Here is a 57,671-nt window from a genome sequence, read left to right on the forward strand (position 1 = left end):
TACCAGCTGATCAGGAGTTTGCGACATATTGTCACGCAAATAATCGAAACCAAATTCATTGTTGGTACCATAAGTGATATCAGCAAGGTATGCGTCTCTGCGTTCCTGAGAGTTTGGTTCATGTTTATCGATACAATCAACCTTTAAACCATGGAACTCAAATAAAGGACCATTCCACTCCGAGTCACGTCGTGCAAGGTAATCATTCACCGTTACGATGTGTACACCTTGTCCGGCAAGTGCGTTCAGGTAAGCAGGCAGCGTACTTACTAAGGTTTTACCTTCACCAGTGGCCATCTCTGCAATTTTACCATTATGCAATACCATACCACCAATCAACTGAACATCGTAATGTACCATGTTCCAAACTACCTCGGTACCTGCAGCATCCCATTTATTGGCCCAAAGTGCTTTATCACCTTGTATGGTTACATTCTTTTTACGGGCAGCATAGTCGCGGTCAAACTGAGTAGCCGTAACTTCCAGTTGCTCATTTTCAGAGAAACGTCTCGAAGTTTCTTTTACCACTGCAAATGCAGCAGGCAAAATCTCAGACAATGCTACTTCTAATTCCTTATCACGATCTTTGATTAAAGCATCAATCTGATCGTATATAGCTGTTTTTTCAGGCAATGACAATTCCTGGCTTTCAGCATCGGTTTTTAACCCGCTTATTTTTCCATCTATTTCTGCTAACGCTTTAGCGATAACATCTTTAAAATAAACTGTTTTATTACGCAGTTCATCATTGCTTAGTGCTGATAATTTTGCGTACTCTTCGTTTATTTTGACTACTATAGGCTGTAATGCCTTAATATCTCTTTCTGATTTGCTTCCAAAAACTTTGGCTAAAAATCCTAACATGTATACTTGTGTTTGTTTATTACTATTATTAAAACTGATAAAATTACAACAACCAAGCCATTACCGGGCTGTAAGCCAGAATGTCAGTTGTCAGTGCGCTCAATGTTTTCGCTTCGCGTCATCCTAAGTTTATTTTCAGAATTCCGGTTTAGCAGGAATTGAGGCATGTGCGAGATCCTGAAATAAATTTGCTTCACAGCTTCTGTGAGGTCAGGATAACGATGAATGCTAAAACTAGGGACTGTTATTCTTGGGCTGTTCCCTTATGGTAAGGTTTAAGATGTTTTGATTATGAGCCCTATATTTAATGATATGTGCTTCAGGAAGTACTCCTATAGTAGTTAAAGCACTATAAGATAAGAAAAAAGGATACCTCGAATCGTCAGGCTGACTTGAGCGAACAGTTGCCTGTTCTGTGTTCACCTGCTGCTTATTGCAGTACTTTTCGGTTATAAGTCTTAGCCCCTCAACCCGCTCGGCTTTGGCCAAGTGGGTAAGACTAAAAAATACAAGTGATAAAGTAACAATGTGTCTCATGTTGGCGGCAAATCTAATTTTAATCTTTTACAAACCGAAATCTATTGACAAACAACCTTTTCTAAGCATATTTTATGCCTAATTTAAACTTAGCCTGTGATAATTTAGCTAAAGCGGTATATTTGCCCACACAGACCCAACAATTAAATCATATATAGATGAATATCTTACTATTAGGATCAGGAGGAAGAGAAAGTGCCTTTGCCTGGAAAATGAGCCAGTCTCCTCTTTGCTCTCAATTATTTATTGCACCTGGTAATGGTGGTACAGGAGTTTATGGAAAAAACATAAATCTTAACATCAATAATTTTGAAGCCGTAAAAGCATTAGTTCTTAAAGAAAACATAGAACTGGTAGTAGTTGGCCCCGAAGAACCTCTTGTAAATGGTATTCATGATTTTTTTGCTGAGGATGAAAGTTTATCAAAAATCCCGGTTATCGGGCCAAAAAAAGAAGGCGCAATTTTAGAAGGCAGTAAAGATTTTTCTAAACAATTTATGGCACGCCATGGTATTCCTACAGCAAGTTCGCGTTCTTTTACCGGCAAAACTTTAGAAGAAGGTTTAACTTACCTGCAATCTCATCCCCTTCCGGTGGTATTAAAAGCCGATGGATTGGCAGCAGGAAAAGGCGTTTTAATTATAGATAATACCGAAGAAGCACAGGAAGAATTAAAATTAATGCTTAGCGGCAAGTTTGGCGAAGCCGGAACTACAGTAGTAATTGAAGAGTTTTTAAGTGGCATAGAGCTTTCGGTATTTGTACTTACAGATGGCGAAAACTATGTGATACTTCCTGAAGCAAAAGATTACAAACGTATCGGGCAAGCAGATACTGGCCTAAATACTGGTGGTATGGGCTCGGTATCTCCGGTTCCTTTTGCCAGCAAAGCATTTTTAGACGAAGTTGAACGTGATATTATCATTCCAACCATTAGCGGTTTAAAGAAAGATAAAATCAACTATACAGGCTTCATCTTCTTCGGTTTAATTAAAGTAAATGAAAAACCTTTTGTAATTGAATACAACTGCCGCATGGGCGATCCGGAAACGGAAAGTGTAGTTCCAAGAATCGAGAATGATCTGGTAGAACTTTTTCTTGCAACAGCCAAACAGAAATTAAAAGGATATAAATTAAATATCAGCCCTAAAAATGCTGCAACCGTAATGATTGTTGCGGGCGGATATCCTGGCGAATATGAAAAGGGTAAAGCCATTACCGGTATTGACAATGTACGCCAATCTTTGGTATTTCATGCCGGAACAGCACTTGAAGGTGGTGTTGTAAAAACAAACGGCGGTCGTGTTATTGCAGTTAGCAGTTTACAAGATAGCCAGTTTGATGCATTACAATCGGCAACAGCCGATGCTGCCCGCATCTATTTTGACGGCAAGTATTTTAGAGAAGATATTGGTTTTGACTTAGTATAAGGGAGCAGGAATCTTCCTTATACGGTAAAAAAACAGGGTGTGTCATAAATCATGACACACCCTGTTTTTTTATCTTATCGTCGAGATGACATGCATTCGTTAATCAACAACTACACGTTCTTTAACCAATTCACTATTGTATTTGCAATGCGTAATGATTGTATAACCCCCCAATTTCCACAGGAATTCCCCCCAAAATTGGCAACCAATTAAGCAGGTCTTATTTAGTTTTTGGAGCGCCTAATACTTCCGCAAGTTTGCTTTGTAATTCTTCTCCTCTTACATTCTTTGCAATGATTTTTCCGGTTGGGTCAATCAGATAATTTGCAGGAATACCACGGATACCATACATCTTGGCAACGGCATTATCCCAAAACTTCAAGTCTGATACGTGAGTCCATGTTAAGCCATCATCTTTAATAGCTTGTAACCAGGCTTCTTTTTGACCAGGTTTATCCAAAGAAACACCTAGAACCGTAAAGTTTTTGTCTTTATAAGTATTGTATGCCTTAACTACATTCGGATTCTCGCCTCTGCAAGGTCCGCACCATGAAGCCCAAAAATCAAGCAACACATACTTCCCTTTAAAATCAGATAATTTAACAGGCTTATCGTTTACATCATTTTGAGTAAAATCCATTGCCAACGAACCAACATTATTTTTCTTTAATGATGATAACATCTCGGCTATGCTTTTACCAAGATCAGTAGCTTTAACCTCAGCAGAGAATTTATTAAAATCAGGCTCCACAACGGTTGGGTTAGCATCAGGCCCTATTGTACCTGCAAATGCTACCAGAGCAACATAAGAATCGCGATTAGCTAAATAAAACTGTTTATTAATATCTATAAACTCTTTTTGAAGTGCTTCGCTACGTGCCTGCACAGTTTTTATATAGTTTTCATCCTTACGCTCGTCATCAGTTTTACGCTTATACTCCGCTTCTAACGCAGCGTTTTTATCCATAACAGATTTTGTTATGGCTTTATACTTAGCATCATCATCATTTACAGCAGAACCTTTTACTACGGCATGTTTAACAGAATCGGTAGCCGAATTAACTGCAACCGTTTTTGGCTCCAGGTAAAATCTAAATAAATCAACAGCTGCCGGATCTGCTGGGGCAGGAGCTTTATCATCATGAACAACTCTAATTGCCGCCTGTGATATTCCGGTTAAGGGGCCGGTAAACGAAAATTTACCTCCCGCAATAACGGCTGAATCCACAACCTGGGTACTTCCTGTTTTATAATATAAAAATGCTTTGGCCGGGGCGTTTAAGTTCCCAACTTTGGCCTGCAATGTGAATTTTCCTTGTGCCATAGCTGCAACAGGCAATAAACAAACTGCAGTAATTAATAATTTCCTCATATTGTGTTCTTTAATTTTAACAAGCATTGGTACAATTTATTATATATATAATAGTATGCCTGCACTCAAATATAAATTCAAGCCCCTACATAACGCAATAAAAAATGTAAAATTATAATAGTTTCTGGAATGTGCGCCACCAGAGATCAGGCATTTCGCCATTTACAGCAGTCGTATAATCATCGTAACGACATGGTACTAAGTGAAATCGTTCATTCTTTGAGATTCCTGTAGGGTAAGGGACCTGCATCCACCACCTATCTGATTTTTTACTTTTAACAAACAACATCTCTCCTGTTCCGTCATTTAAACTGGCTCTGTAGATCAGGTATTGAGATTTTGGTGTAAGCGGAAAATCCTTTTTACGGTTGTAATAGCCATCAACAAAATACCAAACCATTTGAGCCAGCAGCATGGCTGTTTGCCCGTTGGTATCGAAGGCAGGATTAAATTCATAGAAACCGATAGAGCTAAGCTTATCACTCATCCCTGCGTATCTGGCAATGCGGCAAGCCTGCTCGCCATAAAAGCCATTTGGCCCTGCATTTGCATTTGCCGCAGCATCAGATGAGCGAATTGCGCCAATATCGAAACTGAGCATATTGGCATTACGAACAATCGGTTCGGTTAAACTGATATCATCTGCAAATTCACCTAAGCGGTGCACATCAAAATACAGCTTGCTCATTACCTTTAAGCTTTCCTGATTCACATAATAGGTTTGGTAACCAATATTACTAAAGTTGAAAAGGTAGTTTGGCTGGTGAAGTAGTATTTTATTTAAGTAGGTATCTGATTTGGCAGCAAGTCCTTCCTGATCTTCTTCATCAAGGTCAAATTTACTATCTACAACCACCAGATCTACCTTTTGCTCCAGGCTTTCGTAAGCCAGGTATTGCGCGTAAGTAAGGTCTTGCCCGCCGCCAATAATTATAGGTACAATGTTCAGCTTAATCAATTCAGACACTACCATTTTTAATGCTACGTAGGTGTCAGAAATTGAGGCACCAGCTTTTATATTTCCCAGATCTATAATTTTACTGGTATAAGCGCCTTCATTTAAACTATAAAACTGGGCACGAAAATAGTCGGGGGCAAGGCCGCAGCCTTCATTATTTACAGAAGCACGGTCATCTTGTACTCCAAAAATGGCAATATCGTATTCATTTTCTTCAAGGTCAGGAAATTTATCTGTATAAAAAGTAGCCTTCAAACCTAGCTGACTGGTATAAAATCCCGCTTTTGGTGAGAATTTGTCTGTACTTAAGGGTGAAAAAAAATCGGATAAAGACATATAGTACTATAAATGTATGCCATCAAATATCTATTTTTGAGAGCATATTTTAATGAACATCCTAAAAAAAATGAAATGATATTAGTTACCGGCGCCACTGGATTTTTAGGAGCAGAATTAATAAATCAATTAACTGAGTCGGGTGTAAAGGTAAAAGCATTAAAACGCGAGCACTCTGTTATACCGCAATCAATAAGCAACAACGCTGATATTGAGTGGTTTGTTGCGGACATAAATGACATTTCTTCACTTGAGGATGCCTTTGATGGTATCGATCAGGTTTACCACTGCGCAGCCATGGTATCTTTTAATCCTAAGGATAAAGCCCAATTGCTAAGGGTTAATATTGAAGGCACCAGCAATATTGTTAACCTTTGTGCAGAAAATAACGTTAGGTTGGTGCATGTTAGTTCCGTTGCCGCGTTAGGAAATGCAAAAAAGGGCGAACTAATTACCGAAAAAGATTTCTGGGAATACGATTCAAAAGCACATTCATATGCCATTTCTAAATACGAAGGTGAAATGGAGGTTTGGCGCGGAATAGCAGAAGGGCTAGATGCGGTAATTGTAAATCCCTCGGTAATTATTGGAGCAGGAGCAGGTTTTGAAGGCAGCGGTGCAATATTTAAGCTGGTTAAAGATGGTCTTTCTTATTATACCAGAGGTGCAACAGGAATTGTGGATGTTTATGATGTTGCAAAAAGCATGATTGCTTTAATGAACAGTAAAGAAAGCGGAGAACGTTACACCATATCTTCTGAAAACTATCATTACCAGCGGTTTTTTGGAGAAATTGCACAGGGTTTTAAGGTAAAAGCCCCTGCCAAAGAAGCAAAGCCATGGATGCTGGGCATTGCATGGAGAGCCGCAAAACTGGCATCCCTATTTACAGGAAAACCCGCAGCATTAACAAGCGACGCAGCAAGAAGCAGCTTAAACGAAAGCTTATACAGTAACGAAAAAATAAAGCATACAATAGGAATACAATTTAAACCACTTAAGCAAAGCATCGAAGAAGTTTGCGAAGGGTTAAAGAACAACTAAAAATGAAGCAGAAAAATATTTACATCATTGATTTTGACAGCACCTTTACACAGGTAGAGGCTTTAGATGAGCTGGCCCGTATCTCTCTTAAAAAACATCCTGAGAAAGACGCTATTTTTCAGAAGATTGAAGATTACACTAACCTTGCAATGGAAGGAAAGCTTTCTTTTGGAGAGAGTTTGGCTCAAAGAGTAAAGCTTCTTGAGGCTAATGAAGATCATTTGAAACAACTGATTACGCATTTAAAGAAAAAAGTTTCTGCTTCTTTTTCGCGTAATGCCGAATTCTTTAAAAAGCATGCAGATGAAGTTTTGATTGTTTCAGGTGGCTTTAAAGAATTTATTACTCCGGTAGTAAGCAAGTTCCACATTAAAAAAGAAAACATCTACGCCAATACTTTTGTAACTACCGGCGATGGAAAGATAATTGATTACGACCACTCGAACCCTTTAAGTGAAGAAGGTGGCAAGGTAAAATTGATGCAACAGCTAAACCTTGAAGGCGACCTTTACGGAATTGGCGATGGCTATTCCGATTTTCAGCTTCGCGAAAGTGGCTTGATAAAGAAATTCTATGCTTTTACTGAGAATATTTCTAGAGAAAGCATTGTTAAAAAAGCAGATCACATTACGCCAAGCTTTGACGAGTTCTTGTATGTAAACAATTTACCAAGGGCTATATCATATCCTAAAAACAGGATTCTGTGTTTGATTATTGGTGATGCAGACCCATTGAGCATTGAGTTACTGAAAAAAGATGGTTTCTCTGTTCGCCACAAAACTACTTTTGAAGAGAAATATGTAGCTGATGTACACATGATGTTGTTGGCAGATGGGGAAAAGATTGAGCTTGAGAAATTAAAAAGAGCGGTTAAGCTTAAAACTATAGGTTATCTTGGCAATACAAAAAACAAAATTGATATAGCTACCTGTACTGAGCAGGGCGTTGTTGTTTTTGAAGATCCAAAACACAACCCACGTAATATCGATTTCATTCCAAAAAGGATGATCGATTTTATGAATACAGGTACCAGTTACCTTAGCAGTAATTTCCCGAACCTGCAATTGCCAAGAATCGAGAAATCGCACAGGTTAATACACATTCATAAGAACGTACCGGGTATTATGGCTAAAATAAATACTGTTTTTGCCAAGCATGATATTAATATTGTGGGTCAGTTTTTGATGACTAACCCTGAAATTGGTTACGTGATTACAGATATAAATGCACAATACGACAAGCAGTTGTTTAAATCGTTAAAAAAGATTGAGCACACCATAAAATTCAGGGTTTTATATTAGAATGGAACTTACACCTCAGATAAAGGAAAAACTGGATAAACTGCAGGAAAAGTATGCAGCAATGGGTCAGGATATGTCTGCATATCTGGATGGCTTGTTATATGCTGATTTCTTAACTTATTGGGATTATATCCATCTGGATACTCTACTGAGCCTGCAAAACCCGAAAACGCCATTCCCGGATGAAGAGATTTTTATCATGTACCATCAGATTACTGAGCTATATTTTAAACTTGCACTTCATGAATGCAAACAGATTGCTGATAATCAGGAACTAACGGTTCAGTTTTTTACCAATCGGGTAAAACGCATTAATGCTTATTTTAATGCATTGGTTACTTCGTTTGAGGTGATGGTGAATGGGATGGATAAAGATCAGTTCCTGAAGTTCAGAATGTCGCTGTTACCAGCAAGTGGTTTTCAATCTGGTCAATACCGAATGATAGAAATTTGCGCAACTGATTTTATCAGGCTGGTTGACAAAAGCAAAAGAGAAGAACTTGCAGATAAGAGCGTTGAAGAGCAATTTGAATTCATTTACTGGAAGTTTGGGGCTACAGAATTGGCCAGCGGTAAACAGACGCTTACTTTAAAGCAATTTATAAACAAGTATGCTGCGCAGTTCCTGCAATTGGTAAAGGACAGGAAAGAGACTAATTTTTCGGCCTTATACCATAAGCTGTTAAAAGAGGGGCATGATGTTTCTGCTTTGGCAGATGAGCTTAGAAAGCTTGATTTATATGTGAATGTGGAGTGGCCATTGTCTCATTATAAATCTGCGGTCAGGTATTTGGAGAGAGATCCTGTAGATATTGCAGCTACCGGTGGCACCAACTGGCAGAAGTATTTACCTCCACGTTTTCAGAAAAGAATTTTCTATCCTTTCCTTTGGACAGAAGATCAAATGGAGGAATGGGGCAAGGGTTGGGTGCTTAGTGTATTGAAAACACTTAGAAATGAGGCGTAAACATTGTCAAAATCCAAAATAATAAAGAATAAACAAGGCTTTTTTTATTAAATTTGCAGTAATAAAATACAAGTCAAAATGAACGAGACATTGGATATAACAGTAACCAAGACTGAGCAGACCAGATTAACAGTAACAGATTTTTCTCAATTACCTTTCGGAAAGGTGTTTTCCGATCACATGTTTATTGCAGAATACGAAAATGGTGAGTGGACGAACCTACAGGTATTACCTTACGGTCCGATTCTTATGAGCCCTGCAATTTCTGCCCTTCACTACGGACAGGCAATTTTTGAAGGTATGAAAGCTTATCGTTTAGCTGACGGAAAAGTCAGCGTTTTCAGAGCAGAAAAAAACTTTGAGCGTTTCAACAAATCAGCAACACGTATGGCTATGCCAAGCATTCCTGAGGATATTTTTATGCAGGGAATTGCAGCGCTGATTGAGATTGATAATAAATGGGTCCCTAATCAGGATGGTTATTCTTTATACATTCGTCCGGTGATGTTTGCTACAGATCCTTATTTAGGTGTTAAAGCATCTGACAAGTATACTTTTGCTTTATTAACTACACCAACAGGTCCGTATTACAGCAAAGCCTTAAAAGTTAAAATTGAAACTGAATATACGCGTGCAGATGAAGGTGGTGTTGGTTACGCCAAAACCGCTGGAAATTATGCTCGTTCTTTATATCCATTTGCAGAAGCTCAAAAAGAAGGCTTTGATCAGTTAATCTGGACAGATGCTGTTTCTCATGAGTTTATTGAAGAAGCAGGGACAGCTAATTTGATCTTCGTAATTGATGGCAAATTGGTAACACCTTCTGTAAGAAGCACTGTTTTAGATGGTGTAACACGTGATACAATTATCAAACTTGCAAAAAAAGCAGGCATTGAAGTTGAAGAAAGACGCGTTAGTGTAAAAGAAGTAATAGAAGGAATTGAAAACGGCAGATTGACTGATGCTTTTGCAGCGGGAACTGCAGCAACGGTAACTCCAATTGGAGAAATCGGATACCAAGGCCAGGTTTATAAGTTAACTGACCCTTCAACACGTACAGTTTCAGCAGGTATTGCTAAAACATTGAATGATATTCGTTACGGATTAGCTCCTGATGAATTCGGTTGGAACTGGATTGTATAATTGAAGATTAGTACTTGTTTAAAATTATATAGCGCCCTTTTTAAGGGCGCTTTTTTTATACCAACGCCGTCATCTCCTTTGGTTAATCAAAGGAGATGACGGCTGCTTTAGCAGAGCCTTAAAACATTCCAAATTGGGATAGGATACAACTTTAAATAGAAGATTTTTCGTAAAGTACTTATACTTTAGTAATTTCCGCGGCGCTAAGGCGCAATTCAATATCAACAGGATCTTATAGCATGAAAAAAATACTACTTATTTGTTTAGCGATGTCATTATTTATTATCAAATCAGAGGCTCAACTCAAAAAACTTTCACAACAACAAATCTTTGGTGGCCAGCCCTCGCTTACTAAATCTATAAATATAGTCAACGGATGGAGTGATGATAACCATTACATTGAGATGGACACCAAGGATCATAACTTATATGCAGTAGATGTTAAATCGGGCCAAAGAACGCCGTATACTCCACCGCCAAAAAGTAATGTAAATCTATCTGTTAAAAACAATGATGTTTACATACAATACGGGCAGGATGAACCAAAACGCTTAACAAATGATAAAGACGAGGAGAAGAACCCTACCCTATCTCCTGATGGAAAGCATGTAGCATTTACCCGAAATAACGATCTGTATTCAGTTGATGTTGAAACAGGAAAAGAGATCAGATATACAAATGATGGAACTGATGTAATTTATAATGGTTGGTCGTCGTGGGTGTATTACGAAGAAATTCTTGGCAGATCTACCAATTACAAAGCCTTCTGGTGGTCGCCGGATAGTAAGAACATTGCATTTATGCGTTTTGACGATACCAAGGTTCCCATGTTTCCAATTAATGGATCAACCGGGCAACATGGGTATACAGAAAAAACACGCTATCCAAAAGCTGGCGACCCTAATCCGGAAGTAAAAGTAGGATTTGTCCCTGTAAACGGAGGTTCTATTGTATGGGCCGACTTTAACGAAAAAGATGATCAATACTTTGGCACTCCTTACTGGAGTTTTGATGGCAGTAATTTAATGGTACAATGGATGAACCGCGGACAGGATAACTTAAAATTTTATTCAGTAAACCCTACCAATGGTTCTAAAAAAGAAATCTACGACGAGAAACAGTCTTCTTGGGTAGATTTAGATTACGATGGGCGCATAGAATATCTTCAAGATAAAAAACACTATATCCTTAAAAGTGATAAAACAGGATGGGCACATTTTTATTTATACACGTTAGATGGGAAACTGGTAAATCCACTAACCAGCGGCAAATGGCAGGTTACTGATCTTGTTCATGTAGATGAGAAAAATAAGGTTGTTTACTTTATGGCTCGTAAAGAAGCATCTACGAGAACAGATTTTTATAGTGTAGGCTACAATGGCAAGAACTTAAAACGATTGTCATTTGGGGATTATTCTCATCAGGTAATGATGTCGCCCAATGGTTCTTATTTCATTAGCACTTATTCCAATGTTTCTACCCCTACTAAAAGAACATTATTAAACAATAAAGGGAAGATCATTAAAGAACTTGGCGACACTAAATCTGATGATTTTGCACAGTTCAACTATGGTAAAACAGAAATGATTACTATCCCTACTGATGATGGCTATAATTTACCAGCTGTAATAACCTACCCTACTGATTTTGATCAGAATAAAAAGTATCCGGTAGTGATGAGTATTTATGGCGGGCCAAATGCAGGCAACGTAAGCAATACCTGGAAAGGAATTGGCGGACAATGGTGGGCAAATGAAGGGATCGTACAGATTTCTGTAGATCACCGCGCATCAGGACAATTTGGTAAGGAAGGCGTTGCTTTAATGCACCGCAACCTGGGTAAGTGGGAAATGCAGGATTATACTACTGCTGCAAGATGGTTAAAAGCCAAATCATGGGTTGACAATAAGAAACTACTGATTACAGGTCATAGCTACGGCGGTTATATGACTTGCCTTGCCCTTACTAAAGGAGCCGACGATTTTGATTTCGGATACGCGGGAGCACCCGTTACCAGCTGGGAGCTTTACGATTCTCATTATACAGAGCGTTTTATGGATACGCCTAAAGAAAACCCTGAGGGTTACAAAGATGGTTCTGTTTTAACCTATGTAAACAATTATAAAGGATTATTGAGGATTATGCATGGTGATATGGATGACAATGTGCATATGCAGAATACGATACAACTTATAGATAAGCTTCAAAATGCGAATAAACATTTTGAGTTGATGATCTATCCGGGTGGAAGACATGGATGGGGAGGTGTAAAATCTGCTCATGATAAAGCTGAGCGTTTCCGCTTTTACTATCAAAACCTATTGAACAAGCCTGTACCAGAAGAGTTACTTAAATAGCGCTAAATATTTATCACCTTTAGTTATGAAAGCATTTAACTGTTTAATTGGAGCATTGCTAATGTCTGCCCTTTCTGGTATGGCTCAAACTAAATCTATGCCTATGGAAAAAGGCAAGACGTTGATATGGAGTGATGAATTCAACTATAAAGGCCTTCCCGATTCTACAAAATGGGACTACGAGGAAGGCTTTGTAAGAAACCGTGAGAAACAGTTCTATACACGTGCCAGATTAAAAAATTGCTATGTTAAGCGTGGCAAGCTTGTGATTAAATCACTAAAGGAAAAATATAAGGATGCCGATTATACTTCGGCAAGTATTAACACACTTGGAAAACAGCACTTTGACGGAAACATCCGTGTTGAAATAAGAGCAAAGATCCCATCGGGAAAGGGCATATGGCCTGCCCTTTGGATGATGGGATCAAATATAAAGCAGGTGGGCTGGCCTAAATGTGTAGAATTTGATATTATGGAGTTTGTAGGTCATACGCCTTCAACTATTCACGGAACCCTCCATTGGGCTGATAGTGGGTTGAAAGATCCTAATGGCCATAAAAGCAGCGGCGCCAATGTAAAGATGGATGATGTGCATAAAAAATACCATGTTTATGGTTTGGAGCGCAAGGGTGATAGTGTAAAGGTTTTTATAGACGACAAGTATTATTTCAGCATGTCGGCCCCGGCTACAGCGTACAAAGATTCGTTTACCTCTCCGCTATATCTTTTGATGAATACCGCGATTGGCGGCGAATGGGGCGGAGATATTGATGATTCTATATTTGCTCAAAAGTTCTATGTTGATTATGTGCGCGTTTACAAATTAGATTAAGATTATGCCTTAAGATGACGCCTCTTTAATTTAACATTAGCTTAATACTGTATGTTTTACTTTTAAAGGGTGAAGAAACTTACCTTAAATAGTATAACAATAGGTTTAATTCTGTTTTGTTTTTCATTACCTGTTTTTGCGGTTTACAATCAGGCTCAGGGAAAAAATGATATAGGTACACTGATTAAGAAAGACCCCAACTCTGCGTTTATAAAAATAAAGGGGTTGTTAAATACAGCGTTAAAACAGAATGACCTGATCTCTGCTGCAAAATATTATCAATATTTTGGCGAGATCTTTTATCATCAGGCAGCCTATTCGCAGGCAGTAAATTATTTTTACAAGGCAGACCGCATATTTAGAAACCATAATGATCAGGCTAACCTGGCTGAAAACCTGAATAAAATTGGGGATGCTTATTACTACAGCAGGCAATATAAAACAGCGCTGACTAAATTTCAGGAGGCCTTAAATATCTATATAAAGATAGGCAACAGGTCAGGCATGGCGGAATGTTATGGACTTATTGGTCAGACCTATGAGAAAAGCAGTAAGTACGAAAGTGCAATGAAATATCAGCAGCTGGCACTTACGGCCTATAAAAAGGAAAAGAATCAAACCGGCATTGCAAAGATCTATGAGAACCTTGGTAGTATTTATGAAGACAAACTGCATCTTGATTCGGCCCTCAAGTACTATTCATTGTCTCTAAAACTAAACAAGGCCGCGGCAAATGATCTTGCCCAAATAGAGATTGTAAACAACATTGGCGACGTTTACAGAAAAACAGGCAGGTACCCTGAAGCAATGCGTTATACGCGCAAAGCGGAACATATGGCCTTAATCATGAATGATCAATATCAGCTTAGCAGTGCCTACAGGGACCTATCGAAAACATTTGATCTTATTAAAAAGTATGATAGCGCCTATCACTACAGTGAACTAAGCCGCAATATCTTCCTGAAGATCTATACGGCTGACAATACCAAGCAGCTGGCCCTATTACAAACCTTATTTGAAATACAACAAAAGGACGATGCAATTGTAAGGTTTGAAAATGAGAGAAAGGCAAATCAGTATATCATTGTTGCAGTGATCCTGATCATCCTCTTACTGATTTTACTGGGTATAAGTACTATTAGCCGTCAACGTTTGAAACTTCGAAACGAACAGAAGCTTAACGAGCAGAACAACATGCTTTATGAAATCCAGAAGAATGCCATTAAAGCTGAGCTGGAACTTAAAAGCAAGGAACTGACCAGCAATACGCTCCATGTAATTCAAAGCAATCAGTTTCTGGAAGAACTAAAGGAAGAGATCTATGATATGATAAAGGATGAAAAAAGAGATCAGAAGAGACAGTTACAGCAAGTGATGCAGAAAATAAATCAAAACATTAATCATGACAGGCATTGGAAAGAATTCTCTACTTTATTTGAACAAATTCACCAGGCTTTTTTTGACAATCTGAAAAGACATAGTGATGATTTAACAGCAAATGACATCCGTTTAGTAGCCCTTATTAAGATGAATTTAAGCTCAAAAGATATGGCTGTTATTTTTGGTATTTCCCAGGATAGTTTGCGTGTTGCACGTTACCGTTTACGTAAAAAACTGAATATTCCGCAAGGAGAAAACCTGAGTTCTTTTATACAGACACTATAACAAAAATCACGATTTCCGGAGGCTTAACAAACTGTTAACATAACGCTAACTAAATGATAATGGCGATTTCGGTTACAATCAAATACTTGACAATCAATATTTTAACAAAATACTGTTCACGCTGTATCCGTTCTGTATACATCATTTGTAACGCTGTATACATTTTGTACACGCCTCAATCATTAAACTCCATCACCTGGTTTGCACATTTGCCTCACGGTTTAAAAAACACTACCACCACAAACAAATTTTCAGGAAAATGAAGTCAATTTTACAAGTTCTTTTTTGCTTATTAATTGGTGCTGCCACGGCCAGTGCAACCAGTTTAAAAGGTTACGTTTTTGATCAGAAAACAGGTGAAGCTTTAGTAGGCGCATCAGTATATCTGGAAAATACTGACAAGGCAGTATTAACGGGATTAGATGGCTCGTTTGAGATCAAACATCCACCAGCAGGAAACTTCACATTAAAAGTATCTTATGTGATGTATAAGGTTTTATCTAAACAGATTACAATACTTAAAGAGGATAATCCAACGATCAGGATTTATCTGTCTGAAACGAAAGAGAAAGAATTAAGTGAGGTAGTTATTTCGGCAAAAAATGATGGCTCGGCTGAAAAAACTGCAAGACGCATCGAGCAAAAATCTGCGCAGCTAATTAATGTCGTATCGGGCAAGGCGATGGAGATTTCTCCGGATCTGACAGTCGCAAATGTTATTCAACGTGTTTCAGGTGTATCAGTTGAAAGGAGTAATAGTGGAGACGGACAATATGCTATTCTAAGAGGAATGGACAAAAGATACAATTATACCCTGGTTAATGGGATAAAAATACCGAGCCCTGATAATAAATACCGTTACGTTCCTTTGGACATTTTCCCTTCGGAACTTTTGGACAGGCTTGAAGTATATAAAACCTTGACTCCAAACCTTGAAGGCGACGCCATAGGTGGGGTGGTAAATATGGTAATGAAAGATGCACCGCAAAAGCTACAGATCAATGCAAACCTTGCAGGCGGTTATAGTCAGCTATTTATAGATCGGGGCTTTAGTTCATTTGATGCCTCTTCAGTTCATCGTAAATCACCATATGAGCTTAACGGGAAGGATTACAAAGCCACGCAAGCAGACTTTCCAAGAGGTACTGCAGATTACAAGTCGAGCCACCCTGCTCCTAACCTAGTAGGTGGTTTATCTATAGGGCAACGTTTTCTTGACAATAAGCTTGGGTTAATTATTGCAGGAAGCTATCAGAACACCTATCGTGGTAGCAACGGCACTTTCTATCGCTCGTCGGCAGCCAATGCATCAAATAAGTTTGCAACAATCACAAGCATGAACGAACGCCAGTATTCGGAACAACAGAAACGCTATGGTTTTCATGGTAAGCTGGATTACGCATTCAACGAAAACAATAAGCTAAGTCTTTATAATGCCTACGTGGATCTGAATAACATTCAGGTTAGAGATGAAAAATCTACAGATTTCTCTACCGGCTATGAACCAGCCGCAGGAAAAGCACAGTTGGAATACGCTACACGATCGAGGGTAACGGAACAACAGATCTATAACAGCACGCTTCATGGAGATCATCAGATTATTCCGGACAAGTTGAAGATTTCGTGGTCGGCAGTCTATTCGTCTGCCAAAAATGAAGTGCCAGATAACACAACCATTACCTTAAGTGGAAAGCGCGAGAATTTTATTGACACTCGCACTGTTGCAAAAACAAATGGCACAACGCATCGCTGGGAACGTAACGCGGATGAAGACAAAGCCGGATATCTTGACATTAGCTATAAAGTTCCTGTTGGCCAACTCAAAGTAGAATTTTCTGCAGGAGGATTATACCGCGACAAGCAGCGCAGCAGTTTCTTTAACAATTACACTTTAACTCCGGTAAATACCGCAGCTAAATATGGGGTTGATTTTAATAATTATACTGAGATAGACTGGACAGTTCAAACACCGGGTGGAGCCGTAAACAATCCCCTTACTTATGATGCCTCGGAAAAACTTGCTGCTGGTTATGGGATGTTTAACATAAGTAAGGATGCAGTTGAGGTAGTTGGGGGGTTACGCGTTGAACACACAAACCAGGGTTACGCAATGCTGTTCCCTGCCGGAGAACTTCGCCCGAAGGGTAATCAGGTTTATACTGATTTTCTTCCATCTGTAAATGTGAAGTATAAACTGAGTGGAAAGCAGCAGTTAAGGGCATCGTACTTCCGCTCTTTAAACCGTCCCGGGTTTTATGAACTTATTCCGGGAGGTGTGGTTCAGGATGACTACAAGGAAAAAGGAGATCCAGATCTTAAGCGCGCTATTGCGGATAACTTTGATTTGCGCTACGAGCTATTTCCAAATAGTAATGATCAACTATTGGTTGGAACGTTTTATAAAGCGATTAAAAACCCGATTGAATATAGCTTTCAGGCAGACCCTATCCGCCCTCAGGACACCTATTATCTGCCAGGTAATTTCGGAACTGCAAGGAACTACGGCTTGGAAATTGACTACATAAAATTCATTAATCAGTTTGGAATAAAGGCAAACTATACCTATACCCATTCCAGAATTACAACACCAAAGGATTTATTGACAATAGACCCCGAAACCAACGATTCTAAAAAAATCACTGTGTTGCAATCGCGTCCGCTTTACGGACAGTCGGAACATATCGCCAACCTATCCCTTATCTATAAAAACACCAAAAGTGGATGGGATGCCCAGGTTGCCGGCTCCTATACAGGTCCGCGCATTAATACCGTATCACAATTCCTTGATAATGACCTTTGGCAAAAGGGCTTTATCCAGATGGATGCCTCTGCTGAGAAAAAATTCAAGAAAAACCTTAGTGTGTTCATAAAAGCGGGAAACCTGTTAAACACACCTTCGAAGTTATTTATTAAAGGTATTAATCCGGCAAATGCAGATACCGGGAATCAGTTTGATGGTAAAACATTAATCCGCAACGACTATTACGAGCAAACGTACCTGTTAGGCTTGCGCTATAAATTATAAATCAATCTTATTTATTATAAAAGAGAAAAAATGAAAGCAAAACATTTGTTTATCTATCTGGCCATTTTAACATCAGTTATTGCAGGATGCAAAAAGGCCAATATTGATGTGGATCCTGATACGGGAAACGGGACTGTTACCGGTGAGGTTTCGGGAATCTGGCTAAAAGGAAGTACACAATTTATTAAAGGCGATATCATTATTCCAGAGGGCAAATCCTTAACCATTGAAGAGGGCGTTACAATTGTAATGGATACTGTTGCAAAGCCGGAGATTATTGTAAAAGGAAATTTATATGCGCAGGGTACTGCAGATTTTCCAATAAAATTTACAGTTGCAGAGGAATTTAGAACTGAAGCAAAAAAGTTTGGAAGGCTTTGGGGAGGAATTCTTGCTGCACCAAGCTGCGAGGAGTTATTGCTTGACCATACGATAATAGAATATGCAGGTGCAACAACTTCTGATGCTTCAACTTCTGTGAAGCAACACTTGTACAAGGCAGTAGCTGGTGAAAACTTGCCAGCACTTTGGTTTTCGAATGTAAATGGCAAACTAGTAGTAACAAATAGCATTTTCAGAAATCTGCAGGAAGACTGTACTTACATAGATGGTGGTAAAGTAATTTTCGCAAACAATTCCTTTTACACTACTGGAGTTACTGGTGGCGAGGCCATCAATTTGAAATCTGGCTGTGTGGCTGATGTTGCTTACAATTTAGTTTACAGTACAAACACCAATGCATTAAAGTTATCAAACAGTGGCGACCGCACACCGCAGGCTTACATTGTTGTTTATAACAATACTATGGTAAATACAGGATGGCGACGTCCTACAGCAAAGGGAGGATCTATCTGGGTAGAGGCAACGGTACGCGTAAGTGTTTATAACAATATGTTTGCAAATACTCGTTTTGGAATTAAAAGAGATACAAAAAAACCAGAGGACGATAGGTCTGTATTCGGGAATAATTACTATTATGGATTTAATCAGGTTACTGTAGATCAGTTCCAACCAACAAAAGAGATCATTGCAGGGACAAATGATATCATCAGCAAAACAGCCGGGGATAATGATCCTATGTTCATAAATTACCCATTGAACATTCCGGTTGATAATGCAACTTTTAATACCGCATGGGATTTCCATTTAAAACCAGGCTCTCCGGCGCTTGGAAAAGGTACAACAAACTTTACCAGACATTATGCTTCGGGACTGGTTTTAAATGGGGTGACCTATAAATCACCTGACCCATCTGGCTACATTGGTGCATATGGCACAAACTAGTTTAATTAAGAAGTTACCACTTTAAAGAATAAGAAATATTAAATTAATACCCAATGAATAAATACACCCAGATATTTATATTCCCGGCGATGCTTATATCGATAAACATGGCCTGCACCCAACAAAAAACAGATACCAATGACGCGGTAAAGCCTTTATACACTACAGAACCAGTGCAATTTGACTCTGATGATCCGGCAATATGGATTAACCCGGTAGATTCTTCAAAATCATTGATCATTGGAACTGACAAAGACGAAAATGGCGGTTTATATGTGTTTGATCTGAAAGGCAAGATCATTAAGGACAAGACTATAAAAGGATTAAAACGACCTAATAACGTTGATATCGCATATGGTCTGCTGCTTGGAAGTAAAAAGACGGATATAGCAGTTACAACAGAGAGAATGACACATAAACTCCGCATCTATTCTCTACCTGATATGAAGCCCCTCGATAATGGTGGTGTTCCCGTTTATGAAGGTGAGAAAGGTGAAATGTACAGAGACCTGATGGGCATTGCAATGTACACCAGTCCTAAGGGTGAAATCTATGCCATTGCCGGTAGAAAAACAGGGCCTAAAGACGGTTCTTATTTATGGCAATATTTGCTTGAAGACGATGGTACAGGACACATCAAGGCAACCCTGAAGCGCAAATTTGGAAACTACAGCGGCAAAAAAGAAATAGAGTCGATTGCAGTAGACAACGAGATGGGCTATATCTATTACTCAGATGAGCAGTTTGGCGTTCGCAAATATTATGCTGATCCGGCTAAAGGGAATAAAGAGCTGGCCTTATTTGCCAAAGAGGGTTTTACTGAGGATAATGAGGGCATTAGTATCTATAAAACTACGGACACAACAGGTTACATCCTGGTATCAGATCAAAGTGCAAACCACTTTAAAGTCTATAGCAGAGAAGGTGTAAAAAATAAGAACGACCACCAACTCATTACAAGTATTAAGGTATCAACCAACCAGAGTGATGGCTCAGACATTTACTCGAAACCACTTAATGCCGATTTTAAGCATGGAATTTTTGTTGCGATGAGTGACAACAAAACATTTCAGTATTACAGATGGGAAGACCTGGCAGGTAAATTATTAAAAGTAAACTAAAACTGACGGATTAAAAGCTACTCTTTTCTCGGGTAGCTTTTCTTTTTTGTCTGATAAGTCTGCGTTTTTCTCTGTCAGCTTTTATTTTTTCGAATTTCGCTATTTGTTCCTTTATCTTTTTTTCCTTTTGTGGAGTTACACCGACACTGTACTTTATCCCCTGAAAAAGTGTTTTCCAGATAAAACTAAAAAAGGAAGCTGTTTTTTCCCGTTCAAATTTTATTGATGCCGCTATAAGTACACCGTCTGTTTTAGGATTATCTGAATTAATAATCATTGCATTCGCCAAAAAAGACATTAGCCCCTGTTTAACTAAATGATCACGCCCTTCTTCTTTTTTAAGCAGTGCTACAGAAAGGTCGTTAAAAGCAAATTTGACTTTACCAGTTGCAAGGGTTTCATTTGCATCGATATTAAACTCAAGTTTTTTAACGTGCCCGCTTTTCACTTCAACCATTCCTAACGGCTTGGTAATTCTATTAAGCACCCTTCCATCCATCTGGCCCAAAGTTCCTGAGTAAGAAAAAGCGCCATCATTTGCGGCAAGATTAAACTTAAAATTCACATCCAGTTTACCCTGTCCCATCATGTAGCTCGTTAATTTAGCAAACATATAGGGGTTTTTATTTTTGATTTTTTCTGAATTGGTTATGTTGGTTATGCTTCCTGAGGTTTTTTCAAAGGTGATTCTCCCCTTCTGCTTACTATCCTTATCGAATTCCGCATAGGTCAAATCTATATTACTTAAATTAAGCTGTTTAACTGTAAGCAATCCCTTAACCTTTTGCAATAGTTGATGAGGATATTTCCCTATTTTAATCTCGGTTCTTTTAGGAAGTTCATTATTATTAAAAACGGATACGGAGCCATTGTTTACATTCATCTCGGTAGCGTAAAGCTCCTGTTTACGAACATACAAAGGCAGATTAATGCCTTCTAAACTAATGTCACTCATCTGAATATCAAACCTGTCTTTTGAAAAACCTACTGTTTTTCCAAACTTCATTTCATCGTACCGTGGAACAACACTAAAACTCTTTATATTGAGCTTACCTGATGATGCTCTAAAATCTAACTGATTAAGATTGATATGATACAAACTATCGGGCGTGGCGAAAGTGTAATTATTTAAATTTATGACTACGTCTTTAAGCAAATAAAACCTACTGGTATCCCTAACTGAGTTTTTATCGATCAACCAGTTTTTTAGTGTGACATTTAGATTCTTAATGGAATCAATCTCTGGTTTGGCTAGGTTTTTATTAACGTATTTAAAGGAAATGTTTTTAAGGTCGATGGTTTTTACTTTAAGCTCCTTTACAAATTTAGAAATGTAGTCATAAGGCGATTTATCAGAAAATGGCTTTTTGAGTTCATTAAACTCTAACTGTTTATTTACCATTATAATTTCCGGATTATCAAACAATAGGAGGTCGATTTTTACCTTTTTATATCGCAGCAGATCAATAGGATGAAAGTTTTTTATAACCAGCTCTTTTAGCTGTATGTAATAGATGTTATTTGGTGCGTGTTTTAGACGAACCATCTTTTTCAGAATATTAGTATCGGGGGTAATTTTAACGTCTGACAATGAGGCTCTCCCCGTAATAAAATTTGTACCGACGTCAGAAAATTCTATGCTATACAAGCTGTCCGTGGCATTTAAAACGAGGTCTCTGACTTGTGCCTTAATTATTGGTTGAAACCTGACGCTTAGGTGTCTGGATGCCGCAACCAACAGTAAAATAAAGAAAAGCATGATCCCGGAAACCCATTTAAGCGTACTATAACTCTTTCGGACTTTTTTGATCATAGGCCTTAGTGGTTTAACCTAATATACGAATTTATTCATCAGGCGTTAGGTATCAGTCTTTTTTTTCTCGGCCTTTCTTTCGGCACGTTTCTTCTTTCTTTCTTCTCTTTTTTCGCGCCGTTCCTGTTTTTTATCCTTTACTTTTTCCATTGCTTGTTCGGGTGTTTTCACGGGAACAATGCCTAATCCAACGGTCTCCCTCATACCTATAAAAACACCTTTCCAAAGTAAATTAAAAAACGAGGCAGCAGGTGTTCTTTCAAAAGTAACCCTGGCTGTTCTTGGTGCCGCTCCTTTGCCCGGATTTGCATCTTCAATTAAAAGACTATTTGCAAGAAAAGATAAAAATCCTTTCTTCTTACCTATTCCCCCATTTTCACCTTCTTTAAGCAATTTTATTTTAAGGTCTTTATAATAGAAATGAACAATGCCCGAAGCACCTTTCATATTGGCTTGAATATCGAAATCCGTTCCCTGCATCTGTCCGCTTTCTATTTCAACTAAGCCCATGTTCTTTGCCATTGGGTTTAAAACAAGCATGTTCATTGCTCCTACATTCCCTTTGTAGGTAAAAGAAGCATCTCTAGCTGTTAGGTTAAAATTTATAGTAACCTTAATCCGGCTGGTTTTCATTACCAGTGCTGTTAAATTTGCAATAGCATGGTTGTTCTTTGCAAGTCTAACTGAGTCATTAGTTAAATTGAGAATATTCCCAGTCAGGTTCTGGAAATACACCGTTCCTCTTTTTTGAGTGATCGGATTGTACTCTGTATAGGCAACATCGATATTGGATAACTTAACGGTATCGATAATTGTTTCAATAGGTAATCTTTTAAGTGCAATATGAGGGAAGTTATGAGCCTTATCAAAATTAGGGGGAGGAGGCAATTCTCTATTCACAAAAATGCCCGCATTTGCAGGGCCTACCTTTAGGGCTCTTGCATATAAACTGCCTTCAGCACTTAGTTTATTAAAATCTACTCCTGTAAAGGTTATTTCATTAAATTTTAAATCGTACCGATCTTTACCATATTTATATTTTCTGGTAAATGCTAAGTCTGGATGAAGTGGGATCATTTGCAGACCTTTTATACGAATATTTTTATTACTAACCGAACCAGCAACTGTATCTATTTTTGTAGTATACATCCCATCTTTACCCGTAGCTCTATATCCTGTTAATTCAAAACTGATGTCTTTTGTATAATAAAAACGTGTGGTATCAGACTTAGAAAGAGAATCGATAAGCAGATCTTTAACAGTGATATTTAGATGTTTTATTGAATTTAAGGGTTTAGAAGTAGCTCCGTTAATATAATCAAAGTCGGCATCTATTATTTTAATGGCCTTTACATGGATGGATTTTAGTGTTTTAGATATCTGATCATACAAACTGCGCTTATCTGCAGCGGTATCTGTTTTTTTGACAACTTTATAATGAATCATATTAATGGAGGGTTGCTCCATAATGATGGAATTCATGTTTATCCGTTTCTTAAAGTAGGCAGTAAGTACACCAATTCTGCTTAACTGTAGACGCGCCAGTTTTATTTGGAACAAGTTAGCAGGAGCAAGCTGAAGTTCTTTTAGCTGATTAAAAACTGTAGTATCAGGCGTTAAAGTAACACTATCGAGTACTGCACTTCCGGTGATCAGATTAAGGCGAATGTCTTTAAAATTAATCCTATAAAGTTTCTGAGAACCGTTGTAAACCCCATCTTTTATTTTTTCGGTAAGTAGTGGCTTCCATTTTGCACTAAAATATAGAGCAACACCCCCTACTAGGAGGATCAAGGCTGTAAGAATACCCACAAGCCACTTTATTACTTTGTATTTTCCTGATTTATTGGACGTCATATTTGTGTAGCCTGCAATATCAAGGCCATAATGAGAAATAAGGCTGGCTATTGTCACAAAATATTCATTTAGCATTCTGCCAATTTGTCATTTGTAAATTAAATTACGTATTTTTGAAGCCCATAAAACAATTGACCATTTATGATTGATTTACAGCTTACAGATAAGACACATGATGAAGAGCGCCAGGGCGAGGCTTTAATTGTTGATGCACCTTTGGTGCGCAATGGCCGCAAACTGTATATTGAAAGTTATGGTTGCCAAATGAATTTTGCGGATAGCGAAATTGTTGCATCTATATTATTAGATCAGGGATTTGAAACTACTGGTGATTACAAGGAGGCTGATGTAGTATTTATAAATACTTGCTCTATCCGTGAAAACGCAGAACAAAGAGTACGTAACCGCCTATCGCAATTTGGTGCCGAAAAGCGCAGAAACCCTAAACTTATTGTAGGTGTTCTGGGCTGTATGGCTGAACGTTTGAAATCAAAATTTCTTGAAGAAGAGAAATTGGTTGATGTAGTTGTTGGACCGGATGCATACCGTGAATTGCCACAACTGCTAAGTGAAGTAGAAAGTGGTCATAAAGCTATAAATGTACTATTATCCCGTGAGGAAACTTATGCAGACATTAGTCCTGTTAGGTTAAACGGGAATGGCATTACCGCATTTATTTCTATTATGCGCGGTTGTGATAACATGTGTTCTTTTTGCGTAGTTCCTTTTACAAGAGGTAGAGAGCGTAGCAGAGACCCACATTCGATTATGGCGGAAGCTCAGGACCTATTTGACCGGGGCTATAAAGAAGTTACTTTACTTGGTCAGAATGTAGATTCATACAAATGGAAGGGTAACGATGCTGATGATAGTACTGAAATTGAAGTTAACTTTGCTCAATTGCTTGAAAAAGTAGCTTTGATTAGTCCTGACTTAAGAATTCGTTTCTCTACTTCTCACCCTAAAGACATTACCGACGAAGTTTTATACACCATCGCTAAATACGATAATATATGCAACTACATACACTTGCCTATTCAATCAGGAAGTAGCAGGGTATTAGAATTAATGAACCGTACTTACACCAGAGAGTGGTACATTAACAGGATTGATGCGATCAGGAATATCATTCCTGACTGCGCAATTTCATCTGATATTATTGCAGGTTTTTGTACAGAAACAGAAGAAGAACATCAGGAAACGCTTAGCATTATGGACTATGTGAAATATGATTTCGCATTTACCTTTAGTTATTCTGAGCGACCAGGAACCCTTGCTGCACGTAAGTTTGAAGATGATATTCCGGAAGATGTTAAAAAACGCAGGTTAAGTGAGATCCTGATTAAACAACAGGAAACTTCTTTATATCGTTTACAACAATTTGTTGGAAAAACTGTTAGGATTTTAGTGGAAGGGACTTCAAAAAAATCAGATAAAGATTTCTGCGGCAGAAATGATCAGAATGCAATGGTGGTTTTCCCGGCAACAGAAGGTGTTAGCGCAGGGCAATATGTCTATGTGCACATAGACCGTTGTACCTCGGCAACCTTATTAGGAACTGTTGTAGTTGAAGAGCCTGAAATTGTTTAATTAAACACAGATTACATTGGACGTACAAGACATAAAAAATCGTTTTGGGATAATTGGTGGTTCTCCGCTATTAAACCGGGCTATAGATATTGCCAGGCAGGTTGCGCCAACCGACATGTCTGTTTTAATTACGGGTGAAAGTGGTAGTGGTAAAGAGGTTTTCTCTCATATTATCCACCAGATGAGCACCCGCAAACACGGGGCCTTTATTGCTGTAAACTGCGGGGCCATTCCGGAAGGAACCATTGACTCTGAATTATTTGGCCACGAAAAAGGATCTTTTACCGGAGCCCATGAAGCCCGCAAAGGTTATTTTGAGGTAGCAAACGGGGGCACGATTTTTCTTGATGAGGTTGCAGAATTGCCTTTAGGTACTCAGGCACGTTTGTTACGTATCCTTGAAAGCGGTGAGTACCTTAGAGTCGGCTCATCCAAAGTGCAAAAAACAGATGTACGAATTATTGCAGCAACCAATGTTGATGTTTATAACCGTGTAAAATCTGGTAAATTCCGTGAAGATTTATATTATAGATTAAATACTGTTCCATTGCGCATTCCTGCCTTGCACGAACGCAAAGAAGACATTTATTTATTATTCAGAAAATTCTCTGCAGACTTTAGTGATAAATACCGCAGCCCGGGCATACAGCTTGAGCCTGAAGCAATACAGATTTTGAGCAATTACAGTTGGCCGGGAAATGTACGTCAGTTAAAAAATATTGCCGAACAGATCTGTGTTCTGGAGAAAGACCGGAATGTTACAGCAGCAGCTTTGCTGAACTACATCCCTAATGAAAGCGCCACAAATCTACCTGTAGCAATTAACGGGAATACGAAAGAAGATTATACAGAAAGAGATATTCTTTACAAGGTTCTTTTTGATATGAAAAAAGATATGATGGAATTGAAAAAGCTGGTAGCAGAAATCATTCAGAGTGGAGGAAATACTTCGCACATCATGGCAGACAACCCTCATTATATCAATCAGCTTTATCAGGAGGTGGATCAGACTTATGGCAATGAGCAAGCCACCCTTACTATTAAAAAGCCTGTTCAAAATGCTCCTGTGGATTACAACTATACCCATGAAGCAGAAGAAGTTGAGGAATCTCTATCTTTAATAGATAAGGAATCTGATCTGATCAAAAAAGCATTGAAAAAACACAAAGGAAAGCGCAAATTTGCTGCTCAGGAATTAGGCATCTCCGAACGTACGTTATATAGAAAAATTAAAGAATTGAATTTAAACTAAGGATGAAAAATCTATCTATAATCATATTACTATTCTTTTTTAGTAGCTGTACAGTAGGGCTAAAAGGAACTTCCATTCCTCCTGAAATGAAAACAATCAGCGTTAAGGTTTTTGAAAACAATGCCCCTTTAGTAGTAGCTTCCTTAAGCTCACAATTTACAGAGGAATTGAAAACACGTATCAGGAACCAAACCAACTTAAGTATTACACAGAATGATGCTCAAGGTGTTTTTTCTGGAAATATTACCGGATATAGCATCACCCCTGTAGCCATAACAGACAACAAGCAACCTACAGCAGGTGCAAACAGGCTATCGATAACGGTTAATGTAAAATACGTAAACAATCTTGATCCCAAACAAAGCTTTGAGCAATCTTTTGAGCGTTATAAAGATTTTAAACTGGCGGGAAACCTGCAAGCACAAGAACCTGCTTTAATTAAAGATGTTACTGCTCAGCTTATTGAGGATATTTTTAACAGGGCTTTTGCACAATGGTAGGTCAAAATAGAGATCAATTATTAACTTAGCATCGTGGAGCAGGATATGAATATTAAAGAACAGCTAACAAGATTAATTGCTGTACCTGAGAAAACATCTCAGGATGACACAGTTATGCTTCAAGATCTCGTTAAGCAGTATCCTTATTTTCAACCCGTTCATCTGCTGCTGGCAAAAGCCACTTTGAATACAGATGAGGGCAATGCCAATCTTGCTACTGCTGCCCTGTACACGAATGGACAGCTACTCCATAATTTTATTCATGAAACAGAACGCTTAGAGCCAGTAGGTTTCAACGTTGTCAGCTATTCACCTTCAGAATCTTTCGGTAATAACCCTGAAACCTTAGACGAATTTGTAATTGATGAAGTTCCTTCTGAATTGGAAGAACAAAAGATAAGCGATGACCAGGAAGTATTTGATGAAATTGGCGAAGTAAACATAAGTGATTATCATTACGCTGATACACCTCCGATTACTCTTGAAGAAAACAGAGAGAACCCAGAGGATGATCTTGTTTTAGAGAACATTGTAGCTACAGATTTTTTCGCCTTTCAGGAAAATTTCAAAGTTGAACCAGTAACAGAAACTTCGGAAGTTACTGAGAATCAAATTGAGGAATATAAAGAAGAAGAGCCTGTTGAAGAAGATGATACGATTGTGATCAGTAAATATGATGATGATCAGCTTCCTTACACATTTTTATGGTGGCTTGCTAAAACAAGAAAAGAGCATCAGCAAATATTTCAACCTTACGCTTCGCCCAAGCATGTTAAGCAAGAGCAGGAGCAAAAACCGGATAGAAATAAAAAAGCAAATGAGCTTCAGCAGCAATATGTTGAGAATATATTTCACATGCAGAGCCCATTTGATGAAGAAGAAAGTGAATATTCGCCAAATGAGTTTAAACAACGCTCAAAGGGAGCTGAAATTATTGAAAGCTTTATTAAGAACGAGCCTCAGATAAGTCCACCTAAACCAGAGCAAATAAATAACGAGAATAAGGCCAAAAAAAGTGCGGAGGACCATAATGACCTGGTATCTGAAACGCTGGCAAACATCTATATTGAGCAGATGCTTTATGACAAGGCCATAGAGACTTATGAAAAATTAAGTTTGATGTTTCCAGAAAAAAGCCGTTACTTTGCCGACCTTATTCAATCGATAGAAAAAAAAATTTAACAACCTAACATAATATGCTTTTCTTAATTATTTTATTAATCATCGTTTGTATTGCTTTAGCGCTATTTGTTTTGATACAAAATCCTAAAGGTGGTGGTCTGGCAACAGGCGGATCTGGCAGTAATATGTTTGGCGTTCAACGTACAGGTGACGTTTTAGAAAAAGGAACCTGGGTTTTATTAGCGCTTGTTGTAGTGCTTACTTTATCAATTACAACTATTGGTAAATCAGGCGGCTCATCAGCAACTGGAGCTGGTTCTAAAATTCAGGAACAACTTGACAAAACTCCTACTCCATCTCCAATTGGTGGCGGTAATACTGCTCCTGCTCCGGCAAATACGCCACCAGCAGCAACAGACACTACAAAAAAATAAGTTCTTATATTCTATAAGAATGCAAAAGCCCGGAAGTAATACCACTTCCGGGCTTTTTTTTACCCCTGCCACTCTGACACAAAAATAGTTTGCCTTAATCCATTAGCTGACAAGGCTGTGTAAATTTGTCAAGCTTAAGCCCCTTGGCACAAAAACTGATATGTACTTCGTGCGTAATTAAATTACTTTTACATTTATAAATCTAAAAACAAAACAATAATAAGTTATGGCTTTAAACTTTAAACCTAATGCAGATAGAGTAGTTGTTGAAGCTGCTGCTGCAGAAGAAAAAACAGCTTCTGGTATTTATATCCCTGATACCGCTAAAGAAAAACCTCAACAAGGAATAGTAGTAGCTGTAGGACCTGGTAAATATGCTGATCAAACTGGAAATCTAATCCCATTAAGTGTTAAGGTTGGTGATCAGGTTTTATACAGTAAATATGGTGGCACTGAAGTTACTATTGAAGGTACTGAGTATTTAATTATGAGAGATTCTGATATCTTAGGAACTCTTTAATCCAAGTATAATTATTGAAATGAAATTGGTTAATGCTTAATTCATTTCAGCTTAAACAAGAATCAAAAAAAATAAAATGGCAAAACAAGTAAAATATAATGTAGAAGCCCGCGACTCCCTGAAAAGAGGTGTTGACATTTTGGCTAATGCTGTAAAAGTAACTTTAGGCCCAAAAGGTCGTAACGTAATCATTGACAAAAAATTTGGCTCACCTGCTATCACTAAAGATGGTGTTACAGTAGCTAAAGAAATTGAATTGAAAGACCCAATTGAAAATATGGGTGCTCAAATGGTTAAAGAAGTAGCTTCTAAAACTGCTGATATTGCGGGTGACGGAACGACAACTGCAACTGTGTTAGCTCAGGCAATTGTAACTGCAGGTATTAAAAACGTAGCTGCTGGTGCAAATCCAATGGACTTAAAACGTGGTATCGATAAAGCAGTTACTGCAATTGTTGAGAACTTAAAAGCTCAATCGCAAACTGTAGGTGAAGACAACAACAAAATCAAACAAGTTGCGTCTATCTCTGCTAACAATGACGAAGTAATTGGTGCATTGATCGCTGAGGCTATGGGCAAAGTTGGTAAAGATGGCGTTATTACTGTTGAAGAAGCAAAAGGTACTGAAACTGAAGTAAAAACAGTTGAAGGTATGCAATTTGACCGTGGTTACTTATCTCCATATTTTGTAACTAATGCTGACAAAATGGAAGCGGAATTAGAAAACCCTTACATTTTGATCTACGACAAAAAAATCAGCAACATGAAAGAATTGTTGCCTGTATTAGAAAAACAAGTTCAAACTGGTAAACCGCTATTGATCATCGCTGAAGATTTAGACGGTGAAGCTTTAGCTACTTTAGTAGTTAACAAAATCCGTGGATCTCTGAAAGTTGTTGCTGTTAAAGCGCCAGGTTTTGGCGACAGAAGAAAAGCAATGTTAGAAGACATCGCTATTTTAACTGGCGGTACTGTTATCTCTGAAGAAAGAGGTTATAAATTAGAGAATGCTGACCTTACTTATTTGGGTACTGCTGAGAAAGTTGTTGTTGACAAAGACAACACTACAATCATCAATGGTGCTGGTCAGTCTGAAGACATCAAAGCTCGTGTTAACCAGATCAAAGCTCAAATTGAGACTACTACATCTGATTATGACAAAGAGAAATTACAAGAGCGTTTGGCTAAATTAGCTGGCGGTGTTGCAGTTCTTTACGTAGGTGCAGCTTCTGAAGTTGAAATGAAAGAGAAAAAAGACCGTGTTGATGATGCTTTACATGCAACCCGCGCAGCGGTTGAAGAAGGTATCGTGGCTGGCGGTGGTGTTGCTTTCATCCGTGCTATCGAGGCGTTAGAAGGCATGAAAGGTTCAAATGATGACGAAACTACTGGTATCCAGATCATTCGTCGTGCCATTGAAGAGCCTTTACGTCAGATTTGCCAGAATGCTGGTATCGAAGGGTCTATCGTTGTACAAAAAGTTAAAGAAGGTAAAGCTGACTTCGGTTACAATGCCCGTACTGATGTATATGAGAACCTAATTGCAGCTGGTGTTATCGATCCAACTAAAGTTGGTCGTGTAGCATTAGAAAATGCAGCTTCTATTGCGGCTATGTTATTAACAACTGAGGTTGTTTTAGCTGATGATCCGGAAGAAGCTCCTGCAGGTGGTGCTATGCCTCCTATGGGTGGTGGTGGTATGGGTGGAATGATGTAATCATTATTTGCCTACACATATAAAAAAAGACCCGCTGTTATCAGCGGGTCTTTTTGTTTTAAATCTTTGTTATATTTAGGTAGTTAAAACATGATGGAGAATTTTTTAGAGAACGGTCATTTCCTTACGCTTAGTGAAGTGAACAAATTTTTACTGGCAACACTACTATGTGGTTTAATTGGTGCGGAGCGAGAGTTCAGAAGCAAACAGGCTGGACTAAAAACCATGATCATGATTGGTCTTGGTTCTACATTATTCACCATTCTGTCTATAAAAATTGGTTTAAGTAGCCATGATCGTATTGCCTCCAATATTGTTACTGGCATAGGCTTTTTGGGTGCAGGTGTTATTTTTAAAGAAGACAATCAGGTTAAAGGCTTAACTACAGCTTGTGTAATATGGATTGTAGCCGCAATTGGAATGGCTATTGGTTCTGGATATTATGAACAGGCAATAGGTGTAACATTGGTTGTTCTATTGGCTTTACTTACTTTTCCCTTTTTAGAAGATATGGTAGAACGCCGCTTTACTAAAAGAGTTTACAGAATCGTAAAAAGATTTGAAAATGAAAGTCTGGAGAAATATGAAGAAGACATCAAGACCTCTAAATTAAAGCTTACCCGGGGCAAGCAGGAACTCGCTAATGGCATCATCAGTGGAACATGGATAGCCATAGGGAGCCCCAAAAACCACAAAAGATTTGTAGACCGTATGCTTCAGGATAGAAATATCATAGCATTTGATTTTTAAGTTTTAGCTTTGCATTATGCAAAGAGAACAGATCTCAGTATTTGATATTTTTAAGATAGGAATTGGACCTTCAAGTTCACACACCCTTGGTCCGTGGCGAGCAGCACAGCAATTCACAGCTTCGTTAAAACAGCAAAATTTATTAGGTGAGGTTGAGCAAATAAAGATTTTGCTTTACGGATCCTTAGCAAAAACTGGTAAAGGACATGGAACTGATGTTGCCATATTATTGGGACTGGCAGGTGCAGATCCAGTAACATTTGATGTAAACTCGATTGAGTGTACTATTGAATCTATCAAAAAAGAGCAGTCACTAATTCTGGCAGGAGAAAAACCAATTGAATTCAACTATGATGAGGATCTGATATTTCTCCTTTTTGAAAGCCTTCCATTTCACCCAAATGCGGTTACTTTTCAAGCGTTTCTAAAAACGGAAAAAGCAATATCCGAGACCTATTACTCTATTGGCGGTGGTTTTGTAGTTAAAGAAGGAGAGGATGGTAAAGAAAGAGAGCAGGTTGATTTACCTTTCCCTATTGAAAAAGCTGGAGATCTGTTACACTGGTGCCTTACTACAGGACTTAAAGTTTCTGAGGTAGTAATGGAAAATGAACTGGCCTGGCGGACAGAAGCTGCAACAAAAACAGGAATTTTGCAGCACTTCAATGTAATGAAGGATTGCATTTACAGAGGGTGTCATACCTCAGGTTTTTTGCCGGGAGGGCTAAACGTGGCCAGAAGGGCCGCAGCGCTTAATAAAAAGCTGATGGGCAATAGTGTGTACACTAACTATGAAAGTTGGATAATGGCCATTAGAGCAGGCGGAAATGGATTTAATTACACGCTTGACTGGGTGAGCTGTTTTGCCCTGGCTGTTAATGAAGAAAATGCTTCATTTGGCAGGGTGGTAACGGCCCCAACCAATGGCGCGGCTGGAGTTATACCAGCGGTATTACAATACTTTATAACATTTTGTGATGGATTTGATGAAGAAAAAATTACACAGTTCATTGCCTGTGCGTCTGAAGTAGGCAGTATCTTCAAAAAGGGAGCTACAATATCTGCTGCTATGGGCGGATGTCAGGCCGAAATCGGAGTGTCTTCAGCAATGGCAGCAGCTGCGCTCACTGAGTGTTTAGGAGGCTCTCAGAGACAGGTTTTAATGGCTGCTGAAATAGCCATGGAGCATCACTTAGGCCTTACCTGTGACCCTATTGGCGGTTTAGTTCAAATACCTTGTATAGAAAGGAATACTATGGGCGCTATTAAAGCAATTACAGCAAGTCAGCTTGCATTGCAAAGTAACCCGGACAAAGCCAAGGTAAGTTTAGACGCCGTAGTTAATACGATGTGGGAAACTGCTTTAGATATGAATTCGAAATATAAAGAGACATCTGATGGCGGTTTGGCCACCAATATTCCAATAAGTTTGCCTGAGTGCTAAAGTCTTATTAGATTTTCTGTTGGGCTTTAATAGAAAGATATCTGTTGATTACATTTATGGTCAGTTTTTCTGGTGGGGTAAGAATGCTTAAGATTCCATGTTTGGCAAGTTCCTTTACGACTAGCTTTTTCTCATAAGCAAATTTGCTGGCAATGGTTTTAATGTAAATCCCTTCTACGTCTTTTACTTCCTCTTCGGTAAGAGATTTCAGTTCGGTGTTTTCAAAAAACACAATAAGCAGCAAATGGAATTTAGCAATACGCTTTAAAAATGGCAGTTGTCTGTTTAATGCCGACATGCTTTCGAAATTTGTAAAGAAAACTAACAAACTACGCTGCTTTAAAACGCTTCGGATGCTTGTATAAAGGGCCTCCATGTTGGTTTCGAGATATCTTGTTTTTTCTTTATACAAAACGCTCATAATCTTACCAAGCTGAGCAGGTTTTCTATCTGCTGGCACAATACTTCCGGTCTTTTCAGCTATGGTTATTAAGCCCGCTTTATCTTCCTTTAACAAAGCCACGTTAGAAAGAATTAAACTTGCATTAATTGCATAATCCAATAAGCTCAATCCCTCAAAAGGCATTTTCATGATTCTCGATTTATCAATCACACAATAGACATGTTGAGCTTTTTCATCTGTAAAGGAATTCACCATCAACTCTCCTTTCCGGGCTGTCGCTTTCCAGTTAACAGTTCTATAATCATCGCCCTGCACATAACTCTTTACCTGATCAAACTCCAGGCTATGACCTATTCTTCTTATTTTTTTAATCCCAATTTCATTCAGTCTGTTTGATATCGCCATTAATTCGTATCTTCTTAATTGCAAAAAGGAAGGATAAACTGGCACTGTTGTTTCTTCTCCAAAGTTAAACCTCCTTACTATTAAGCTTAGCGGCGAACTAACATACAAACGAACCAATCCAAATACATATTCGCCCCTTTTGGTAGGCCTTAAAGTATAATTAATTGTTTTGTGTTCACGGGGTTTTAAATTACTGGTAAACCAGATGTCTCTCTTCTGAAATTGTAAAGGAATTTCATCAATAATACCAACTTTAGTTGCAAAAGGATAAAAGCTCTCGATATAAATATTGATTTCATTTTCATCGCCGTTACTTAATCTTTCGGGAAGATCCCGTCTTAAAAAGAAGCTCCTATCCTGTCGATAAAGCATGAGCATATCAATAATAACCAATGCTATCAGCGTCCAAAAAGCAATAAATGGGATATCCCCAAGCCATGGCAAAAAGAAAGAAAACAGGAACAAAGTAGCGCAAAGCCCAATTCCTGCAAACAGCCTTTTACCTAAAAACAGGTCTTTATAATATGTCTTAAAAAAGTTCTTCAACAGCTTTGGTATTACCTTGGAATTTCTAATTTTTGAATAATTTGACCAACTATATCAGCAGGAGTAAGTCCTTCCATTTCCTTATCTGGTGTTAGCATAATTCTGTGTGCAAGAACAGGTACCGCCACTTTTATGATATCCTCTGGCGTAACAAAATCACGACCCTGCATTGCTGCAATGGCTTTAGCGCTATTGATCATTGCTAAAGATGCCCGGGGTGAAGCGCCCAGGTAAAGTGATTTATTATTCCTTGTTTCATGAGTTATCCTTGCTGCATATTCTATTAGTTTAGGTTCAACATGCAAGGCCTTAATTATTGCCCTGCATTTCTTGATCTTATCGATACTTAGAACCGCTTTAACTGCGTTTATCTCTACCTCAAGCTTTTGCTGATGTTGATTTTGAAGGATAATTATCTCTTCTTCCAGTGTAGGGTATTTAACTTCGATCTTAAATAAGAATCTATCTAGCTGGGCTTCGGGCAATCTATAAGTCCCTTCCTGTTCTATTGGATTTTGGGTAGCCAGCACCATAAAAGGCTCATCCATTTGATAGGTATGTCCATCTACAGTTATTTGTCGTTCTTCCATCACTTCAAACAAAGCTGACTGAGTTTTTGCAGGAGCGCGATTAATTTCATCAACCAATATGATATGTCCAAATATAGGCCCTTTTCTATATTCAAACGACGAAGATCTGGGGTCAAATACAGATGTCCCCAATACATCGGAAGGCATTAAATCAGGAGTGAACTGAATTCGTGAAAATGAAGCATCAATGCTTTTGGCAACAAGTTTAGCACTTAATGTTTTAGCCACACCAGGGACACCTTCGAGCAAAATATGGCCATCGGCAAGTAGGGCTGCAATTAGAAAATCTATTGTTTCCTTTTGCCCAATAATAATACTGCTCAGTGTTTGTCTTATCTGATCAACAGCCTGATTAAGTTCAGTTAAGTCGGTTCTTTCATTAAAAATTTCCGGTTCCATAGTTTATTGAGCTTGTTTATAAAATCTTTCAATTAGTTTATTAAGGTTGATCAGTGAGTTATCACCAACAAACTGATTGTTATTTATCACATTTACAATGCTAAACAGTTGGCTAATCGTTTCTTGGGGCACTCCTGATCTGATATTTAAAGCTTCTTCCAATTCTTTATTCAGTGATGTTGTTTTAAGGTTATAGGTACTTCGAATATGCTCAAGAAAATAGCTTACCTTTTTTCTTGCAATATCTCCATTGTCCCGTTGCTGATAGTATACTTTTCCAACAACCTTAACAAAATCTAAGGATGAGTTTTTTAAGGGTTCTATTACAGGAATTATCCGCTGTCTGCGCTTCATTTCAAACAAAACAAAGATGATCAATCCTACCAATGCAATATAGTATGCCCATCGCAGTGATTGATTTCTAAAAATCACTCTTAAAACGGCTGAATCATCGATATTACCTCGTGTATTGTGTTCGTCCCACATTAAACTTGCAGAGCTGGGAAGGTATGATAGGGCCTTTGCTGCATAATCCGCGCCTAAAGGATTTATCAGGCTGTAATTGGTAAATAGTTGAGGATTTGGTAAAATGTATATATTTCCTTTACCAAAACTGTATTTAATAAAGTTTGGCTTCCCATTAGCATTTTTACCCAATACCATTACCCTGGAAGTATCGATTTTACTAAAATACTGTTCGGCAATTTGCTTTCCGAAGGCATAATTGTATTTCGTTTTCAACTTTGGATTGGTGAAATTAATTCCGGTAGATTTTTCTGTCGAATAGTTATACGACGATCCTATATCAAACTTAAGTGTATCACTTAAAATTTTACCAAAATCAAAGGCGGCAAAAAAAGCATTGTTTCCCTCATTTACAAAGCTGATAAGTTCTTTAAAATCCAGCTTATCAAGTTCCATAGAATGAGAAATAAAAAGGTAGTTGGTATTATTAAACTTTTTATCCTTTAAAATATTATATATTGGATCTCGGATTATTCTCACATCTCTTTTGGGAAATAAATCATGTATTTCATGAAACAGAATGTACGTGCCATAGGGGATCTTATCTTCTTTTAAATAGCTGGGGGTCCAGTTTGTTGGCTTGGGTTTATAATACTGGGCAACCAGATAACCAACCAAAAGCACGGCACTCACAATAAGATATCTTCTTAATCCCTTCATGAGCTATGTAAATTAAACCGTTCAAAAGTGTCTTTAATGGCATTGAAATTCTCTTTGTCAATAAAAAACTCGCCGTACCAAACATATTCAAATTGATGAGTAAGCTTGCTGAATTCTTTCTTCTTATCGGAATCATTAATCTCGCTGATATACGTTTGATTTGTTTTTTCAGGGAGCCAGTGAATCAGGTCTTTATCGCTCAGTTTTTTAAGTGTCCGCAAATACAAAAGTCTGACAGCCAATCTATAATTAGCATTCCCTATAGCCTTTTCTATCTCCTCATTAAAATTAATTTCATGGATGTTATCATCAGACTCATTATAGGGCACCTCCACTATTTGAGACTTACGGGAAAATATTTTCAGATCTGCACCAATTATTTTTAAGACAATGAAAACTACCAATCCAACCAGTGCAATAATTGCTAAGTATTTTATTAAACCACCAGACACCTTGTTACTTAGTGCTTGGCCTATCAAGCGCCAAAACCATCGCCAAAACCTGTCCCAAAAGCTAAGATTTGGCGCAGGGACATCATCATAAATGAAGTCTGTTTCTTTACTATGTGCTTCCAGTTTACTTTTATCGAACCCACGCAGATCAACCTTAGTCGTATCCAGTCTGACGACTGTTTTTTGTGCAACAGAATCCTGCTTTTCTACATTAGCCTGAACCTGTAGCATTCCAAAAAAAAGAAAAATGAAGAGCAGTAAACGCATGCTAATAATCCTCAGGGGTAGAATTTAAATTCGTTTCGGACTTTCCAAGTTGATTTATCCTTTCCAATAATCCGGTATTATCCAAACGTTCTACCAGATTAAAATAACAGAGTGTAACACCTATAACAGGCAAGATCATAAACACCTGACATACATATTGAATAACTGTAGAAATAACAATGATAAAAGTACTCATACCACCGGATGCTTTGGTAAATGCAGAAACCATAGTAAGTATTATAGCTGGCATAGAGGCCATAGACATGCATGCATAGGTAATTATCCATATAACAAATATTGCTCCTGCGGTTACCCACCATTGATCTTTTAAGAGTTTGAAAGATCTGCTAAATGAATATTCAAAGCTTCCATTCTCTACCACCATTATGGAATAAAAAAGAGACATCGCCGGAAACACATAAAAAAACGGCAAGCCACAGAATAGAAGGCAAATAATAAGAAAAATACACACAGCAATACTACTCCCAAATACCCTAAGGAAATAATATTTGAAATATGACCAAACTTCTTCCACAGTTGGCGCCTGGTTTCCTTTTTGAACGTATAATGCAATAAAGCTTAAGGTTGAAACAGTTATTGCAGTATAATTGAGTAATGAAAATATGATCACAACGAAATAATTGAATGAGAACAACTGACCAAACCTGTTGAAAGGGTTGGCGTTTGCCTGATTGCCACCGTAGCCGAAATTGATCTTTTGTAAGCCAACCTGATACATTATTGCCGCTAACATTCCGGCAAGTACAAAGAAGCCGCATAAATAAATATAGGTTTTCATTAATGGCTTAAAGTTCTGTTTTATGAACTGGAACATATCATTAATGATCTCACCAAACTCTCTGAGCTTTCTAAATTCTAATTTATCAGACATTGTTTATATTTTGAGTGCGTTTAATAAGTTGGGCAGGATACAATACTACATACCAAACCATAAATAAAAATGAGCCTCCAAGAATGGAAACACTTAACCAAATCGGCATATCGGTATGCCTGGTAACAAAACTTTCAAATATTGCTGCCACCACAATTATAGGTAATATTCCCAAAGCTATTTTAGTTCCGTCTTTTGCACTTTTTATAAATGCCTGAAGGCGTGTATATGTTTTAGGAAACAATAAGCCATGCCCTAAAACCAAACCTGCACCACCGGCAATTATGATGGCAGATATTTCCAAAGTCCCATGAATCCATATTACCAATATAGATTCCAGTCCCAAACCTTTACTAAAGAAATAATATTCGAATGAGCCAAGCATTATTCCATTTCTTAAGATAAAGAATACAGGCCCAATCGAGAAGAATATTCCACTTACAAACATCAATAAAGACACATAGATATTGTTGGCAGCAATCATAAAAAACATGCTGAACTCACCTTGCTTTTTATAAACGCCAAATGGATCTCCCTTAGCAATGTTCTCATTGGTCATATTTACATACCCATCTCCAAGTATTAACCTTAAGAAAGAATCATCATATTTTGCAGACAGAATTCCTATTAAGCTTGAGATTACAAAAAATATTAGTGCATACAGCAACTGCCTGCGATAGGTATAAAAAAGGATAGGTAACTCAAATTTCCAGAATTCAATGAACGTATTGGTGTCCTCTTTTTTATTCTTATAAATAGATTGATGCAGCAATGCAGCAATTCCGTTTAAATATTCTGTTGTTTTTGATTTTGGATAAAATGTTTTGGCGTAAGCCAGATCATTGGTAATGTCAACAAACCTATCAGCCAGCTCATCTGGTGTGGCTGCACTCATTTGTTCATAGGATTTCCATTTACTGGAATTCTGCTTAACAAACAACGATTCTCTCATAGGTTTTGTGAGGGCTCTAATTTTCATGTAAAATAGCATAAAAAAGATTTTTACAAGAAAAATTCACTATCATTATTTTAATTCTCCTGAACATTTCTTTGTTTTAAATTTTATCTAAGTTTGAGTTTATATGGAAACAATACAGGTAAACACAAGTCAGCATGTGGCTATAGACTATCCGGTTGCAGGATTGGGAGAACGGGTGGCTGCAAGGTTGATTGATTTGGGCGCTTTTATCGTCGTAGCAATTCTGCTTATGGTATTAACTGCACTTACAGGCTCTGCACAGTCAAAAATCCTTGTCATTTCCATATGGTCAATTTATGGTGCTTGCTTTGTTTTTTATGACCTTATTTCTGAGATCTTTATGAACGGACAAAGTATCGGCAAAAAGTTACTAAAGATAAAAGTGATTAGCTTAAACGGAGGCCAGGCAAGTTTAGGTCAGTATTTTATCCGCTGGTTGTTTAGACTCGTAGATTTTACACTAACCGCTCAGGTAGGCGGATTAATTTGTGTGGCTATAACAGAAAACAAGCAAAGAATTGGCGATATAGTAGCCGGCACCACACTCATAAAAACAGTTGCCCGTACTGGCTTTAACCACATTGCTTTTCATCCGGTAGAAGAAGAATATACCCCCGTTTTTGCCTATGCTGATCAGCTTACAGATAGAGATGCAGAGCTAATCCATGAAGTTATCAGTACTTTTTACAGAACAAATAATGCTGATTTAATTTATGCAATGTCAGCAAGAATCTCAACACATCTTGCCATTAAAGTGCCAGTGGGAATGAACGAATTAGAATTCTTAAAAACGGTAATTAAAGACTACAGACATATTACTTCAAAGACAGATTAGTTAATAATTATTTCAAATTCGTCAATACTAACGGAGCAACATTCGCAACCCATCCGGCATACATCTTTCCTGAGGGATGCAGGCCATCTCCGGCAACCAAGGTTTTGTCTGACAGTGCTAATCTGGAAAATGGTGTAATGTTGGAATAATTCAAACCCGCGGCCAATGTCTCTTCTTTGTTTATTACATTAAAAGCATCTATTTCCTTAGCAATGACTTGTGGGTCACGTCCGCTTTGCTGGCCATGCGGTGTAGCTCCCCAATCGGGAATTGATATCACAAAAACATGCGATTTTTTGTCTTTTGTGAAATTAATAGCGATTTGCAGGAGCTCTTTAAATTCCTTACGGTAAACATCTTTTGATTCACCTCTATATTGATTATTTACCCCTATTAGTAAAGTAACAATATCAAATTTATGCTCAGGTACCCCAGAGTCTTTGATTCCAGATTTCAATTCGCTGGTTGTCCAACCCGTCCTCGCAACTATGATCGGGGAGTTTATTATAAGGCCCTTTTTTGTAAGGTCATTTGCAAGCTGGTTTGGGAAATTCTCATAACGTTCTACTGACTCTCCTATGGTATAGGAATCGCCAAGCGCAAGATAATTTAACGGGTTCACAACCGTGTTTGTAGTGCTATCATTAACCATCGACTTTACCTCTCCTTTCTTACAGGCTAATATCAGTAATAATGATAGAATTACCATCGAATATCTCATATTCGACATTTACGGAATAACAAGAGATACGGATTTGAGAAATTTTACTAGTGCGGATGAGGTATCCACATTTTATAAACGTAACTGACTAATATAATTGACCCCGTAATAAGATATAGTGTTTTAATGAGCTTATCACTTCTTTTGCCGAACCAGTAGTTTGCCGATAACCCTACAATAAAAGTAATGAGAAGAGGAACCGTTGGTGGATACATATCAAAACTCTTTTCCCAATCCCCTTTTAGGAGAAATATTAGTGAGCGTTGAAATCCACATCCCGGACAGTCGATTTTAAAGAGATACTTAAACGGACATGGCAGCAAAAAAATATCCGCCTTGTCTAAGAAAGAAGACCAGGCGGATAAGATATATGTTATAAACACTAACAATTAAATTCCAGGGGTGGTAGGTGGTTTGTTAAATGGATCGTTGAACGGATTATTATTACCAAAAGGGTTGTTTGGATTATTAAAACCATTTTGTGCTTCTGCAGCAGATGGGCCTAAATACTTAGCATCACCAAAGCCTAATATAGGATAGAACACAATTGGCAAAATAATAAGTCCGACGGTAAAGCCTTCTGTTTTTCCGAAACTTTTACTTAGCAGATTCATTAGCCAAACACTAAATACAATATTTACACATGGTATTAATAACCAAAGTATCCATATTGTCGGTTTACCAACAATTTCGATAAGGACAATTAAATTGTAAATTGGTATTATAGCCGCCCATCCTGGTTTTCCGGCTTTAACGAAGGTTTTCCATAATCCGGCATAGACAATAACTAGCACGATTAAACAAAAGAAAACGGTTCCGGCGCCCAATCCGGCGGCGGCTGCTGAAGAGTACTCTGAATTGTAGTCCATAGGTTTTTGAGTTTTAATTTATATAAAGATAATCTTTATGTCAAAAAATCAAAATTTCAAATCCCTTTTTCAAGATGAATCAGATCAGCTGCATGCCAAACAGACTGGCAATATGATTTTTCAGCTTACCTTTAACCTCTTCCATATCTAGCGGATAGCCTAATTCACGTTGTATCGAGGTTACATCCTTATCGTCTATCCCACAAGGAACAATATTTTTAAAGTAGTTAAGATCTGTATTTACATTGAACGCAAAGCCATGCATGGTTACCCACCTGCTGCACCTTACACCCAATGCACATATTTTACGTGCTCTCTCATTATCAGCGTCCAGCCATACTCCTGTATAGCCTGGATACCGACCAGATATAATCCCGTAATCATTCAAGGTTAAAATAACCGCTTCTTCAAGTGTTCTTAAATAAAGGTGGATATCAGTAAAAAAATTATCCAGATCAAGAATTGGATAACCCACTATTTGCCCTGGCCCATGATATGTTATATCACCACCACGGTTAATTTTATAATATTTTGCCTCTTTTTCTAATAAACCTTGTTCATTAAGCAACAAGTTTTCCGGGTGACCACTTTTCCCTAAGGTATATACATGAGGATGCTCACAAAACACCAAAAAATTAGGGGTCTCCAGATTTGTGTTATTTGTTCGGTTTTGTGTTTTCAAAGCCACGCTTTGATTGAACAAAACTTCCTGTTTATCCCAGGCATCCTGATAATCAACAAGACACCAGTCTATAAATTCAACTTTCTTATTCATTTTATGAAAAGTTAAGCTACCACGTAACCTAACATATAGCCATCGTTAGTTTTAAAATAGTGCACAGTAAGCTCCAAAGCTCCTTCAGGAAGATCAACAAGAGCCTTAAGACTTCCTTCATCTTTAAGCTTAAAGGGCTTGATATGAATGTCTCGTTTAAACTCCAGTCCCTTTCTCCCATTCCATTTATAGATAGCTTCTTTTGCACACCAGCACACATATAATCCATTAGTGTTATCACCAATTTGTTTTTGAGCAAGTTCCGAGTCAGACAGAAACTTATTCCTTATGCTCTTTATTTTGTGTTTAATAAGTTCAATATCAACCCCCACCTTCTTCTTCTTACCAACAATTACCGACGCGTAATCGTAAGAATGACTTAAAGAAATATGGTATCCGAGGTTAGGAAGATATGGCTTACCGTGCTCATCCATGCGGCAGTCGATATATTCTGAAGTATTAAGCATTGTTCTTAATAGCACCCTTGTGCTTAGCCAATGAAGCAACCGCTTTCCATTATTTAACGATGAAATCACATCAAGCTCATGCTGCTTCAGTTGTAAACCCGAAATCAGCTGCTCTTCAGTTTCTTCGATTTTCCATACAGCAAGTATGGTATCCTCGTCAATATTTTTATTAAAAACTACAGGCATCTCTATTTTAGAAAACTATGCAAAAGTATCTTAAATTAATCATAATTTCGTCCAAATACTAGATAAAATGATACTGTCCGACAAACGAATACTGGAAGAAATAGATAAGGGAACCATTATAATAGAGCCTTTTAACCCCGAATGCCTTGGCACAAACTCATACGATGTTCATTTGGGCAAGTATCTGGCTACTTACAAAGACAGGGTTCTTGATGCAAAAGCACACAATAAAATAGATCATTTCGAAATTCCAAAAGAAGGATATGTGCTACATCCAGGCACACTGTATCTAGGTGTTACTTTAGAATATACAGAAACCCATGCCCATATTCCCTTTCTTGAAGGAAAATCAAGCACCGGTAGATTGGGAATAGATATCCATGCAACCGCGGGTAAAGGTGATGTTGGTTTTTGCAATACATGGACATTAGAAATTTCATGCGCACAACCTGTAAGAATATATGCCGGAATGCCAATTGGCCAATTAATTTACTTTATGGTTCAAGGCGATATTCAAACAATGTATAACACCAAAACTAACGCTAAATACAACAACAAAACCACAAAACCTGTAGAAAGCATGATGTGGAAGAATAAGTTCTAAAGTTAATATTTCGTATATTGAGGCTTTATTTGTTAAGGTTCTTATTTATGAAACGTAAGCTAATTCTGCCTTTGTTACTATGCTTTGGGATACTTATAACTTTTGCTTACAAAGCGGATGACGATCCGTTTAGTGCATTGATAAAGAAACTGGAGGCATATATTGAAAAGTATCCTCAGGAAAAAGTGCACTTGCATCTTGATAAACCCTTTTATGCCATCGGCGATGACATTTGGTTTAAGGCTTACGTTGTAAATGCTCAAACAGGAAAACCATCAACAATCAGCAATGCACTATATGTTGAATTGATCAGCGAAAAAGATTCCGTTAAAAAGCAGATTAAGTTGCCTGTGATTTCGGGATTTACCTGGGGCGACTTTAAACTTCCTGATTCTTTTACGGAAGGGAACTATCGAATAAGGGCATATACCCAATGGATGAAGAATGCGGGAACAGAATTCTTTTTCGATAAAACCATAAAAATTGGCAATTCATGGGCTAATAATGTTTACACAAACACCAGCTATGCTTTTAGCAAGCAAAATACCGCAGAAAAAGTAGATGCCAACATCAGGTTTACAGATAAAAAAGGTGTTCCATATGCACAAAGTGATGTCTCATACGAGGTTCAGTTAAACTTCAGAAGCCTGGCAAAAGGAAAAGCAGTAACCAATGATCAGGGAGAGGTAAACATCAGTTTTTTAAATACTCAGCCATCTTTGTACAAATCCGGAAAAATTATAGCTACGCTGACTCTTCCAGATAAGAAAAAGATGATCAAAGAAATTCCCGTTAAAGCAACATCAAATGCAATAGATGTCCAGTTCTTCCCCGAAAGCGGAAACCTAGTAGAAAGCCTACCTAATAAAATTGGAATCAAAGCCGTAAATGCTTCTGGATTGGGCGAAGATGTAAAAGGATCAATAATAGATAACGATGGTCAGGAAGTTACTCAATTTAGCACACAACACTTAGGAATAGGTAGTTTTATACTCAATCCACAGCCTGGAAGAACTTATGCTGCTAAAGTAAAATATAAAGACGGGTCTGAAAGCACTATAAATCTACCCCGAGTATTACCAAGTGGTTATATCATTACGGTAAACAGCAATACGGAAAATGTTGTTGCTAAAGTTTTATTGAGTCCCGATCTAATAGGAAATGGTGAGTTAAAACTAGTTGCACAAAACAATGGAAATGTTTATTTCATATCCAAAGCCGCTTCTCAAAAACAAATTATAACCACCTCAATTCCTAAAAAAGATTTGCCATCAGGCATAATTCAGCTCACCTTATTCTCTGCTCGGAACACTCCCGTTGCAGAGCGCCTTGTTTTTGTAAATAATGTTAAGGACAAGATAACAACAAAGGTTTCAACCGCTAAAGAAAGCTATGCAAGGAAGGAAAAAGTTAACGTAAATCTTCAGGCAGATTTTGCGGAAAAGCCTGCGCAGGCAAGTTTTTCTATAGCTGTTACCAATACTACATCAGTAAAGCCTGACGAAGAAAATGAAAGCAACATTTTTACGACCCTGCTGCTTACTTCAGATCTTATTGGTTACATAGAAAAACCTAACTACTACTTTTTACATGATGATCAAAAAACACAACAGGATTTAGATAACCTAATGATAACCCAGGGATGGAGAAGAATATTATGGAAAAATATAATTAATAATGCAGGTCCAAATATTCGCTATGAACCAGAAAAATCATTAAAAATCAGCGGAGTAGTTACAAGTTATGGCGGCAAACCTTTACCAAACTCCAAGGTATCACTTTTCTCCTCCTCTGGAGGATTGTTCGCAATTGATACATTATCTGATGCACAAGGACGTTTCAATTTCGACAACCTGATCTTTAATGACAGTACTAAATTCATTGTACAGGCAAGAACCGCAAAAAACAAAAAGAGTGTAGATATAGTTCTTGATGTTGTATCAGGACAGATAGTTACTAAAAATAAAAATACCGGCGACATAGAGGTGAATGTTAATGAGGCCTTATCAGGATATCTGAAACAAAGTGAAAACTATTTTGACGATCTAACTAAACGCGGAATACTGGAACGTACAATTTTGTTAAAAGAGGTGAATATTGTAGAGAAAAAAAATCCAGCTAAAAATTCCTCAAATCTAAATGGTGCCGGTAACGCCGATGCTATTATAACGACAGACCAGCTTCAATACTGCACTACATTGTCGCAGTGTTTACAGGGTCGTGTTGCTGGCTTGATTATTAGAAATGGAACTCCATATTTAATGAGAAACAACGGCACACCAATGTCAATAGTTTTAGATGGTATGCAAATGGAAGGCGATTTTCTGGATAATATTAACCCAATGGATATTGAGACGATTGAAGTATTAAAATCTGCTGGCAACACTGCAATTTATGGTAGTCGTGGAGGTGGCGGTGTATTAGTCATTACCACTAAACGCGGAGGCGGCTATTCCAGCGCATCTACGTTTACACCAGGCATCATTCCTTTCTCGCCCAAAGGATATTATACACCAAGAGAATTCTATTCACCAAAATACGATGCTCCTGATAACAGACCAGATTACAGGACGACCATTTACTGGAATCCTAATATTGTCACAAATGAAAGTGGAAAAGCAGCCTTCAACTATTTCAATTCAGATGAACCCGGAACCTACAGAATCGTTATAGAGGGCATGGATATGCTTGGAAATTTAGCACGTACAGTTTACACCTATGAAGTAAAATAAATATAAATGAATACAATTAGAGTCACCATAAAAGATCACTTAAGCATTATCACGCTCGATAGAGGTAAATCTAACGCACTTAACCGTGAAATGATTACTGAATTAAATGACATACTCATAAACATAGCGGGTGATCCCAATATTGCTGGTGTAATTATCACCGGCAAAGAACATTTTTTCTCTGCCGGGTTAGACCTTATAGAATTATACAACTATTCAGAAGAAGAAGCTGAATCATTCTGGCATCTGTTTCTGAATTTTACAGCAACTATAACTGCATTTAAAAAACCACTAATTGCTGCCATAAACGGACACAGCCCTGCCGGCGGATGCGTTATAGCCCTGGCTTGCGATTATAGAATAATGGCCGAAGGCAAATACATTATCGGGCTAAATGAAGTTCCGGTAGGCATAATTGTACCTAACAGCATTTTTAAGCTGTACTCATTCTGGATTGGACAGGCTAATGCTACCAGAAGTCTTTTAGAAGGGAAACTATTTACCCCTGAAGAGGCATTGCAGGTTGGTCTGGTCGACGAGATTGTAAATCCAGCCAGTATCCTCACAGCTGCCGAGAGAAAGATCAGAAAATACATGGCTATGGAGCGTAATACCTGGGAACAGAGTAAGCTCAACATCAGAAAAGATTTAATTACAGCAACCAGTGCAGATCAAAGTGAAGCATTGCAAGTAATGCTAAAACAGTGGTGGGCCCCCGCAACCCGTAGCATTTTAAAAACAATTATAGATAACCTGCAAAAGAAATAAGCCATGTTCAATCAGCCAATGTTAAGAGACGATGCCTTAAAAGGAAAAACAATTGTAGTTACGGGTGGTGGTACCGGTTTAGGGAAAGCCATGGGAACCTATTTTCTGAAATTAGGAGCAAACCTGGTGATCACAAGCCGTAAGCTTGATGTGCTTCAGCAAACAGCTTTAGAAATGGAGAAAGAAACTGGCGGAAAAGTCCTCGCGCTAGCTTGCGACGTCAGGGAATATGAACAGGTTGAGCATGTGTTGACCGAGACATTAAAAACCTTTGGGAAAGTTGATGCACTGCTTAACAATGCCGCTGGTAATTTCATTTCACCAACTGAACGCTTGTCAGCTAATGCTTTTTCTTCGATAATAGATATTGTTTTAAAGGGCTCTGTAAACTGTACCCTTGCTTTTGGCAAACATTGGATAAAAGAAAAACAAACCGCAAGTGTTTTAAACATTGTTACCACCTATGCTTTTACAGGCTCTGCATACGTAGTGCCTTCTGCGTGCGCTAAAGGCGGTGTGCTGGCCATGACACGCTCTTTAGCTGTTGAATGGGGCAAGTATGGTATCCGAACAAATGCCATTGCCCCTGGCCCCTTTCCTACTAAAGGTGCATGGGAACGGTTATTGCCCGGCGATCTGGCAGAGAAGTTCGATTTCAAGAACAGGGTTCCTTTGAAACGCGTAGGCGAACATCAGGAACTCGCTAATTTAGCGGCATTTCTAATCAGTGACTTCGCAGGCTACATTAACGGAGAAGTAATTACCATTGATGGCGGCGAGTGGTTACAAGGGGCTGGTCAGTTTAATGGTCTCGAAGCCATTCCGAATGAGATGTGGGATGCCTTTGAACAAATGACAAGATCAGCAAAGGGAAGCTAGCGCCTATTAAGCCTTACCACCTGATTAAAGCACTTGCCCAGGTAAAACCAGAACCAAAAGCCGCAAGACAAACAAGATCTCCATCTTTAATCTTACCCTCTTCCCATGCCTCACAGAGTGCAATGGGAACTGAGGCTGCTGTGGTATTTCCGTATTTCTGAATATTATTAAATACCTTGTCGTCACTTAAGCCCAGTAATTGCTGTACATATTGGCTTATTCTTAGGTTAGCTTGGTGAGGAACCAACATATCAATATCTTTCTCTGTAAGATTGTTGGCGTTTAAAGCTTCTTTTATTACTTCCGGGAATTTTACCACTGCTTTTTTAAATACAGCAGGCCCATCCATATAAGGCAATGCGGCACCACTTTCCAACTGTTCTGCGGTCATGAATAACCCCCCAAGTTCCTGATCAGGATATCCGGGCTTATCCTTAAGCCATTTATTTGCCGAAGCGCCAGGATAATACATTGCCAAAATCTCTGCATCAGCACCATCGCTATGTAAATGTGTGCTTAATATACCCTGGTTCTCTTTCTGGGTAGGTTGTAAAACAACTGCCCCTGCCCCGTCCCCAAATATAACAGAAACATTTCTGCTCCTTGTTTCAAAATCCATCGCAAACGAATGTTTCTCACTACCCACAACAAGTATGTTCTTATACATGCCTGTTTTTATAAACTGATCTGCTACAGATAGTGCATAAACAAATCCTGAACATTGATTTCGGATATCAAGGGCACCTATTTCTTTCATTTTCATTTCGCGCTGCAGCAGAACCCCGCAACCGGGAAAATAATAATCAGGACTAAGTGTGGCAAAAATGATGAAGTCAACATCCTGTGCAGTAATGCCAGCACGTTCGATAGCAATTTTGGCAGCCTCAACACCCATCGTTGTAGTTGTTTCTTCAAGTCTATCCGCAAAACGACGTTCTTTTATTCCGGTACGCTCCTGTATCCATTCATCGTTTGTATCCATAAAACGAGATAAATCGTCATTAGAATAAACATTTTTGGGCACATAGTAGCCAATACCGGCAATCTTTGAACGCTGCATTATATTTGAGTTTAGTACAAATTTTAAGCAAAAATAACTTTAACTGCAACATTATTTTGAAATAAGCTTATTTTTGTAATATGTCAACAGAAACCAAAGAGGAAACATTTACATTAGAAGAGATCCTTACCTCATTAAAAACAGTTCACCGCTTAATATTATGGAACGATGATGTAAATACTTTTGATCATGTAATTCATTGCATGATGAAATATCTGGACTATTCTGAAACCCAGGCAGAAAAAATTGCATGGGAAGTCCATAACAAAGGTAAATGCGCTGTTTTGGAAGGTTCTTTTACTGAAATGGAAGTTTACCGTAAAATTCTTCAGCAGGAAGGGTTAACAGTATCTGTAGATTAGGTTAAATCCTTAAATATTTTCGTTAATTCTTGTTGTGTAGTTTGGGTTTTATCCTTTGCGTACCAGCCATGAAGTTTTTCGGCAATTTCCATCATATCACTGCTGTCTCTTTTCCAACCGGCCAGTAACTCCTGCAGAATGTCAGGTCTTGGGCCCCATTTCTTAACGACATCCCCTTTTTCATCTAGAATTAATAATACTGGAATGGCCCTGCCACCTTTGGTTAGATGCGCATCAATCAATGGCAAATTTTTATCCCTCAAAACAAACCTGAGTTCAAATCTATCAGGAAAGCTCGTTGCTATTTTATCAAAAACAGGCACAATCTGCGCTGCATCCCCACACCATCCTTCGGAAATTACCAGAAACCGATATTTATTTTTTACGTTGTTAAGCACATTCAGGAATTCCTCATTTAATTTCACCGTTTTATCAACCCTGCTCATTCGTTGCACATTCACTTTAGTGTAATGCAACATTGCATCAGAATCATCAGGACCTGTGGTTTTATGTTGTAATAAAAGCTCATCAATCAGAATTCTATACTGCTGATAGGTCATCCCGTCGTTAGAAAAAATATTAGTGTAGTTGATCATATTTGCTGTAATAAAATAGTTACTCCTGTATTATTAAACTTTCCCTCCGTTTCTTTGTCCCTCCTTAAAGAAACCTAATAAAAAAGAAAGATCCGAATGAAGAATTCTACGTGCAAAGTTCTGTTTTTAGCTATTGCCTTTTGTATTACAACTGTAAAACTTAATGCCCAAACCACTGGAGAGGGTCAAATTACAGCCAAAGTTGTTGATGCGCAAAGTAATGAAACTGTACCATTTGCTACAGCCACTATCCTTAACAGAAAAACAAAAGCAATTATTAAAGGTGCACAAACTGATGTAAATGGTAATTTACTTATCAGTAGTCTACCTAAAGGCGTATTTACCTTCAAAATAAGTTATGTTGGTTACCAAACAATGGTTAGAGATTCCATTTCTATTTCCGATGCTCAGAAAGTAATTAATCTCGGCACAATCAAAATGAAGCCAGCCAAAGGAACTGTACTAAATGAGGTGGCTATCACTGCTCAAAAAAGCGCCATTCAACTTGGAATAGATAAAAAAGTTTTCGCTGTTGATCAAAGTTTAGTTAGCGAGGGAGGATCTGCTTCAGATTTACTTCAAAACGTACCCTCTGTTCAATCTGATATTGATGGTAATGTAAGCCTTAGAGGTTCAACCGGAGTAAAGGTTCTGATAGATGGCAAACCATCACTTATAGCCGGTGGAAACGTGGCTCAAATACTGCAATCTATACCTGCAAGCTCCATTGAAAGCGTTGAGCTCATTACCAATCCATCCGCAAAATATGATGCAGAGGGCCAATCAGGAATTATCAATATCGTATTAAAAAAGAATAAGAAATTAGGTTTCAATGGCTCCGCAGCATTCAGTGCAGGCAACCGAGATAATTATAACGCAAGCACAAACTTGAGTTTTCAAAACAAAAAGATAAACCTTTACGGAAATTATGGTTATCGTTATGGCAACCGTATTGGTGGCGGATATAGCAATATCACCTATCTGGACAGCCCCTTCCCTACAATTTTTGCCAATCAAAACACCGATTCAAAATCACAGGATAAAGGCCACAACATAAAAGCCGGTATCGACTATAGTATTACAGACAAAAGTGTAATCAGTTTTTCGGGAGGCTTCAATTCACGAGATAACGACAGGAACGAATTTCTGAATATCGATAAGCTTGATGGTGGTAAAAATCCTCTGGAATTGAGCAATAGAAACAATACAAACAAAGGATTTGGGAGTAGTTATGATCTTAACTTGGACTTTAACCAGAAATTTAAAAAACCAAGAGAAGAACTAACCTTTAATCTAAGTTTCTCTGAAGGCACAAACGACAACGATCAGATCTACAGCACAAACATCTATAATATTGATGGGGATGCAGCCAGCTCACTGCCGAACATCCAGCGAAATGATGGAACGGGCTTTAACAGAAGTTACAATGTTCAAACGGATTATACCTTACCAATTGGTAAAGCTGGGAAAATTGAAGCAGGTTACAGAAGTCAAATTCGTTTAGCAGAAAACACAGCATTTTCTGATCAGTTAAACAACCTTACCGGAGAATACGAAGTAAACTTCGCCCTAACCAATGAGTTTAATAGTAAGGACCAGGTTCATGCCCTTTACTTTAATTATCAAAATCAGGTTAAGAATTTTGGTTATCAGGTGGGTGTAAGAGCAGAAGATGCCACATTAGATACTCGTTTAGGGATGTATAAGTTGAATCAGTTAGAATATATTCCTGGAAAAGTAGCCTATACAAGATTGTATCCAAGCGTATATTTAACCCAAAAATTTAAAGGTGAACAACAAGTACAGCTTAGTTATAGCAGAAGAGTTAACAGGCCAAGAGGATGGGATACCAACCCATTTCTTGACGTATCTGACCCGCTTAATTACCGTCAGGGTAACCCCAATCTGAAACCGGAGGATGTACATGCTTTTGAACTAAGCTATAGTAAGTTCTGGTCTAAAGTAACATTCACTTCCAGTGCATATATACGCCAAACCAATGATGTTATACAGAGGGTAAGAACAGAACCTGATGAAAATGGAATCACAATTGTAACTCCGCAAAACTTAACAAAACAACTATCAAGCGGACTTGAATTAATCGGACGGGTTGATGTTGCTAAAGCCTGGAACTTTACAACTAATGTAAACTTATATCAAAGCAAAATTAATGGAGTACCTGCTTTCGGAATTGTGGAAAACTCTGGTTTTAGCTGGAATGCCAACTTAACCAATAACTTCGTTTTACCTTACAATGTATCTCTTCAGATTAGGGGGGATTATCGTGCACCAGAAGTAATGGCCCAGGGTAAAAGAAATGCAATGTACGGCGTAGATGCAGGTGCTAAGTATGATTTCAAAGACAAAAAGTCTTCACTTAGCCTAAATATAAGGGACGTGTTTAGTACACGAAGATGGAGTATGACCACCAATGGAGTCACCTCAACAATCGATTTTAGAAGATTTATGCAGGGAACCATGGCCAATTTAACTTACTCTTATCGCTTTGGCAACAACGATTTTAAGTTCAAAAAAACTAAAAAACAAGACCAACAGGATTCCAGACCTGACGAAGAATCATTTTAGTTAATTTGTATATTGCGAACATGGAAAGTACAAACCCTTGGAAGACCATCGAGAGCAATAAAATATATGAGAACAATTGGATCAGTTTAACTGAGCATCAGGTTATCAATCCTTCAGGTGGCAAAGGCATTTATGGCGAAGTACATTTCAAAAATATCGCCATAGGAATTTTGCCACTTGATGAAGATTTAAACACATGGCTTGTTGGACAATACAGATACCCGATAAAAGCCTACAGCTGGGAGATACCTGAAGGTGGGGGAGCTCTTTTGGCAAATCCGCTGGATGGCGCCAAACGTGAACTTATTGAAGAGACCGGCCTGATGGCGACAGAATGGATCGAAATTCAACGGATGCACCTGTCTAACTCGGTAAGCGATGAACTCGCAATTATTTATGTCGCTAAAGGCCTAACTCCTGGTGTTTCCTCACCTGAGGAGACAGAGCAGCTTGTAGTTAAAAAGCTGCCTTTTAATGATGCCTACCAAATGGTTATAAATGGAGAAATTACCGATAGCATGAGCGTGGCAGCTATCTTGAAAACTAAAATTCTATTACAGGAAGGTCATTTATAACCAAAATACAGTAATTTTGTTCAGCTTTACCGTATAAACTATGAATAAGTTTTTTGGCTATATTTTTAGCCCCATCTTTTATCTGTTTTTCTTTTTAACACTGGTTATATTCCAACCCATTCAATGGGTCTCTTATCGTTTGTTTGGATATAAAGCCCATAAAACTTCGGTAGATGCACTTAATTTCTTTCTCACTTATTGTGACATTTTCTTAGGCTCTTCAATAACATTTAAAAACGACCAGGATCTGCCGCTCAACAGGCCTATCATCTTTGTTGCCAACCATCAAAGTATGTATGATATTCCGGGCTTAATATGGTTCCTCAGAAAGTACCATGTTAAATTCATTTCTAAAATTGAATTAACAAAAGGCATCCCCTCTATTTCGTTTAACCTGAAATATGGAGGCGGTGCAAACATAGATCGCAAAGACAGTAAGCAAGCTATTTCTGAAATTATAAAACTGGGCAGAAGGATGAAGGAAAACACATGGTCTACTATGATCTTCCCTGAGGGTACACGCGCAAAAGACGGCAAGCTAAAAAGTTTTCAGGTAGGTGGTATTGCAACCCTGTTAAAAGTTGTACCAAATGCATTGATAGTTCCTGTGGCAATAGAAAACTCATGGAAGCTGGTTCGCTACGGCAGTTTTCCTTTAAGCTTCGGCGAACGTTTACGATGGACAGTTTTAAATCCAATAGAACCCGAAGGCAGAAACCCCGAAGTAGTTACTCTTGAAGCTGAGAATGCAATAAGAACAAAACTAAATCAAATAGCTGTGTTATAAGCCGCCATTCCATTTATATATTCTTGTTATCTATGTGTTTAAAAAACTCATCACGATAGGTATCTCCAATGGGAATAATCTTCCCAAAAATAGAAATACGACTTCTTTCTATACTCTCTATTTTATCAAGCGAAATGATATAAGATTTGTGAACCCTTACAAACTGGCCCTTTGGCAAAGTCTCATCCATTTTTTTCATATTCTGCAGTGTAATAATACGCTCTGCCTTTGTATAAATAGATATGTAATCTTTTAAACCTTCTATATAAAGAATATCATCAAGTTGAATCTTCTGGATTTTATGCTCTGTTTTAACAAAAATAAAGTCCTGTATTGGATTCGACGCCACTGGCGAAGGAGCTGTCGCTACAAAGGATTGAGGCACAGCAGCTGGTTCTGCAATCTTCATTTGATTATGCACCTTTTCCACAGCTTTATAAAAACGATCAAATGCAATCGGCTTTAACAAATAATCAGACACATTTAGATCATAGCTTTCAAGCGCATACTGAGAATAAGCTGTTGTTAAAATGTAATTAGCCTTTCCATTCGCTATTTTAAGGAACTGTATACCTGTTAACTCTGGCATCTGGATATCTAGAAACACCAAATCAATGCCCCCAGCCTGAACAAGCTGCAAAGCCTCTATAGCATTTTCAGTCCGCTTAACTAATTCAAGAAACGGAACTTTAGAAACATAGTCCTCAATAATATCAAGTGCTAACGGCTCATCATCAACCGCAATACATTTTAACTTTGTCATATATCAAGCATTAACTCACTGGTGTAATGGGTAGCCGAATTTACAATATTTAATTTATACCTATCCGGATAAAGTAATTGCAATCTCCGCTCAACATTGTTTAGGCCTACGCCACCCATCTCATCCTTATTATATTTATTCTTTTTATTAGTTATACTAAAATGCAATATCTTTTGATTGGCAATGATATTGATCTTAATCGGATTTTTAGGATCATTAGCTACCCCATGCTTAAAAGCATTCTCAACAAATGATATTAATATTAAAGGCACGATCTGTTGATTATCAATTTCTCCATTCATTGTAAATTCAACAGCTGCACCATCTTTAAATCTCAATTTCTGCAGTTCTATAAAACTTTGCACATATTCAATTTCTTTACTTAAAGAAACCCAGCTGTCATTACTTTCATAGATCATATAGCGCATAATTTCTGAAAGCTTTAGTATTGCATCAGCAGTTTTATCAGATTTCTGATAAGCAAGGGAATAAATGTTATTCAAAGAATTGAACAGAAAGTGAGGGTTCAATTGTGACTTTAAAAATTGCAATTCCATTTCCTTCTTTTCACTTTCCAAATTACGCTGCGTATGTTCATTACCAAACCAGTCTATTGCTAATTTAAGCAGCGAACTAACAACTATAAAAAAGCCCGAAATAAACAATGCACTAATTGCATAGGTAGAAATAGGTGTATACTCGGCAACGCCATTACTGTTAAGGTGCTGCAAAATAGTCTCGGCATGCAAAGTAGCTATAACCGTTTTGATGAAACTCATCATCAACATTAGTAAAATGATGGATATGATGTAAAGGCCATACCTCTTGTTCTCTTTTACCAATAAGGGAATTAACAGTGTATAGTTAATATAAAAGATAGAAATATTGATCAATCCCGAAAAGCCAAAGTTTATGGCCAGCTTATATAAAGACACCGGTTCTTTGCTGTAAATAACCAATACAGTCACAAACAGAACAATAAAGAGCCAAAAGAGAAGATGTATAATAATGGAGTTTCTACTTTTCATTAAACGATGACTAAACAAAATTTCATAGGTCCAAAATAAATTAATTAGCGTGCTTAAGCAGTTCGCTTTCGACGAACTGGCATTTTTTTTCTACCAACTCGCAAAATAATACAACTAATCACAAAACTATTCATTTTAACCGTTTATCTAGGATAATATGTACTTCGTCTAAAAGATTTTAGCAGCATTTTTTTATTTATTCTATTTGTTTCATCAAAACAAAACGATTATGAAAAAGTTAGCAAACGTATCGCCATTTTTACTTTTACTGGTTCCTGTTTTCATCATGATGATTTTAACATTTGCCACAAGTATATCAAATAGCCATAATGAAGACGTTGCTTTGAAATCTTCATCAGCCAACAAAACTGAAATGGTAAAAGTAAGCAACCCTTTCTCTAAATAAGAGAACGGTACTATATATAGGTGTACTAAACCTTGTTTAGTACACCACAAAAAATAAGTTTAGTTTTAGTTAATAGTAAGAGATGGCGGTTTAGGTCCGCCATTTTCTTTATCTGCCCGGTCTGGGTGTAATAATCAGACTTTCATGTCCATCGGCATCTGTAGACTGTACTCCAAAAAAATAGTTATCCTTTGAATAAGCAATAGTTGCAGAGGTATCATTTACAAAAATCTTCTTTTCCCAAACTGGCGAGGTAGTTTCGCGCACCAACACATAATAGCCTGACGGAAGTTTTCCTTTAGGAGCATTCCATTTGAGCGTTGTTTTATTGGTAAGTGCTGATGTCAGCATGATGACGTCTTCAGGCTCCCCGGCTGATGAAGCAAGATTTGAAAGCACTGCCAAATTCATTCTGGCTATTTTCTGCAGATAGCCATAGTCAACATATTCCGGTAAATCACCATATTTAAATCCACCTTCAGTCCTAATATCCTGATGCTGCCTATTAAAATCTTCATTCATTTCAGTTATTCTTACAGCAGTAAATCCTTGCAAAGAAAAGGGTGTATGATCTCCCCCTCTTAAAAACCTGTCCCTTCTGTAAACCAATTTCACAGTCAGATTATCTACATACCGCTCTCCAACCTCTTTAATATATCTCGAGGCCTGTCTTGCCATACCGTCATTTTCTGCTCCTATAGATTGGCGCATAGTTGCCTCTTCTTTGGTTTCTGCAGCAGGAACACCTTCACTAAACACCCTCACCATTGTGTTATTTTTAATGTCAGTTTCCATTCCATAAGAATTACCTATCATATCATTATTCATTACCAGGTGAACATTCCAGCCTTCTTCCTTTGCTCGCTTTGCGAGGTTTGCAGCCCCGTAAAGCCCCTGTTCCTCGCCAACCATTGCTACAAACATTATTGTGCTGCGAAAATGACCTTTACTCATTACCCTGGCCATCTCCAATACACCGGCTACACCTGAAGCGTCATCATTTGCACCCGGAGCAAAATCTTTAACATTCATTACATCCGTGACTCTTGAATCATAATGTCCGCACACCAATAAAATCCTCTTGTCACTCGGATCTGTTCCAGGCAACACAGCAACCAAATTTTTGAGCACTGAAGGGGTAATTATTCTCTTCCCATCTGCTTTCTGAGTAAATGCATCATAAGAAACTTGTAACCGGCCTCCTCCCAGTTTGCCATATTTTTCAAACTCTGATTTTATCCATGTTCTTGCAGCTCCTATCCCTGTTTTTTTACTGGAAGTATCACTTAGCGTATGTCTGGTATTAAAGGACACTAGCT

Annotated in this window: 52 protein-coding genes (2 of these 52 only partly in view); 30 read left to right on the forward strand and 22 right to left on the reverse strand. The window is 38.0% G+C overall.

Annotated features, from left to right (window positions below; genetic code table 11):
- Positions 1-864, reverse strand: the 5' portion of a protein-coding gene (gene secA, locus HQN86_RS15165; protein ID WP_172661742.1) for a preprotein translocase subunit SecA. Its footprint begins 2,451 nt before the window's first position; 864 of the gene's 3,315 nt are visible here — the first part of the coding sequence; its start codon is at positions 862-864; its stop codon lies beyond the left edge, outside the window.
- 234 nt (positions 865-1,098) lie between these two features.
- Positions 1,099-1,401, reverse strand: coding sequence for a hypothetical protein (locus tag HQN86_RS15170; protein ID WP_172661744.1), 303 nt, complete (start codon positions 1,399-1,401; stop codon positions 1,099-1,101).
- A 158-nt stretch (positions 1,402-1,559) separates the two neighbouring features.
- On the opposite strand from HQN86_RS15170, the gene purD reads away from it, so the two are divergent.
- A complete protein-coding gene (gene purD, locus HQN86_RS15175) occupies positions 1,560-2,831 on the forward strand; it encodes a phosphoribosylamine--glycine ligase (protein ID WP_172661745.1) in 1,272 nt (423 codons plus the stop codon).
- A 220-nt stretch (positions 2,832-3,051) separates the two neighbouring features.
- On the opposite strand, the gene HQN86_RS15180 is transcribed toward purD, so the two are convergent.
- Positions 3,052-4,203 (reverse strand): TlpA disulfide reductase family protein, encoded by a 1,152-nt coding sequence (locus tag HQN86_RS15180; protein ID WP_172661746.1) that lies wholly within the window; start codon positions 4,201-4,203, stop codon positions 3,052-3,054.
- Between the two features lie 112 nt (positions 4,204-4,315).
- Positions 4,316-5,497 (reverse strand): formimidoylglutamase, encoded by a 1,182-nt coding sequence (locus tag HQN86_RS15185; protein ID WP_172661748.1) that lies wholly within the window; start codon positions 5,495-5,497, stop codon positions 4,316-4,318.
- A 75-nt stretch (positions 5,498-5,572) separates the two neighbouring features.
- Between HQN86_RS15185 and HQN86_RS15190 the strand changes: the two genes are divergently transcribed.
- The 10 genes from HQN86_RS15190 (at position 5,573) to HQN86_RS15235 (ending at position 20,236) form a co-directional block, all read left to right on the forward strand.
- Positions 5,573-6,541, forward strand: coding sequence for an NAD-dependent epimerase/dehydratase family protein (locus tag HQN86_RS15190; protein ID WP_172661749.1), 969 nt, complete (start codon positions 5,573-5,575; stop codon positions 6,539-6,541).
- Between the two features lie 2 nt (positions 6,542-6,543).
- Complete coding sequence (locus HQN86_RS15195; protein ID WP_172661757.1) at positions 6,544-7,842, forward strand: HAD-IB family phosphatase; 1,299 nt, start codon at positions 6,544-6,546, stop codon at positions 7,840-7,842.
- Between the two features lies 1 nt (position 7,843).
- Complete coding sequence (locus tag HQN86_RS15200; RefSeq protein WP_172661758.1) at positions 7,844-8,809, forward strand: tryptophan 2,3-dioxygenase family protein; 966 nt, start codon at positions 7,844-7,846, stop codon at positions 8,807-8,809.
- A 78-nt stretch (positions 8,810-8,887) separates the two neighbouring features.
- Positions 8,888-9,952: a branched-chain amino acid aminotransferase gene (locus HQN86_RS15205; RefSeq protein ID WP_172661759.1), complete on the forward strand. Its 1,065-nt coding sequence runs from the start codon at positions 8,888-8,890 to the stop codon at positions 9,950-9,952.
- Positions 9,953-10,191: 239 nt separating this feature from the next.
- Positions 10,192-12,309, forward strand: coding sequence for a S9 family peptidase (locus HQN86_RS15210; protein ID WP_172661762.1), 2,118 nt, complete (start codon positions 10,192-10,194; stop codon positions 12,307-12,309).
- 25 nt (positions 12,310-12,334) lie between these two features.
- Positions 12,335-13,141: a glycoside hydrolase family 16 protein gene (locus tag HQN86_RS15215; protein ID WP_172661764.1), complete on the forward strand. Its 807-nt coding sequence runs from the start codon at positions 12,335-12,337 to the stop codon at positions 13,139-13,141.
- Between the two features lie 69 nt (positions 13,142-13,210).
- On the forward strand, positions 13,211-14,806 hold the full coding sequence (locus tag HQN86_RS15220; RefSeq protein ID WP_172661765.1) for a tetratricopeptide repeat protein: 1,596 nt from the start codon (positions 13,211-13,213) through the stop codon (positions 14,804-14,806).
- Between the two features lie 259 nt (positions 14,807-15,065).
- A complete protein-coding gene (locus tag HQN86_RS15225; RefSeq protein ID WP_172661767.1) occupies positions 15,066-17,831 on the forward strand; it encodes a TonB-dependent receptor in 2,766 nt (921 codons plus the stop codon).
- 30 nt (positions 17,832-17,861) lie between these two features.
- Positions 17,862-19,115: a right-handed parallel beta-helix repeat-containing protein gene (locus HQN86_RS15230; protein WP_172661768.1), complete on the forward strand. Its 1,254-nt coding sequence runs from the start codon at positions 17,862-17,864 to the stop codon at positions 19,113-19,115.
- Positions 19,116-19,168: 53 nt separating this feature from the next.
- Positions 19,169-20,236 (forward strand): phytase, encoded by a 1,068-nt coding sequence (locus HQN86_RS15235; RefSeq protein ID WP_216854416.1) that lies wholly within the window; start codon positions 19,169-19,171, stop codon positions 20,234-20,236.
- Between the two features lie 10 nt (positions 20,237-20,246).
- Here HQN86_RS15235 and HQN86_RS15240 read toward each other — a convergent pair whose 3' ends face one another.
- Positions 20,247-22,049 (reverse strand): hypothetical protein, encoded by a 1,803-nt coding sequence (locus HQN86_RS15240; protein WP_172661770.1) that lies wholly within the window; start codon positions 22,047-22,049, stop codon positions 20,247-20,249.
- A gap of 45 nt (positions 22,050-22,094) precedes the next feature.
- The gene (locus HQN86_RS15245) at positions 22,095-23,981 is read right to left on the reverse strand and encodes an AsmA family protein (protein WP_246269623.1); all 1,887 of its coding nucleotides are present in this window, start codon (positions 23,979-23,981) and stop codon (positions 22,095-22,097) included.
- Positions 23,982-24,047: 66 nt separating this feature from the next.
- Between HQN86_RS15245 and miaB the strand changes: the two genes are divergently transcribed.
- The 9 genes from miaB (at position 24,048) to HQN86_RS15290 (ending at position 33,235) form a co-directional block, all read left to right on the forward strand.
- Entirely contained in the window at positions 24,048-25,496 is a 1,449-nt protein-coding gene (gene miaB / locus HQN86_RS15250; RefSeq protein WP_172661772.1) for a tRNA (N6-isopentenyl adenosine(37)-C2)-methylthiotransferase MiaB, read from the forward strand.
- 16 nt (positions 25,497-25,512) lie between these two features.
- Positions 25,513-26,748 carry a sigma-54 interaction domain-containing protein gene (locus HQN86_RS15255; protein WP_172661775.1) on the forward strand — a complete coding sequence of 412 codons (1,236 nt, stop codon included), beginning with the start codon at positions 25,513-25,515 and terminating at the stop codon, positions 26,746-26,748.
- Positions 26,749-26,750: 2 nt separating this feature from the next.
- A complete protein-coding gene (locus HQN86_RS15260) occupies positions 26,751-27,248 on the forward strand; it encodes an LptE family protein (RefSeq protein WP_172661776.1) in 498 nt (165 codons plus the stop codon).
- A 45-nt stretch (positions 27,249-27,293) separates the two neighbouring features.
- A complete protein-coding gene (locus HQN86_RS15265) occupies positions 27,294-28,430 on the forward strand; it encodes a hypothetical protein (protein ID WP_216854417.1) in 1,137 nt (378 codons plus the stop codon).
- A 14-nt stretch (positions 28,431-28,444) separates the two neighbouring features.
- Positions 28,445-28,804 carry a preprotein translocase subunit SecG gene (secG, locus tag HQN86_RS15270; RefSeq protein WP_048907793.1) on the forward strand — a complete coding sequence of 120 codons (360 nt, stop codon included), beginning with the start codon at positions 28,445-28,447 and terminating at the stop codon, positions 28,802-28,804.
- A gap of 226 nt (positions 28,805-29,030) precedes the next feature.
- The gene (gene groES, locus HQN86_RS15275; protein ID WP_048907794.1) at positions 29,031-29,324 is read left to right on the forward strand and encodes a co-chaperone GroES; all 294 of its coding nucleotides are present in this window, start codon (positions 29,031-29,033) and stop codon (positions 29,322-29,324) included.
- Positions 29,325-29,400: 76 nt separating this feature from the next.
- Entirely contained in the window at positions 29,401-31,041 is a 1,641-nt protein-coding gene (gene groL / locus HQN86_RS15280; protein WP_048907795.1) for a chaperonin GroEL, read from the forward strand.
- A gap of 90 nt (positions 31,042-31,131) precedes the next feature.
- Positions 31,132-31,791, forward strand: coding sequence for an MgtC/SapB family protein (locus tag HQN86_RS15285; protein ID WP_246269625.1), 660 nt, complete (start codon positions 31,132-31,134; stop codon positions 31,789-31,791).
- 16 nt (positions 31,792-31,807) lie between these two features.
- Entirely contained in the window at positions 31,808-33,235 is a 1,428-nt protein-coding gene (locus tag HQN86_RS15290; RefSeq protein WP_172661780.1) for an L-serine ammonia-lyase, read from the forward strand.
- A gap of 7 nt (positions 33,236-33,242) precedes the next feature.
- Here the strand turns inward: HQN86_RS15290 and HQN86_RS15295 are convergent, their stop codons facing one another.
- The 6 genes from HQN86_RS15295 to HQN86_RS15320 are packed head-to-tail and all read right to left on the reverse strand — an operon-like array spanning position 33,243 to position 39,326.
- Positions 33,243-34,589 (reverse strand): DUF58 domain-containing protein, encoded by a 1,347-nt coding sequence (locus tag HQN86_RS15295; RefSeq protein WP_172661782.1) that lies wholly within the window; start codon positions 34,587-34,589, stop codon positions 33,243-33,245.
- Between the two features lie 11 nt (positions 34,590-34,600).
- Entirely contained in the window at positions 34,601-35,578 is a 978-nt protein-coding gene (locus HQN86_RS15300; protein WP_172661784.1) for an AAA family ATPase, read from the reverse strand.
- 3 nt (positions 35,579-35,581) lie between these two features.
- The gene (locus HQN86_RS15305; protein ID WP_172661785.1) at positions 35,582-36,763 is read right to left on the reverse strand and encodes a DUF4350 domain-containing protein; all 1,182 of its coding nucleotides are present in this window, start codon (positions 36,761-36,763) and stop codon (positions 35,582-35,584) included.
- Positions 36,760-37,482: a DUF4129 domain-containing protein gene (locus tag HQN86_RS15310; RefSeq protein ID WP_172661787.1), complete on the reverse strand. Its 723-nt coding sequence runs from the start codon at positions 37,480-37,482 to the stop codon at positions 36,760-36,762. The genes HQN86_RS15305 and HQN86_RS15310 overlap by 4 nt, the downstream gene beginning before the upstream one ends.
- A 1-nt stretch (position 37,483) precedes the next feature.
- Positions 37,484-38,374 (reverse strand): hypothetical protein, encoded by an 891-nt coding sequence (locus HQN86_RS15315; RefSeq protein ID WP_172661788.1) that lies wholly within the window; start codon positions 38,372-38,374, stop codon positions 37,484-37,486.
- Positions 38,367-39,326, reverse strand: a complete 960-nt coding sequence (locus HQN86_RS15320) for a stage II sporulation protein M (protein ID WP_172661789.1) — start codon at positions 39,324-39,326, stop codon at positions 38,367-38,369. Before HQN86_RS15320 ends, HQN86_RS15315 begins: the two co-directional genes overlap by 8 nt.
- A 130-nt stretch (positions 39,327-39,456) precedes the next feature.
- On the opposite strand from HQN86_RS15320, the gene HQN86_RS15325 reads away from it, so the two are divergent.
- Positions 39,457-40,188: an RDD family protein gene (locus HQN86_RS15325; RefSeq protein ID WP_172661790.1), complete on the forward strand. Its 732-nt coding sequence runs from the start codon at positions 39,457-39,459 to the stop codon at positions 40,186-40,188.
- 7 nt (positions 40,189-40,195) lie between these two features.
- Here the strand turns inward: HQN86_RS15325 and HQN86_RS15330 are convergent, their stop codons facing one another.
- From HQN86_RS15330 to HQN86_RS15350, 5 genes are all read right to left on the reverse strand, one after another.
- Positions 40,196-40,909: a GDSL-type esterase/lipase family protein gene (locus HQN86_RS15330; RefSeq protein ID WP_172661791.1), complete on the reverse strand. Its 714-nt coding sequence runs from the start codon at positions 40,907-40,909 to the stop codon at positions 40,196-40,198.
- 47 nt (positions 40,910-40,956) lie between these two features.
- Complete coding sequence (locus tag HQN86_RS15335) at positions 40,957-41,292, reverse strand: DUF2752 domain-containing protein (RefSeq protein ID WP_172661792.1); 336 nt, start codon at positions 41,290-41,292, stop codon at positions 40,957-40,959.
- A 6-nt stretch (positions 41,293-41,298) separates the two neighbouring features.
- Positions 41,299-41,778, reverse strand: coding sequence for a DUF5684 domain-containing protein (locus HQN86_RS15340; RefSeq protein WP_048907804.1), 480 nt, complete (start codon positions 41,776-41,778; stop codon positions 41,299-41,301).
- A 79-nt stretch (positions 41,779-41,857) separates the two neighbouring features.
- Positions 41,858-42,553, reverse strand: coding sequence for a lipoyl(octanoyl) transferase LipB (gene lipB / locus HQN86_RS15345; RefSeq protein ID WP_172661793.1), 696 nt, complete (start codon positions 42,551-42,553; stop codon positions 41,858-41,860).
- 11 nt (positions 42,554-42,564) lie between these two features.
- The gene (locus tag HQN86_RS15350) at positions 42,565-43,206 is read right to left on the reverse strand and encodes a 4'-phosphopantetheinyl transferase family protein (RefSeq protein ID WP_172661794.1); all 642 of its coding nucleotides are present in this window, start codon (positions 43,204-43,206) and stop codon (positions 42,565-42,567) included.
- Between the two features lie 67 nt (positions 43,207-43,273).
- Here HQN86_RS15350 and dcd point away from each other — a divergent pair, with 67 nt between their 5' ends.
- The 4 genes from dcd to HQN86_RS15370 are packed head-to-tail and all read left to right on the forward strand — an operon-like array spanning position 43,274 to position 48,189.
- Positions 43,274-43,810 carry a dCTP deaminase gene (gene dcd / locus HQN86_RS15355; protein WP_048907807.1) on the forward strand — a complete coding sequence of 179 codons (537 nt, stop codon included), beginning with the start codon at positions 43,274-43,276 and terminating at the stop codon, positions 43,808-43,810.
- A gap of 47 nt (positions 43,811-43,857) precedes the next feature.
- Positions 43,858-46,542, forward strand: coding sequence for a carboxypeptidase-like regulatory domain-containing protein (locus HQN86_RS15360; RefSeq protein WP_172661795.1), 2,685 nt, complete (start codon positions 43,858-43,860; stop codon positions 46,540-46,542).
- A gap of 6 nt (positions 46,543-46,548) precedes the next feature.
- Complete coding sequence (locus HQN86_RS15365; RefSeq protein ID WP_172661796.1) at positions 46,549-47,310, forward strand: enoyl-CoA hydratase/isomerase family protein; 762 nt, start codon at positions 46,549-46,551, stop codon at positions 47,308-47,310.
- 3 nt (positions 47,311-47,313) lie between these two features.
- Positions 47,314-48,189, forward strand: a complete 876-nt coding sequence (locus tag HQN86_RS15370; protein ID WP_172661797.1) for an SDR family oxidoreductase — start codon at positions 47,314-47,316, stop codon at positions 48,187-48,189.
- A 13-nt stretch (positions 48,190-48,202) separates the two neighbouring features.
- Here HQN86_RS15370 and HQN86_RS15375 read toward each other — a convergent pair whose 3' ends face one another.
- The gene (locus HQN86_RS15375; protein WP_172661798.1) at positions 48,203-49,249 is read right to left on the reverse strand and encodes a 3-oxoacyl-ACP synthase III family protein; all 1,047 of its coding nucleotides are present in this window, start codon (positions 49,247-49,249) and stop codon (positions 48,203-48,205) included.
- An 80-nt stretch (positions 49,250-49,329) separates the two neighbouring features.
- Between HQN86_RS15375 and HQN86_RS15380 the strand changes: the two genes are divergently transcribed.
- The gene (locus HQN86_RS15380) at positions 49,330-49,611 is read left to right on the forward strand and encodes an ATP-dependent Clp protease adaptor ClpS (protein WP_048907811.1); all 282 of its coding nucleotides are present in this window, start codon (positions 49,330-49,332) and stop codon (positions 49,609-49,611) included.
- On the opposite strand, the gene HQN86_RS15385 is transcribed toward HQN86_RS15380, so the two are convergent.
- A complete protein-coding gene (locus HQN86_RS15385; protein ID WP_172661799.1) occupies positions 49,608-50,207 on the reverse strand; it encodes a thioredoxin family protein in 600 nt (199 codons plus the stop codon). The two genes, HQN86_RS15380 and HQN86_RS15385, sit on opposite strands and share 4 nt — an antisense overlap.
- A gap of 96 nt (positions 50,208-50,303) precedes the next feature.
- Between HQN86_RS15385 and HQN86_RS15390 the strand changes: the two genes are divergently transcribed.
- The 3 genes from HQN86_RS15390 to HQN86_RS15400 are packed head-to-tail and all read left to right on the forward strand — an operon-like array spanning position 50,304 to position 54,155.
- Entirely contained in the window at positions 50,304-52,793 is a 2,490-nt protein-coding gene (locus HQN86_RS15390) for an outer membrane beta-barrel family protein (RefSeq protein WP_172661800.1), read from the forward strand.
- A gap of 20 nt (positions 52,794-52,813) precedes the next feature.
- The gene (locus HQN86_RS15395) at positions 52,814-53,368 is read left to right on the forward strand and encodes an NUDIX domain-containing protein (RefSeq protein ID WP_172661801.1); all 555 of its coding nucleotides are present in this window, start codon (positions 52,814-52,816) and stop codon (positions 53,366-53,368) included.
- Positions 53,369-53,408: 40 nt separating this feature from the next.
- Positions 53,409-54,155: a lysophospholipid acyltransferase family protein gene (locus HQN86_RS15400; protein ID WP_172661802.1), complete on the forward strand. Its 747-nt coding sequence runs from the start codon at positions 53,409-53,411 to the stop codon at positions 54,153-54,155.
- Between the two features lie 13 nt (positions 54,156-54,168).
- Here the strand turns inward: HQN86_RS15400 and HQN86_RS15405 are convergent, their stop codons facing one another.
- Together HQN86_RS15405 and HQN86_RS15410 are read right to left on the reverse strand one after the other, a co-directional pair.
- Positions 54,169-54,918 (reverse strand): LytR/AlgR family response regulator transcription factor, encoded by a 750-nt coding sequence (locus HQN86_RS15405; RefSeq protein ID WP_172661803.1) that lies wholly within the window; start codon positions 54,916-54,918, stop codon positions 54,169-54,171.
- Positions 54,915-55,946 (reverse strand): sensor histidine kinase, encoded by a 1,032-nt coding sequence (locus HQN86_RS15410; protein ID WP_172661804.1) that lies wholly within the window; start codon positions 55,944-55,946, stop codon positions 54,915-54,917. The genes HQN86_RS15405 and HQN86_RS15410 overlap by 4 nt, the downstream gene beginning before the upstream one ends.
- 229 nt (positions 55,947-56,175) lie before the next feature.
- On the opposite strand from HQN86_RS15410, the gene HQN86_RS15415 reads away from it, so the two are divergent.
- Complete coding sequence (locus HQN86_RS15415) at positions 56,176-56,352, forward strand: hypothetical protein (RefSeq protein ID WP_161662359.1); 177 nt, start codon at positions 56,176-56,178, stop codon at positions 56,350-56,352.
- A 108-nt stretch (positions 56,353-56,460) separates the two neighbouring features.
- Here the strand turns inward: HQN86_RS15415 and HQN86_RS15420 are convergent, their stop codons facing one another.
- Positions 56,461-57,671, reverse strand: partial view of a M20/M25/M40 family metallo-hydrolase gene (locus tag HQN86_RS15420; protein ID WP_172661805.1) — the 3' portion only. Its footprint extends 148 nt past the window's final position; only the last 1,211 of its 1,359 coding nucleotides appear in the window; its start codon lies off the right edge, out of view — the gene reads right to left on this strand; it ends in the stop codon at positions 56,461-56,463.

The organism is Pedobacter panaciterrae (genome assembly GCF_013204795.1).
GTDB lineage: Bacteria > Bacteroidota > Bacteroidia > Sphingobacteriales > Sphingobacteriaceae > Pedobacter > Pedobacter panaciterrae.

Bases quoted from the DNA above. Each gene is read 5' to 3' on its own strand.
- purD (WP_172661745.1), top strand. From the start codon at position 1,560: ATGAATATCTTACTATTAGGATCAGGAGGAAGAGAAAGTGCCTTTGCC.
- HQN86_RS15410 (WP_172661804.1), bottom strand. From the start codon at position 55,946: ATGAAAAGTAGAAACTCCATTATTATACATCTTCTCTTTTGGCTCTTT.
- HQN86_RS15260 (WP_172661776.1), top strand. From the start codon at position 26,751: ATGAAAAATCTATCTATAATCATATTACTATTCTTTTTTAGTAGCTGT.
- groL (WP_048907795.1), top strand. From the start codon at position 29,401: ATGGCAAAACAAGTAAAATATAATGTAGAAGCCCGCGACTCCCTGAAA.
- HQN86_RS15235 (WP_216854416.1), top strand. From the start codon at position 19,169: ATGAATAAATACACCCAGATATTTATATTCCCGGCGATGCTTATATCG.
- HQN86_RS15400 (WP_172661802.1), top strand. From the start codon at position 53,409: ATGAATAAGTTTTTTGGCTATATTTTTAGCCCCATCTTTTATCTGTTT.
- HQN86_RS15365 (WP_172661796.1), top strand. From the start codon at position 46,549: ATGAATACAATTAGAGTCACCATAAAAGATCACTTAAGCATTATCACG.
- miaB (WP_172661772.1), top strand. From the start codon at position 24,048: ATGATTGATTTACAGCTTACAGATAAGACACATGATGAAGAGCGCCAG.
- HQN86_RS15360 (WP_172661795.1), top strand. From the start codon at position 43,858: ATGAAACGTAAGCTAATTCTGCCTTTGTTACTATGCTTTGGGATACTT.
- dcd (WP_048907807.1), top strand. From the start codon at position 43,274: ATGATACTGTCCGACAAACGAATACTGGAAGAAATAGATAAGGGAACC.
- HQN86_RS15215 (WP_172661764.1), top strand. From the start codon at position 12,335: ATGAAAGCATTTAACTGTTTAATTGGAGCATTGCTAATGTCTGCCCTT.
- HQN86_RS15405 (WP_172661803.1), bottom strand. From the start codon at position 54,918: ATGACAAAGTTAAAATGTATTGCGGTTGATGATGAGCCGTTAGCACTT.
- HQN86_RS15380 (WP_048907811.1), top strand. From the start codon at position 49,330: ATGTCAACAGAAACCAAAGAGGAAACATTTACATTAGAAGAGATCCTT.
- secG (WP_048907793.1), top strand. From the start codon at position 28,445: ATGCTTTTCTTAATTATTTTATTAATCATCGTTTGTATTGCTTTAGCG.
- HQN86_RS15370 (WP_172661797.1), top strand. From the start codon at position 47,314: ATGTTCAATCAGCCAATGTTAAGAGACGATGCCTTAAAAGGAAAAACA.
- HQN86_RS15310 (WP_172661787.1), bottom strand. From the start codon at position 37,482: ATGCGTTTACTGCTCTTCATTTTTCTTTTTTTTGGAATGCTACAGGTT.
- HQN86_RS15180 (WP_172661746.1), bottom strand. From the start codon at position 4,203: ATGAGGAAATTATTAATTACTGCAGTTTGTTTATTGCCTGTTGCAGCT.
- HQN86_RS15225 (WP_172661767.1), top strand. From the start codon at position 15,066: ATGAAGTCAATTTTACAAGTTCTTTTTTGCTTATTAATTGGTGCTGCC.
- HQN86_RS15395 (WP_172661801.1), top strand. From the start codon at position 52,814: ATGGAAAGTACAAACCCTTGGAAGACCATCGAGAGCAATAAAATATAT.
- HQN86_RS15385 (WP_172661799.1), bottom strand. From the start codon at position 50,207: ATGATCAACTACACTAATATTTTTTCTAACGACGGGATGACCTATCAG.
- HQN86_RS15265 (WP_216854417.1), top strand. From the start codon at position 27,294: ATGAATATTAAAGAACAGCTAACAAGATTAATTGCTGTACCTGAGAAA.
- HQN86_RS15375 (WP_172661798.1), bottom strand. From the start codon at position 49,249: ATGCAGCGTTCAAAGATTGCCGGTATTGGCTACTATGTGCCCAAAAAT.
- HQN86_RS15340 (WP_048907804.1), bottom strand. From the start codon at position 41,778: ATGGACTACAATTCAGAGTACTCTTCAGCAGCCGCCGCCGGATTGGGC.
- HQN86_RS15300 (WP_172661784.1), bottom strand. From the start codon at position 35,578: ATGGAACCGGAAATTTTTAATGAAAGAACCGACTTAACTGAACTTAAT.
- HQN86_RS15330 (WP_172661791.1), bottom strand. From the start codon at position 40,909: ATGAGATATTCGATGGTAATTCTATCATTATTACTGATATTAGCCTGT.
- HQN86_RS15170 (WP_172661744.1), bottom strand. From the start codon at position 1,401: ATGAGACACATTGTTACTTTATCACTTGTATTTTTTAGTCTTACCCAC.
- HQN86_RS15350 (WP_172661794.1), bottom strand. From the start codon at position 43,206: ATGCCTGTAGTTTTTAATAAAAATATTGACGAGGATACCATACTTGCT.
- groES (WP_048907794.1), top strand. From the start codon at position 29,031: ATGGCTTTAAACTTTAAACCTAATGCAGATAGAGTAGTTGTTGAAGCT.
- HQN86_RS15200 (WP_172661758.1), top strand. From the start codon at position 7,844: ATGGAACTTACACCTCAGATAAAGGAAAAACTGGATAAACTGCAGGAA.
- HQN86_RS15305 (WP_172661785.1), bottom strand. From the start codon at position 36,763: ATGAAGGGATTAAGAAGATATCTTATTGTGAGTGCCGTGCTTTTGGTT.
- HQN86_RS15185 (WP_172661748.1), bottom strand. From the start codon at position 5,497: ATGTCTTTATCCGATTTTTTTTCACCCTTAAGTACAGACAAATTCTCA.
- lipB (WP_172661793.1), bottom strand. From the start codon at position 42,553: ATGAATAAGAAAGTTGAATTTATAGACTGGTGTCTTGTTGATTATCAG.
- HQN86_RS15195 (WP_172661757.1), top strand. From the start codon at position 6,544: ATGAAGCAGAAAAATATTTACATCATTGATTTTGACAGCACCTTTACA.
- HQN86_RS15205 (WP_172661759.1), top strand. From the start codon at position 8,888: ATGAACGAGACATTGGATATAACAGTAACCAAGACTGAGCAGACCAGA.
- HQN86_RS15230 (WP_172661768.1), top strand. From the start codon at position 17,862: ATGAAAGCAAAACATTTGTTTATCTATCTGGCCATTTTAACATCAGTT.
- HQN86_RS15210 (WP_172661762.1), top strand. From the start codon at position 10,192: ATGAAAAAAATACTACTTATTTGTTTAGCGATGTCATTATTTATTATC.
- HQN86_RS15325 (WP_172661790.1), top strand. From the start codon at position 39,457: ATGGAAACAATACAGGTAAACACAAGTCAGCATGTGGCTATAGACTAT.
- HQN86_RS15245 (WP_246269623.1), bottom strand. From the start codon at position 23,981: ATGCTAAATGAATATTTTGTGACAATAGCCAGCCTTATTTCTCATTAT.
- HQN86_RS15320 (WP_172661789.1), bottom strand. From the start codon at position 39,326: ATGAGAGAATCGTTGTTTGTTAAGCAGAATTCCAGTAAATGGAAATCC.
- HQN86_RS15285 (WP_246269625.1), top strand. From the start codon at position 31,132: ATGATGGAGAATTTTTTAGAGAACGGTCATTTCCTTACGCTTAGTGAA.
- HQN86_RS15415 (WP_161662359.1), top strand. From the start codon at position 56,176: ATGAAAAAGTTAGCAAACGTATCGCCATTTTTACTTTTACTGGTTCCT.
- HQN86_RS15240 (WP_172661770.1), bottom strand. From the start codon at position 22,049: ATGATCAAAAAAGTCCGAAAGAGTTATAGTACGCTTAAATGGGTTTCC.
- HQN86_RS15190 (WP_172661749.1), top strand. From the start codon at position 5,573: ATGATATTAGTTACCGGCGCCACTGGATTTTTAGGAGCAGAATTAATA.
- HQN86_RS15390 (WP_172661800.1), top strand. From the start codon at position 50,304: ATGAAGAATTCTACGTGCAAAGTTCTGTTTTTAGCTATTGCCTTTTGT.
- HQN86_RS15290 (WP_172661780.1), top strand. From the start codon at position 31,808: ATGCAAAGAGAACAGATCTCAGTATTTGATATTTTTAAGATAGGAATT.
- HQN86_RS15315 (WP_172661788.1), bottom strand. From the start codon at position 38,374: ATGTCTGATAAATTAGAATTTAGAAAGCTCAGAGAGTTTGGTGAGATC.